General features: G+C 53.1%; 43 protein-coding genes (1 of these 43 running past the window's edge). 7 read left to right on the forward strand and 36 right to left on the reverse strand.

Annotation, left to right across the window (positions count from 1 at the left end; translation table 11 throughout):
- Nucleotides 1–83: 83 nt before the first annotated feature.
- The 3 genes from galU to CHH67_RS19405 form a co-directional block, all read right to left on the reverse strand.
- Nucleotides 84–956 carry a UTP--glucose-1-phosphate uridylyltransferase GalU gene (galU, locus tag CHH67_RS19395; protein WP_095266978.1) on the reverse strand — a complete coding sequence of 291 codons (873 nt, stop codon included), beginning with the start codon at nucleotides 954–956 and terminating at the stop codon, nucleotides 84–86.
- Between the two features lie 297 nt (nucleotides 957–1,253).
- On the reverse strand, nucleotides 1,254–3,767 hold the full coding sequence (locus CHH67_RS19400; protein WP_095266979.1) for a U32 family peptidase: 2,514 nt from the start codon (nucleotides 3,765–3,767) through the stop codon (nucleotides 1,254–1,256).
- Between the two features lie 151 nt (nucleotides 3,768–3,918).
- Nucleotides 3,919–5,025 carry a DNA alkylation repair protein gene (locus CHH67_RS19405; protein ID WP_095266981.1) on the reverse strand — a complete coding sequence of 369 codons (1,107 nt, stop codon included), beginning with the start codon at nucleotides 5,023–5,025 and terminating at the stop codon, nucleotides 3,919–3,921.
- Nucleotides 5,026–5,443: 418 nt separating this feature from the next.
- Here CHH67_RS19405 and CHH67_RS19410 point away from each other — a divergent pair, with 418 nt between their 5' ends.
- On the forward strand, nucleotides 5,444–6,655 hold the full coding sequence (locus CHH67_RS19410) for an MFS transporter (protein ID WP_095266983.1): 1,212 nt from the start codon (nucleotides 5,444–5,446) through the stop codon (nucleotides 6,653–6,655).
- 30 nt (nucleotides 6,656–6,685) lie between these two features.
- Here the strand turns inward: CHH67_RS19410 and CHH67_RS19415 are convergent, their stop codons facing one another.
- The 8 genes from CHH67_RS19415 to uvrB all read right to left on the reverse strand — a co-directional run bounded on the left by CHH67_RS19415 (nucleotide 6,686) and on the right by uvrB (nucleotide 19,813).
- Nucleotides 6,686–8,641: a GTP-binding protein gene (locus CHH67_RS19415; RefSeq protein ID WP_095266985.1), complete on the reverse strand. Its 1,956-nt coding sequence runs from the start codon at nucleotides 8,639–8,641 to the stop codon at nucleotides 6,686–6,688.
- A 197-nt stretch (nucleotides 8,642–8,838) separates the two neighbouring features.
- Nucleotides 8,839–10,839 carry a copper amine oxidase N-terminal domain-containing protein gene (locus tag CHH67_RS19420; RefSeq protein WP_095266986.1) on the reverse strand — a complete coding sequence of 667 codons (2,001 nt, stop codon included), beginning with the start codon at nucleotides 10,837–10,839 and terminating at the stop codon, nucleotides 8,839–8,841.
- Nucleotides 10,839–11,984, reverse strand: coding sequence for a S1C family serine protease (locus CHH67_RS19425; RefSeq protein WP_095267119.1), 1,146 nt, complete (start codon nucleotides 11,982–11,984; stop codon nucleotides 10,839–10,841). The genes CHH67_RS19420 and CHH67_RS19425 overlap by 1 nt, the downstream gene beginning before the upstream one ends.
- A gap of 679 nt (nucleotides 11,985–12,663) precedes the next feature.
- Nucleotides 12,664–13,566, reverse strand: a complete 903-nt coding sequence (locus tag CHH67_RS19430) for a transposase (protein WP_095266988.1) — start codon at nucleotides 13,564–13,566, stop codon at nucleotides 12,664–12,666.
- A gap of 130 nt (nucleotides 13,567–13,696) precedes the next feature.
- Complete coding sequence (locus tag CHH67_RS27090) at nucleotides 13,697–13,831, reverse strand: hypothetical protein (protein ID WP_280523049.1); 135 nt, start codon at nucleotides 13,829–13,831, stop codon at nucleotides 13,697–13,699.
- Nucleotides 13,832–14,346: 515 nt separating this feature from the next.
- Nucleotides 14,347–14,553, reverse strand: coding sequence for a hypothetical protein (locus CHH67_RS19435; protein WP_095266989.1), 207 nt, complete (start codon nucleotides 14,551–14,553; stop codon nucleotides 14,347–14,349).
- 192 nt (nucleotides 14,554–14,745) lie between these two features.
- Nucleotides 14,746–17,613 (reverse strand): excinuclease ABC subunit UvrA, encoded by a 2,868-nt coding sequence (gene uvrA, locus CHH67_RS19440; protein ID WP_095266991.1) that lies wholly within the window; start codon nucleotides 17,611–17,613, stop codon nucleotides 14,746–14,748.
- A 208-nt stretch (nucleotides 17,614–17,821) separates the two neighbouring features.
- Entirely contained in the window at nucleotides 17,822–19,813 is a 1,992-nt protein-coding gene (gene uvrB, locus CHH67_RS19445; RefSeq protein WP_095266993.1) for an excinuclease ABC subunit UvrB, read from the reverse strand.
- Nucleotides 19,814–20,027: 214 nt separating this feature from the next.
- Between uvrB and CHH67_RS19450 the strand changes: the two genes are divergently transcribed.
- Together CHH67_RS19450 and CHH67_RS19455 are read left to right on the forward strand one after the other, a co-directional pair.
- On the forward strand, nucleotides 20,028–20,822 hold the full coding sequence (locus tag CHH67_RS19450) for a flagellar motor protein (protein WP_095266995.1): 795 nt from the start codon (nucleotides 20,028–20,030) through the stop codon (nucleotides 20,820–20,822).
- Nucleotides 20,806–21,603, forward strand: coding sequence for a flagellar motor protein MotB (locus CHH67_RS19455; protein ID WP_095266997.1), 798 nt, complete (start codon nucleotides 20,806–20,808; stop codon nucleotides 21,601–21,603). The genes CHH67_RS19450 and CHH67_RS19455 overlap by 17 nt, the downstream gene beginning before the upstream one ends.
- Nucleotides 21,604–21,728: 125 nt before the next feature.
- Here the strand turns inward: CHH67_RS19455 and CHH67_RS19460 are convergent, their stop codons facing one another.
- Genes CHH67_RS19460 through CHH67_RS19470 form a run of 3 tightly spaced genes read right to left on the reverse strand, consistent with a single transcriptional unit; the run spans nucleotide 21,729 to nucleotide 25,036 of the window.
- Nucleotides 21,729–22,889, reverse strand: coding sequence for an ABC transporter permease (locus CHH67_RS19460; protein ID WP_095266999.1), 1,161 nt, complete (start codon nucleotides 22,887–22,889; stop codon nucleotides 21,729–21,731).
- Nucleotides 22,882–24,057, reverse strand: coding sequence for an ABC transporter permease (locus CHH67_RS19465; protein WP_095267001.1), 1,176 nt, complete (start codon nucleotides 24,055–24,057; stop codon nucleotides 22,882–22,884). The genes CHH67_RS19460 and CHH67_RS19465 overlap by 8 nt, the downstream gene beginning before the upstream one ends.
- Before the next feature lie 40 nt (nucleotides 24,058–24,097).
- Nucleotides 24,098–25,036 carry an ABC transporter ATP-binding protein gene (locus tag CHH67_RS19470; protein WP_095267003.1) on the reverse strand — a complete coding sequence of 313 codons (939 nt, stop codon included), beginning with the start codon at nucleotides 25,034–25,036 and terminating at the stop codon, nucleotides 24,098–24,100.
- Between the two features lie 172 nt (nucleotides 25,037–25,208).
- Here CHH67_RS19470 and CHH67_RS19475 point away from each other — a divergent pair, with 172 nt between their 5' ends.
- Together CHH67_RS19475 and CHH67_RS19480 are read left to right on the forward strand one after the other, a co-directional pair.
- Complete coding sequence (locus tag CHH67_RS19475) at nucleotides 25,209–26,369, forward strand: sensor histidine kinase (protein WP_095267005.1); 1,161 nt, start codon at nucleotides 25,209–25,211, stop codon at nucleotides 26,367–26,369.
- A gap of 27 nt (nucleotides 26,370–26,396) precedes the next feature.
- Entirely contained in the window at nucleotides 26,397–27,050 is a 654-nt protein-coding gene (locus CHH67_RS19480) for a response regulator (RefSeq protein ID WP_095267006.1), read from the forward strand.
- An 86-nt stretch (nucleotides 27,051–27,136) separates the two neighbouring features.
- Here CHH67_RS19480 and CHH67_RS19485 read toward each other — a convergent pair whose 3' ends face one another.
- The 5 genes from CHH67_RS19485 to ftsE form a co-directional block, all read right to left on the reverse strand.
- Nucleotides 27,137–28,468 carry a PDZ domain-containing protein gene (locus CHH67_RS19485; protein ID WP_095267120.1) on the reverse strand — a complete coding sequence of 444 codons (1,332 nt, stop codon included), beginning with the start codon at nucleotides 28,466–28,468 and terminating at the stop codon, nucleotides 27,137–27,139.
- Between the two features lie 122 nt (nucleotides 28,469–28,590).
- Nucleotides 28,591–30,075 carry a S41 family peptidase gene (locus CHH67_RS19490; protein WP_095267121.1) on the reverse strand — a complete coding sequence of 495 codons (1,485 nt, stop codon included), beginning with the start codon at nucleotides 30,073–30,075 and terminating at the stop codon, nucleotides 28,591–28,593.
- A gap of 227 nt (nucleotides 30,076–30,302) precedes the next feature.
- The gene (locus CHH67_RS19495; protein WP_095267122.1) at nucleotides 30,303–31,577 is read right to left on the reverse strand and encodes a murein hydrolase activator EnvC family protein; all 1,275 of its coding nucleotides are present in this window, start codon (nucleotides 31,575–31,577) and stop codon (nucleotides 30,303–30,305) included.
- 28 nt (nucleotides 31,578–31,605) lie between these two features.
- Complete coding sequence (ftsX, locus tag CHH67_RS19500; RefSeq protein ID WP_095267008.1) at nucleotides 31,606–32,514, reverse strand: permease-like cell division protein FtsX; 909 nt, start codon at nucleotides 32,512–32,514, stop codon at nucleotides 31,606–31,608.
- On the reverse strand, nucleotides 32,504–33,190 hold the full coding sequence (gene ftsE, locus CHH67_RS19505; protein ID WP_095267124.1) for a cell division ATP-binding protein FtsE: 687 nt from the start codon (nucleotides 33,188–33,190) through the stop codon (nucleotides 32,504–32,506). The genes ftsX and ftsE overlap by 11 nt, the downstream gene beginning before the upstream one ends.
- Nucleotides 33,191–33,417: 227 nt before the next feature.
- Between ftsE and CHH67_RS19510 the strand changes: the two genes are divergently transcribed.
- On the forward strand, nucleotides 33,418–34,857 hold the full coding sequence (locus CHH67_RS19510) for a VanW family protein (protein ID WP_095267010.1): 1,440 nt from the start codon (nucleotides 33,418–33,420) through the stop codon (nucleotides 34,855–34,857).
- 232 nt (nucleotides 34,858–35,089) lie between these two features.
- On the opposite strand, the gene CHH67_RS19515 is transcribed toward CHH67_RS19510, so the two are convergent.
- The gene (locus CHH67_RS19515) at nucleotides 35,090–35,815 is read right to left on the reverse strand and encodes a polymer-forming cytoskeletal protein (protein WP_095267012.1); all 726 of its coding nucleotides are present in this window, start codon (nucleotides 35,813–35,815) and stop codon (nucleotides 35,090–35,092) included.
- Between the two features lie 269 nt (nucleotides 35,816–36,084).
- On the opposite strand from CHH67_RS19515, the gene CHH67_RS19520 reads away from it, so the two are divergent.
- On the forward strand, nucleotides 36,085–36,876 hold the full coding sequence (locus tag CHH67_RS19520; protein ID WP_095267014.1) for an alpha/beta hydrolase: 792 nt from the start codon (nucleotides 36,085–36,087) through the stop codon (nucleotides 36,874–36,876).
- 148 nt (nucleotides 36,877–37,024) lie between these two features.
- Here the strand turns inward: CHH67_RS19520 and argH are convergent, their stop codons facing one another.
- From argH to fliD, 16 genes are all read right to left on the reverse strand, one after another.
- Nucleotides 37,025–38,443, reverse strand: a complete 1,419-nt coding sequence (gene argH, locus CHH67_RS19525) for an argininosuccinate lyase (protein ID WP_095267016.1) — start codon at nucleotides 38,441–38,443, stop codon at nucleotides 37,025–37,027.
- 166 nt (nucleotides 38,444–38,609) lie between these two features.
- Nucleotides 38,610–39,842: an argininosuccinate synthase gene (locus tag CHH67_RS19530; protein WP_095267018.1), complete on the reverse strand. Its 1,233-nt coding sequence runs from the start codon at nucleotides 39,840–39,842 to the stop codon at nucleotides 38,610–38,612.
- A 137-nt stretch (nucleotides 39,843–39,979) separates the two neighbouring features.
- Nucleotides 39,980–40,936 carry an ornithine carbamoyltransferase gene (argF, locus tag CHH67_RS19535; RefSeq protein ID WP_095267020.1) on the reverse strand — a complete coding sequence of 319 codons (957 nt, stop codon included), beginning with the start codon at nucleotides 40,934–40,936 and terminating at the stop codon, nucleotides 39,980–39,982.
- A gap of 54 nt (nucleotides 40,937–40,990) precedes the next feature.
- A complete protein-coding gene (locus CHH67_RS19540; protein ID WP_095267022.1) occupies nucleotides 40,991–42,178 on the reverse strand; it encodes an acetylornithine transaminase in 1,188 nt (395 codons plus the stop codon).
- A 62-nt stretch (nucleotides 42,179–42,240) separates the two neighbouring features.
- Complete coding sequence (gene argB, locus CHH67_RS19545; protein ID WP_095267023.1) at nucleotides 42,241–43,077, reverse strand: acetylglutamate kinase; 837 nt, start codon at nucleotides 43,075–43,077, stop codon at nucleotides 42,241–42,243.
- 131 nt (nucleotides 43,078–43,208) lie between these two features.
- Nucleotides 43,209–44,435, reverse strand: a complete 1,227-nt coding sequence (gene argJ / locus CHH67_RS19550; protein WP_095267025.1) for a bifunctional glutamate N-acetyltransferase/amino-acid acetyltransferase ArgJ — start codon at nucleotides 44,433–44,435, stop codon at nucleotides 43,209–43,211.
- A gap of 20 nt (nucleotides 44,436–44,455) precedes the next feature.
- Nucleotides 44,456–45,508 (reverse strand): N-acetyl-gamma-glutamyl-phosphate reductase, encoded by a 1,053-nt coding sequence (argC, locus tag CHH67_RS19555; RefSeq protein ID WP_095267027.1) that lies wholly within the window; start codon nucleotides 45,506–45,508, stop codon nucleotides 44,456–44,458.
- 293 nt (nucleotides 45,509–45,801) lie between these two features.
- Nucleotides 45,802–46,716: a YitT family protein gene (locus tag CHH67_RS19560; protein WP_095267029.1), complete on the reverse strand. Its 915-nt coding sequence runs from the start codon at nucleotides 46,714–46,716 to the stop codon at nucleotides 45,802–45,804.
- 27 nt (nucleotides 46,717–46,743) lie between these two features.
- Nucleotides 46,744–47,857 (reverse strand): peptide chain release factor 2 gene (gene prfB, locus CHH67_RS19565; RefSeq protein WP_144029288.1). Its coding sequence is split into 2 segments (ribosomal slippage): nucleotides 46,744–47,784 and nucleotides 47,786–47,857, totalling 1,113 coding nucleotides; the frame shifts between segments, so codons are not numbered across the junction.
- Between the two features lie 236 nt (nucleotides 47,858–48,093).
- On the reverse strand, nucleotides 48,094–50,607 hold the full coding sequence (gene secA, locus CHH67_RS19570; protein WP_095267033.1) for a preprotein translocase subunit SecA: 2,514 nt from the start codon (nucleotides 50,605–50,607) through the stop codon (nucleotides 48,094–48,096).
- Between the two features lie 475 nt (nucleotides 50,608–51,082).
- Nucleotides 51,083–51,643, reverse strand: coding sequence for a ribosome hibernation-promoting factor, HPF/YfiA family (gene hpf / locus CHH67_RS19575; protein ID WP_095267035.1), 561 nt, complete (start codon nucleotides 51,641–51,643; stop codon nucleotides 51,083–51,085).
- 368 nt (nucleotides 51,644–52,011) lie between these two features.
- Nucleotides 52,012–52,209 (reverse strand): cold shock domain-containing protein, encoded by a 198-nt coding sequence (locus CHH67_RS19580; protein ID WP_009594275.1) that lies wholly within the window; start codon nucleotides 52,207–52,209, stop codon nucleotides 52,012–52,014.
- A 304-nt stretch (nucleotides 52,210–52,513) separates the two neighbouring features.
- Nucleotides 52,514–55,678, reverse strand: a complete 3,165-nt coding sequence (locus CHH67_RS19585; RefSeq protein ID WP_179292176.1) for an IPT/TIG domain-containing protein — start codon at nucleotides 55,676–55,678, stop codon at nucleotides 52,514–52,516.
- Between the two features lie 13 nt (nucleotides 55,679–55,691).
- A complete protein-coding gene (locus CHH67_RS19590) occupies nucleotides 55,692–56,003 on the reverse strand; it encodes a hypothetical protein (protein ID WP_095267038.1) in 312 nt (103 codons plus the stop codon).
- Nucleotides 56,000–56,395, reverse strand: a complete 396-nt coding sequence (gene fliS, locus CHH67_RS19595; protein ID WP_244908261.1) for a flagellar export chaperone FliS — start codon at nucleotides 56,393–56,395, stop codon at nucleotides 56,000–56,002. Before fliS ends, CHH67_RS19590 begins: the two co-directional genes overlap by 4 nt.
- Before the next feature lie 57 nt (nucleotides 56,396–56,452).
- On the reverse strand, nucleotides 56,453–57,671 hold the 3' portion of the coding sequence (gene fliD / locus CHH67_RS19600) for a flagellar filament capping protein FliD (protein ID WP_095267039.1). It continues 269 nt past the right edge of the window; 1,219 of the gene's 1,488 nt are visible here — the last part of the coding sequence; the start codon falls outside the window, past its right edge — the gene reads right to left on this strand; the stop codon is at nucleotides 56,453–56,455.

The raw sequence follows: 57,671 nt of genomic DNA on the forward strand, positions 1-57,671 counted from the left end.
GGAGTTTTAACTCCTCTTTCTTAAACTCCGCTCTCTAAACCTCATCTTCTCAAGAAACCGAAATCGAATTAGCCATGGGCCTATCAATTTAACTTTGACAAGGTGTTTTTTAAATATGTAATTAAATCTTCGCGTAGATCCTCGTGCTGCAGAGCATAATGTATACTCGTCTCGATAAAACCAAGTTTCTCACCGACATCATGACGAATCCCTTCAAAATGGTACGCGAGGATTGCATCGCTGCGGGATAGAGAGGATAATGCGTCTGTGAGCTGGATTTCTCCATTCTTCCCGGCTTCTTGTGACTCCAATATATTAAAAATTCCAGGCGGCAAAATATAGCGCCCCATAATAGCCAGATTCGAAGGTGCTTCCTCACGTAATGGTTTTTCTACAAGCCTGGAAGTCTCGTATATTCGCTCTGCAATTTCTCTTCCATCGACGATTCCATACCTGTCCACCTGATCCTTAGCTACAGGCTGCACGCCTACAATTGCGGCTTGATACTTGTCATATACATCCATCATTTGCTTCAGACAAGGAATCTCGGATTCCACAATATCGTCACCAAGAAGCACAGCAAACGGCTCGTCGCCAATAAACTTACGGGCACACCAGATCGCATGACCAAGACCCTTCGGCTCTTTCTGACGGATATAGTGAATGTCGGCCATATCCGAAGGTTTCCGCACCTCCTCAAGCAACCCCCATTTTCCCTTTTCCGCCAAGTTATGCTCCAGCTCAAACGAGGAGTCGAAGTGATCCTCAATGGCTCTTTTTCCCTTTCCCGTGACAATGATAATATCCTCAATGCCAGAAGCTACGGCTTCTTCAATAATATATTGAATGGTCGGCTTATCCACAATGGGTAGCATTTCCTTAGGCATCGCTTTGGTTGCAGGGAGAAACCGGGTTCCTAGCCCTGCTGCCGGAATAATGGCCTTTCGTATTTTCATGAAAGCTTCTCCTTTTCAACACCAAACATAGTAATAAACAAGATCAGTGCCATTATATCGAAAATAGGCCGTGTTTGTCATAAAATCATGAAAATTAGCAAATAAACAGCAGCCCTTCAACAGCCGCAACCCAGTCCCTCCCACATAAAAAGGCAAGGCACACCAGCTATGCACCAGGTCTGCCTTGCCTCTACTTTCCTCTTATATCCCTATCATCTACCGCCAGACCACAAGTCTGCTCGCGGACAAACCCGCCCATGTTGATCGCATGGGCAGGCCCCGCGATCAACCAGCGCGTTACTTCACCAGCTGACCGCGCGTTACGCCAAGCTGGTTCGTGGCCTTCAGCTTCTTCCATACCTGGGTACCGCTGATTTCCCCGCGCAGGGCACGGTTGTAGAGGTCAATCACCTCGTGAACCTTCTCCGGCGTTTCTTCCAGGAACTCTACACGGTAGCGGGACACGCCCAGCTCCATGAAGTTAGCTAAATACTCGGCACCGGACTGCTCGATCGCGTTGTATACCGTGTTGCGGCAGCCCTCGTCCACGCGGACCGGATGGGACATGCCGATGCGGTCCTGGAGGGAAGCACGATGCTCCTCGCACGGACGGCCGCAGTTCGTGTAATCTGTGCCTTCGCTCAGGAAGGTGCAGTACACGCAGTGCTCGGTATGGAACATCGGCAGATGCTGGTGGATGACAATCTCCAGCTTAGCCGTGTCCGCCTTGCGCAGAAGATCCACCATCTGTTGGATGTTCAGATCATACGAAGGCGTGACGATGTCACAGCCGACTTCGGTGAACAGGTCAACCGCTTTGTGGTTGGCAATGTTCAGGGAGAAGTCGCCGATCAGCCGGGGATGCGCAGCCCCCGGGTTCTCCATTCGGTGGCGCAGGTAATAATACAGCGCACCGGTGTTGCGCACCAGCACGGCATCCGGCTGGAGGCGCAGGATGTTGTTGTGGTAGCCGTTCTCGCCCGGCATATGGATGCGCGGCGTCGCCAGCGCAATCTGCTTGCCGGCTGCACGCACGGCTTCCACCGCTGCCGGGAACTGCTTGATAAACTCGAAGTCGGCGTATATCATCTCCACGCCGGCTTCGAGCGCAGCCTGCACCTGCGGCAGGCTGCGGCACAGCGCGGTCAGCTTCGCCTCACCGCGCGCCACCGGCGATGCCGGCACAGCCGCATCGCCGTACACCTCCACCACCCGTTTCACATACACGGGCGGCTTCGGCCGCTCGCCAGCGAGCAGCTCCACCGCACGGCGGCGGATGCTGTTCAGCTCGCGAATCGGCACAATGACGTCGCCATACAGCTCGACGTCAAGCTGCTCCAGCTGGAATACCGTTCCGCCCAGGCGGCCAAGCTGCTCCTCCAGGAGCTCCTGATTCAGCGGCCGCTTCTGGGCGATGTCCAGTTCCAGCTCCGAATTCACCTGGACCGTCGTGCCCTTCTGCACATCGGTCCACCACGTCGACAGCGGCTGCCCTGGGCGGCCGCTGACCCGCACATGTACCGGGAACACCCGGTACGGCTTGTCGGTCTCGAAGGTTTGACGCAGACGCTTGTCGAGCGCCGGATCACTAGTCTTCCAGATCCGGTCGCCTACATGCACCTTGCGCAGATCGACGTCGCTGCGGCCAGGGACGATATCGATGATCCAGCCCTCCTGGGCCTCGCCCTCGATCTTCACACCCTTGCGGCGCACGTCATAGACACGTCCGCCCTCTTCCTGCTTCGTCGGGTCTCCTGCGTCGAACACAATCCCGTCACCACGCTTCAGCGGCGCTTCCAGGCGGCATACAACGCCGTCGCGCAGGATCTGCTCCACCCGGCCCAGATACACGCCGCGGCTCTTCGGGAACGTCCCTTCAACCAGCTGCTTGTTGTTGGTCCCTTCCAGGAAGCCGTGTGTAAAGCCGCGCGAGAAGCTCTGCTGCAGCTCGCGCACTTCCTCCTTGCTCGGTCTTGCATCTTCCCCGTCGAAATACCGGTCAATCGCCTTCCGGTATTTGCTCACAACGTTCGCTACGTACTCAGGGCTTTTCAGACGCCCTTCGATCTTGAAAGAGGTCACACCCGCTTCGATTAGCTCTGGCATCAGGTCAATGGCCGCCAGGTCCTTCGGCGAGAGCAGATAAGCGACATCGCCCATCGGCTTCGGCTCGCCGTCCACAATCAGGTCATACGGCAGACGGCAAGCCTGCGCGCATTCTCCGCGATTTGCGGAGCGGCCGCCCCACATCTCCGAGGTCAGACACTGGCCCGAATAAGAGACGCACAGCGCACCATGGACGAATACCTCCATCGGCAGCTTGGCCTGCTCCCCGATCTTCTGAATCTGCTTCAGATTGTTCTCGCGACCCAGCACCACCCGCTCCATGTTGAACGGCTTCGTAAACTCCACCGCCTCCGGGGAAGTGATCGTCATCTGGGTAGAACCGTGAATCGGAAAATCCGGCGAAATTTCGCGGATCAGCTTCACCAGGCCGAGATCCTGCACGATCACGGCATCTACGCCTGCATCAACACAGGCATCGATCAGCTCTTTGGCCTCTACCAACTCATTTTCGAATACGAGGATATTGAAGGTCAGGAAGCCCTTCACCCCGTAGCTGTGCAGGAAAGCCATAATCTCCGGCAGCTCGTCCATCCGGAAATTGTTCGCCCGCGCACGTGCATTAAACTTCTCCACACCGAAAAAGATCGCATCCGCACCATTGGCCACCGCCGCGCGCATGCAGTCCCAATCGCCCGCTGGCGCCAGCAGCTCCACATCTTCTCTTCGTAACGCTTTTGTATCCATCTATATCCTCCCGCCGGTAACATCACCGGTACACTCTAGTTTCTATCTAGTCTTGTAACAATTCCTATTCTATAAACGTCTTTTCAACTTATCTAGTGTACCAGAACTGCTGCCTGACGTCAGCTGTCTGCGGGGACTTTTCCATTCCCAATTATTTTATAGATTCCGCACCCTCCAGCACAAAATCAGCCGAAGCCAATCGTTTGCCATTCACGACAATATGAAGCCGATGCGCCCCTGCATAAAAACGGCGCGTGGAGATGATTTTGAAAGACTGCCTCTTCTCCACCGCCCAGCTTCCCGCCTCATACACTTTATCCGAGCATTTGTAGCGCTTGGGCGCATGCTTGCCGCTTTGCTTCATATAATCGATCTCATAGTCAATCCGAAGCTGGCGCGGCTCCCCGGTCTCATTCACAACGCGAAATGAAAACTCCAACTCCTCCCCCACGGCAATAACGGTCCGCTTCAGCCGAAGATCGGTAATCTCCAGCCCCGGGAGCTCGTCCAGCTCCTCATAACCAAAGATAGACAGCGCCCGCACATCCCCGCGCCGAAGCAATGTCCGCAGCGCATGCCGCACGATCCAGTCCGTTAACGGATGATGGCCGTACCACTCTGCCGCAATATCCAGCACGAGTTCCGGATGATCCTTGGAAATATCGTTCAGGTGGTTGGCCACACTTTTTCTCACATAAAGGGACGGGTCCTCCTTTAACTGCGCCAGAATCGGCAGTACGGGCTTCGGATCGGCTATCAAAGCAGGCAGCTGAGGCGCCCAGGGAAGCCGCGGCCTGCTGCCTTCACTGGCCAGCCTGCGCAAATGCTCATTGTCCGACAGCGCCCACGCCTTCATCTGTATGAGCATCCGCTCTTGATCCCGCATAATAAACGGCCGCACCGCAAATTCCGCCGTACAATACATCGTGAACACCTCAAGTGCCTGCATCGAGGCTTCAAAGTCCTCAAGTCCGTTCAGTTCCACATAATCCGCGAAAAACAAATATTCCACCCCGCGAAAATGAGGGGCCACCTGCTTCAATATGTCCAGCGCCTCCCGGTAAGCAGAAGGTAGCGTGTCCGTCAGGGCCTGCGCAATATGCCTGATTCGCTGCTTGAACTCCTCCTGCTCCCAGGCCTCGTCCTGGATTAACTGCATAAATCGATTCGAATCAAAGGCCGGGTAAGCCTGTTTCAATTGTTCTGCCACATCGCTCAGCAAAGCCGATGAATATAACCCTTTTAACGTCTCTCTCATCTTCAACGCTCCTAACTTCTTTCCCATGCCTTCCCAGAACATGAAATGTGGTGTACCATGAACTTACGCCTTTCATTTTGGAAACGGCAGCTTTCGCTGCTTTCAGTTTACCAAATTGGAGAGGTGTTTGCTTTTGTACAGCGTTTACTTAAGAAACGCACATCAACTCATTCCATTCTGAAATAATAAAATCTCGTCTTTAAGCACGTGAAGCATTCATTGTATTAAATTTCACCTTATATATGCCGTACTGTTTGCGATTCAAAGGTATAAATGCTATTCCGCATGGCATGCTCCTATGGAATCAGGGTAATAAATAGGTGGAATTCCGCTAGGGTTGTTATTTTTCATCATATAACTTTGCAATGTAAAGGGGGCCGGAGCGATATCAGCATAAACATCAGGAGATGAAGAAATTATGGAAAGTTGGAAGAAAAATCTGTGGGTCCTCTGGTTTGGCTCCTTTATCGTAGCGTCAAGCTTCTCGATGGTCATCCCCTTTCTCCCGCTCTTTCTCATTGAGCTTGGGGTGACCAAGAATACCGAAATGTGGTCCGGCTTGCTGTTTAGCGCCGCTTTTTTTGCCGGAGCACTGTCCTCTCCGTTCTGGGGAGCCGTCGGTGACAAATACGGACGCAAGCCGATGATCATCCGCGCGGGGCTCGTATTGTTTGTCATCTATGTGCTTATGGCATTTGTGACGAACGAGTATCAGGTGCTCGTGCTGCGGCTGCTGCAAGGTCTGCTCTCCGGCTTCATTCCGGGCGCCATCGCCATTGTCGGGACGAACACTCCCGAGCACAAGGTCGGGTATGCCTTGTCCATGATGTCCACCGCGACTGCAACGGGCAGCATTCTTGGCCCGCTGATCGGAGGCACGCTCGCTTCCCTGTTCAGCAACCGGATGGCTTTCGGGCTCGCTGGCGGCCTGTGCTTCATTGCAACCGTGCTGGTCATATTATGGGTGAAGGAAGAGAAGTTTGTCCCGAGCAAGGAAAGGGTATCCGTCATCAACACGTTCCGTGTAGCCGGGCATAACAAAACCTTGATGATCGTCCTGATGCTAACCCTGCTGACCCAGTTTTCCGTCATGACCATCGAGCCGGTCCTGCCTCTGTATGTCGCCGATATCAGCGGATCCAGCAAGCATACCTCAATGATCGCCGGCTTTGTCTTCTCCATCGTCGGGATCGCCAGCATTCTGTTTGCCGCACGCTGGGGCAAGCTTGCCGACAAAATCGGATTTCATCGGGTGCTTCTGATCGGCCTGCTCGCCGGCGGCATTGGCTCCCTGGCACAGATGCTGTTCAGCAATATCTGGGCGTTCTCGGCCATTCGCTTCGTTTATGGCATCTTCTTCTGTGCGGTATTCCCTGCACTGAACGGATTGGTTGTTCGGCATACCCCGAGCGATTTCCGCGGCCGGGCATTCAGTCTGAACCAGACCGCCACACAGATCGGCGGCATGGCAGGCCCGCTCGCAGGCGGTGCGATCAGTGGATTCCTGGATATTCACTCCGTATTTCTAATAACCGGTATCCTCATGCTGATCACCACGGGCCTCACCTATTGGTCACTGCGTGGCACTGACACGCATGCCGAGAACTCAGGAAGGTCGACAGCTGGATAAGCTCCAGCCTTATCGGCATTTCCATGCTTCTTAGACATGCATATGCGCATCCGCTTCATCCCACGGTACACTATAGCCGTGGCCTTTCGCACAAAAGATCGACGAGGAGCTGTACTCCGGATCAGCATCCTTGTTGTATCCCTTTCGGGCAATGACCTCCTCTTCATTATGGCAGCGATCATATCCGCCAAACTGAAGGGAGATCATGCCTTTCCCGTGCGTGAAGGCCGCAAGCTCCACACTGTAATTCATCATGGTCGCGACTGGCGCAGATCCGACAACCACCACCTGATCTCCAAGCGTCTGCGGCGGCTCAAAGCTGGCTTTGGCCCGCGTCAGATCCGACATTAATCTCCCGACAAACGCGGTATCCACTTTGATTTTAAACTGATAATAAGGCTCCAGCAGAATATTGTTCGTTTTCTCAAGCCCTTGCCGCAGCGCACGATACGTAGCCTCCCGGAAATCTCCGCCATGGGTATGCTTGTTGTGAGCACGACCTTTCAGCAATGTGACCTGGATATCCGTCAATGGCGATCCGGTCAACAGGCCTCGATGATCCCGCTCCCCGATATGCTGCTCTACCAGATGCTGATAATTGACCGGCAGCACGTCCGGATGGCACGCATTACGGAACACGATGCCGCTGCCTCTTGGCCCGGGCTCCAGCTTCAGATGCACCTCGGCATAATGCTTCAGCGGCTCAAAATGCCCGCATCCGACCGTTCCCTCCGCTATTGTCTCCTTGTACAAAATCTCCGGCGGACCAAATGCAACCTGATACCCGAACCTCTCCAGCACGATTCGCTGAAGCACCTCCAGTTGAATGACACCCATCACATGAATATGAATCTCCTGCACCTGCTCTTCCCACTGCACAGATAGTGAGGGGTCCTCGGCATCCAGCAGCCGGAAGCAGCGAAGCATATCCTTGGGATGAATGTCGCTATCAAACTCCACCTTACTCTTCAAGGCCGGTACCAGCTCGTACACGGTTTTGCCGGACAGCGCCCCGACACCATCACCTGCGCCCGCAGCCGTAATCCCGGTGACTGCAAACAGTTCACCCGCCTTAACCTTGTCCACGCTCGACAAGCGGCTGCCGTTGACCCATCGGATACCGGTCACTTTCTCAGTCACCACCTCTGAACCGGTATGATACTCCAGCTCATCCCGAATCTGCAGCGAACCGCTGACCGCCTTCATGTACGTAAGCCTTGTGCCTGCATCATCATGACGGATCTTATATACCCTGGCGGCAAACTCCCCTTCACTGCGGTAGTTCGTCTCCGTCAGCACGTCCAGCTGCTTCATAAAATGGGACACCCCGATATTTTGCAGTGCCGAGCCGCTAAAGCAAGGGTAGATCCGGCCTTCGCGGACCAGCGTCCGCATCGCCTCTGTCCAGGTTTCGGCCTCATAGCCCTGCTCCATATAAAAGTCCAACAGGGTTTCATCCCTCTCGGCAATGGCCTCGATTAACGCTGGACGAAGCACCCCCGAAGTGAAATCATCCCCTTCTTCTATCAGACAAGCGTCTGCCGACAGCTCTCTTCGAATCTCTTCAAGCACCCGTCGAACGTCGGCACCGACCCGATCAACTTTATTAATAAATACGAACACAGGGATACCATATCTTCGAAGCAGCTGCCACACCGTTCCCGTATGTCCCTCAACACCCTCCACTGCACTAATCACGACAACAGCGGCATCCATCACCTGGATCACCCGCTCCATTTCGGGTGAAAAATCGACGTGACCCGGCGTATCCATTAAATAATAGGTGCTGCCGTTATACGTCATCACCGCCTGGTCCGCAAACACGGTAATGCCTCGCTCTTTCTCGATCCCATGATTGTCCATAAAGGCACTCTGATGATCCACCCGCCCAGGCTGAGCAATTGTGCCGGTCATATATAACAGCTGTTCAGCCAGTGTTGTTTTGCCCGCATCCACATGGGCGAACATGCCTATCGTCTTATTCATAAGCTCCCCCGTTATCCATCTACTGGAGTTTATTGTAGCATAGGCGGACGCGTATCCCCTACAACAAAAACAGCCGCCCATGGCACACGATTTCGTGGACCATAAGCAGCTGCCAACAGCTTTATTCACAATCATATGCGGATATACAAACATGACATCCTGATACTTCGAAAGCCACAACGACTTACTACACCCATTTACTTCGTCAATCCAAACGACGCTAACGTCCGCTCGATCACATCGGTCTGCTCCTTGGTTGCATTCGCATCGTTCAGCTCCGCAACAATCATATACGTGATGCCGTTGTTCTCGAATACGATCTCGCGCGTCGTGAATCCGACCCCATCCTTCTCCTGATGTGTCGTAAAGGATACCGCTGATGCACCAGCAAAAGTGATATTCTCCACACTCAGCAGCTTGAGCTTGCTGTTAGACGCGTTAGCTTCGGTGTAATAACGCTTCATCTCTTGGATGATCCGGTCGGCCGGACTATTCCACCGCGCCATAATTTCAAAGTTTCCTCCCATGAAGGAATATTGAATATCCGATTGCTCAAACCGGTCACTGATCGGCGTCCAGTACAATGGAATATCTATATGATAACGGTATGCAGATGAGCTTTTCGTACTCATTTTTGTTTTGTCGACAAGCGTATTGTCTTCTCCGAGATCACCGAACTGATCCGGTACCCGGTCATAATCGATGTCGATGGAATCCAGCATCTTCTCCCACAACCCAGCACCATCTTCTATCCGCTCCGGATAGGCATATTCAATATGATACCGATAACCGTTGTGTTCAATCAGGATTTGATATGTGTAAATCCAGCCGTTGCCTGAGTTATATTGCAGTTCCAGGAGCTGGCCTTCCACGCCTGAAATTTCGATTGGCGATTGCCCGGTCATTTTGTAAGCATCCTCTACAAACGACTCCGCATACCATTTCTTGATCTCATCGACCCATGAAGTTATACCGGATCTCGCACCCTTCGGAACAGAGGTAACGGTGACGGCCAGTATTCCTTCCTTCTGTTTGAAATACATCATTTCGGCATCGTTCATGTTCCAATCAGCCGGCACACTCAGGTAGACACCATACTCATCATTGCCTACATCCATAAGCCCGTCCACAACCGAGGACAAATCCTTCACATGAGGATCCACTGCCGGAAAGGAAGGCCTGAAGGAGTTCAGAAAAGCAGCATGGCTGTTCATGTCAGTGTAGTGCTCTGCATTCGCATCGGAAAAATAGAGCATGTACACCCGATCATTCGCGTAATATGCCCGAGTCTCCCACAGCAATCCGTCCATATCCCTGGTGACGGCTCTGGCATACGCCACAGATGCACTGGAGACGGCCTCCCGGTGCAGAATCGTTTCCCTCGATTCCTTCACATCGCTAATGACTATCTCCAGCAGATCCTCAACGTTTAAAGGCACTGTCTGATCAAGGGCATGGACCTCCAAATAATAGCGTCCCGTCGGATCTGTAAAATAGGACGCGCTTTCGTCCGAAGCCCCCTGAATGATCATCATCCAGGATGGATAATTGATGCTCCAAGTATAATAACTGTTCCCTATGCGCGATGAACCCGGGCCTTCCATGCCGGATGGATCCGGTTGTTCTTTAACCACCACATTGAGGCTAACCGTATAGGCGCCGGAGCCGCTGGCGCTTAATTTCGCTCCCATTCCCGAGGCCACTTGACGCAGAGGCACCATCAGCGTATCGGAAATCATGGTTGGAGCAACGGAAAGTTCAACTTTCTGTCCGTCAATCCAGGCTGTCTTGCTGTCCATGACCAGCACAATATTGTGCGGCCCTTGCAGTATCCGAATCCGATTGTTTCCTTCCAGCCGAATCTCACTGCCGAAAGCCTGCTTGAACACACCGAGCGGCACCATCACAGCGCCTTGATGTATCACTGGCTTAGCAATCCCAAGGCTCTCACCATTCACCGTCGCTTTGGAGCTGCCTGTCTGGATGGCCAACAACCGCTGTTCCCGCTTCGTTTGCTGCTCCTGCTTCGTCTGCTCCTGCTTCGTCTGCTCCTGCTGTTCATATTGCTCATCAGTTACACTGTCTCCCCAAGCCGCTGTCATCATCAACGGTGTCATCAGGCACAGCGCCAGCAATGCCACCCCTGCCTTTTTCATCCACTGCCGCCGATGGCTATTCTCTCTCTCCCACGTCAACATTATTGGTCGGCCTCCTCTTCATCGGCAAGGATTCCGTCATAGGCGTCCCAGCCCAAAGTCAGCCGGCGATTCACGATGTCTCCATCACTCTGCATAAGCAGGTTAATCTTCTGTCCCGGCAAAAAAGACTTTAAAATTTCATTGATATCCACAACCGAGTAGACGCGCTTGCCATCAATGGCATACAGCACATCCCCCTCTCGAATTCCGGCTTTCCATGCGGCATCACTTAAGACCTGCGTAACCATCAACGGATCATCGCTTGGCAGGCCAACGATCGCCGACCAGCTCTCCTCCAGCTCCAGACCAAGCGTTGGTCTTGGCACTTCGCCGTATTCGAGCAAATATTCGGCAACATAACGTACCGTTTCCACAGGAATCGAGAAGCCCATATTTTCGACCCCGATGGCCGCAAATTTCATCGAGTTAATCCCGATGACTTCTCCTTTCATATTCACCAGCGGCCCCCCGCTATTGCCAGGGTTGATCGCCGTATCCGTCTGGATCAGACGATAGGAGCCGTCTACACTCCGGTTCAATCCGCTTACAACCCCAACGGTTGCAGAGTTACGGAGTGAGAAGGAAATCGGCGTTCCAATGGCCACCACCCGCTCCCCTACTTGAGAAGTCTGGGCAGTCTTGGCGAATTTAGCTGGCTTCAAAGCCTTTGCATTAATTTTAATCAGAGCAATGTCGCTCTTGGCATCGCTATAAACCTCACGGACCCGGTAAGACTTCCCGTCCGATGTGACCACAGTAAGCTCGGTTAATCCATCCACCACATGTGCATTCGTGACGATCCATCCGTCCGCTGTCCAGATGACGCCTGTGCCATGTGCCAGATTATAGCGATCCTCCTGGTACGAAACTCCTTGCGCAGTTTTTCCGATAATGCCGACTACCGAAGGAGATGCATTCTGAATGATCCTCGGTACTTGATCCTCATATGTACTCTTCACACCTGTAACTGACCCTGCTGCTGCCACCGACACTGCCGCTGAGGCTGTAACTGGAATTGATCCTGAAACTGATCCTGGAACTGCCGCTGTCGCTTCGACTTTGCCAATTCCCCAATCGGCAGCGCTACCGAGCACCAGAGCTGCACCGAGCAGCAGCGTGGACTTTCTGACTAAGTTTTTGTTCATGGATTCACCCTGTCCCTCTCCCGTTTTCCCTACCAAACGTTCTCCTTATTAATGTAGCATAGTTTTCCATATTCCTCCATTCTATTATCCAGCGCGTGTAAAGTATGGTCTGTCCCGAATCCTTTGCATCGTTATCCCTTTTAATCAGGCAGCATAGAAATGATTAAAAAGACTGCGAATTGTCGGTCTCTAGAAATAGGTAACTTAGGAGGAAGCTTTAAGGAACAGCTTAGAGGTTAGAAGGATAACTTAAAAGAATAATTTTAAAAAATAACCTAAAAGAATAACTTTACAGATTAGATTGATAGATAAGCTTGAAAGAACATTTAGTTGAACAACATAGAAGAATAGCATAGAAGAATAGCTTGTGAAGGACAGCTTAGTAGCACTCCTGAGAATGTAGATTAGAAATGTAGACTAAGAATATAGTTTTGGGATGTATTTGGGATGTAAATTAGATTGTAGTTTTGGAATTTAGTTTTGGGATGTAACTTTGGAATGAGGCTACAGGATAAGCGCACGGACCAAATGAAAAAGCGGATTATACTATGCTTGACTCCTTGTCGCCTTCAGCGAAGCAATACCATCTCATCAGTACTTGTTCACGCGAGCTCACAATTCAAATCGATCTGTCTCACCAGCACTCTTCACCCACAAATCCAACTGTTACCCCTCTCTTTCAAGCAACCGCAGCAAGGGACTGTTTCGGTTGGCGAGTGATCAGCTGGCGGTAGGAAATCCCGGGGATCGCCATGCACATCTGCAGCAACTTCTGCCCCATCGACTCCTCCGTTTCAGACATGCGAAGCCAGCGGCGTCCTGTGTACTCGTTCAGATACGCCTGCAGATGCTTCTGTCCTAACGGGCCATATGTACTCTTCAGCAACTTCCAAGCCTCTCTTACTATGTTCCGCAGCGGTGTATATAGTCGAAAAGCTTGGGAGAACAGCTGTACCTCGGATAAAAGGCGATCCACGTGCTCATCGATAAATGCAGTTAGTTCGCGACGAGCTGCCCTTTTATCGCTTCCTCTCTTCTGTGGGACGAGTTCAAGCTTGACCTGCTGAGGTTCACCTAACTCATCGACCGTACAACCAGCGACAACCACAGAGGCATGCGGATGCACAACTTCAAATCGGGAGGGATTGCAGCCATACTGATCGCTGTTCACCTTCACCTCGCCGTAGAGCAGCTCCCGCGCATCGAATTCGCCGACAGCATGACGAATTTTGTGCAGCACTAACCAAGCGGTCTTGTAGGTGACTTCGATCGCTTGACTAAGACGCAACGCCGAGATGCCATCCGGGAGCAGGAACAAGTCCAGAGCCATAAACCACTTGAGCAGAGGCAAACGAGTTCCTTCAAAAATCGTGCCCACCAAAGCCGATGTCTGATGCTTGCACCGTCCGCATTCGAACAAGGGAACACGTCGGGAGTTCAGACGGCTGCACCCGGTGTGTTCACAGCGCGGGCAAACGAAGCCGTTTGGCCACTTCATCGCGATCACGGCCTCCAAACAGGCCTGCTCGTTCTGAAAACGACGATGGAATGGTTGAAGATCTGTTAGCCCATGAACCTCCATAATTATTCACCTCGAACAATAGGATCGAACATACGTTCTTTTATATCCTTATTATACCAGACTAATGTTATCTGTTTCAACTAAAATCCTCGTTTAATTCCTATCTTTTTCCTTAATTTCTTTTATCAACTCATGATTTCTCCTCTTCTTCGATTGAATCGTCAAGCGTTGCGAAGGCTAATTTTCGATCCATTGCCTTTTCTATTTCCTTTTCTATTCCTTGTCTCTTTCCTCGTTCATTCATCTGTTCATTCAATCTGTTCATTCATCTGTTTATTCATCTGTTTATTCATCTGTCCATTCACCTGTCTGGCCCCCTCGCCCTCGCCCGCAGACATCCATCTTCATCCTCCCCCTGAACAAAAGGGATAATCATGCAAAAGCAGCGGCACAAGGATAACATTCCAGGAGCAATCGCATTAAATAGCAACCCAGGGGCAGACCGCACAGGAGTAGCAGCATAGGGAACGCAGCACAAGGATAGCACCTAAAGACAGCCGTACAAGGGTCGCAACCTAGAGACACCGGCACAAGGATCGTAACCTGGCGACACGCGCACAAGAATAGCAGCCTGGGGCCCCTCTAGGTAACAGATTTAGGCAACAGCTATGCTAGGGCATCATCAAGAAAACGGTTTATCGATGAGATCCATCGTTGTTGGACGCGACATTACGACTCGTTGCAAACAAAAAAGACGCCTTCATTCCACCCATGTGGACCAGACGTCTCATTTGTATGTAGCTGTAATGAAGCTGTCTTTTCGATTCGCGATAAAGCTGACTATTTGAACCAGCCGGTAATCATGGCATAGTCCGAATACAGGAACACAGCCAGACTGACAAGTCCGAAAGCGATTGCGAATTTATTTTTCTGGCGAGCCGTCAACAGGCGCACCACGCCGATAAAGATCAGAATCGTAAACAGGATCATGAAAATATCGAATGTTTTGAACGTCGCGTTGGCATCCGATACTGCTGCAAGGAACATGAAACGTACCTCCTCGTGGGTTTCTCGAGCATTTTAGCATATCTCCTTCTATGTTATCCGTGCGCCCGTCCGGATGCAAGCCCTTACTCCAAAAAATTCAAAAAAAACTCGCTCCAACGTGCGTTACGTCATAGCACACCCCGGAGAGGGGGGGATACGTAAGGAAGGCTCAAGGCCCGCTGAATCTGAATATCAGCGAGCCGCCTCCAGCTTGTGAAGCTCCTTCGTCCGCTTCGTGTCTCGTTCGAGAATCGGCTTCAGATATTTGCCGGTGTAAGACTCCTCCACCTTCACGATCTCTTCCGGCGTGCCGGTTGCGATGATCGTACCGCCGCCGCTTCCTCCTTCGGGACCAAGGTCGATTATATAATCAGCGGTCTTGATTACATCTAGGTTATGTTCGATGACAAGCACCGATTCACCGGAATCCACCAGGCGGTGCAGAACGACAAGCAATCGGTCAATATCGTCCACATGAAGCCCTGTTGTCGGTTCATCGAGGATATACATCGTTTTGCCGGTGCTGCGCCGGTACAGCTCGGACGCCAGCTTGACCCGCTGGGCTTCGCCTCCTGACAACGTCGTAGCAGGCTGCCCAAGCTTGATATAGCCTAATCCGACATCCATCAGTGTCTGGATCTTCCGGTGAATTTTCGGGATGTTCTGGAAGAACTCCACCGCGTCCTCCACCGTCATGTCCAGCACATCAGAAATATTTTTGCCCTTGTACTTAACTTCCAGCGTCTCGCGGTTATACCGTTTGCCCTTGCACACCTCGCAAGGCACATAGATGTCCGGCAGGAAGTGCATTTCAATCTTGATAATGCCATCTCCACGGCACGCCTCACAGCGTCCACCCTTCACGTTGAAGCTGAAGCGGCCTTTCTTGTAGCCGCGGATCTTCGCTTCATTCGTTTGGGAGAAGATGTCCCGAATATCGTCAAACACACCGGTATACGTGGCCGGATTCGAACGCGGTGTTCTTCCAATCGGGGACTGGTCAATATCTATAACCTTCTCGATATGCTCAAGGCCCTTCATCTCCCGGTATTTACCCGGACGAACCTTCGCCCTGTTCAGATCCCGCGCCAACGTCTTATATACAATTTCGTTAACAAGCGTCGATTTGCCTGAGCCGGATACGCCAGTCACTGCGGTGAATACGCCAATCGGAATTTTCACATTGATGTTCTTCAGGTTGTTCTCCTTGGCTCCGCGCACTTCCAGCCAGCGCCCGTCCGGCTTGCGCCGGTCGGTGTTCACCGGAATGAACTTGCGCCCGCTCAAATATTGGCCGGTTAAGGAATTCGGATCCTGCATGATCTCCTGCGGCGTTCCCTGTGCGATGACCTGACCGCCGTGTATCCCTGCTCCAGGTCCGATATCGATAATGTAATCCGCTGCCATCATCGTATCCTCATCATGCTCGACCACGATCAGCGTATTGCCGATATTGCGCATATGCTCCAGCGTCGAGATCAAACGATCATTATCCCGCTGGTGCAGGCCGATGCTCGGCTCGTCCAAAATATACAAGACGCCCATGAGGCTTGAGCCGATCTGCGTAGCCAGGCGTATCCGCTGTGCCTCACCGCCGGACAGCGTGCCTGCCGAACGGCTGAGCGTCAAATAATCGAGGCCGACATTCACAAGGAAGCCGAGCCGGCTGCGGATTTCCTTCAGAATCAGATTCGCAATCTGCTGCTCTTTCTCGCTCAGCTCCAGACCCTCGAAGAAGTGAAGCGACTCGCCAACCGACAGGTTGGTCACATACGCCATGTTCCGGTCGTTGACCGTGACCGCAAGACTTTCCTTTCTAAGACGGTGCCCTTTGCAAGTGTCACACGGCTTGCTGCTCATGAAGCCTTCAATGAACTCCCGGATGCCTTCCGAGTTCGTCTCCCTATAGCGCCGCTCAAGATTCGGAATAATTCCTTCAAACGGCACATACGCTTCCTTCCGCTGGCCAAAATCGTTCTCATATCGGAAATGTACCTTCTCGCCGCCTGTTCCGTACAGAAGCTTGTTCATCTGATCCTCACTCAGGCTGCTGACCGGCACATCTTGGGGAATATCGTAGTGCTCGCATACTGATCTCAAAAACTGCGGGTAATAGTTAGAGGTGCCTCCGCTCCAAGCCTGGAAAGCTCCTTGCTCCACACTCTTGCTCGGATCCGGAACCAGCAGCTCGGGATCGATGATCATCTCCACCCCGAGTCCGTCACAATCCGGACAAGCGCCAAACGGCGTGTTGAAGGAGAACATGCGCGGTGTCAACTCTTCCATGCTGAACCCGCAGATCGGGCAGGCAAAGTTCGAGCTGAAGCGCAGCTCCTCCTGACCGATAATATCAACGAGAAGCTGTCCGCCGGATAAATTCAGCGCCGTCTCAATAGAGTCGGCCAACCGTGCTTCGATATCCTCCTTCACCACGATCCGGTCAACAACAACCTCAATCGTATGCTTTTTGTTCTTCTCCAGTTCAATGGACTCGGACAGGTCGCGAAGCTCGCCGTCGACCCGTACCCGGACAAATCCTTGTTTCGCAATATCGGCGAACAAGTTTTTATGCTCCCCTTTGCGGCCGGACACAAGCGGCGCCAAAATCTGCAGCCTGGTTTTCTCCGGGTACTGCATAATCCGGTCTACCATTTGCTCAACGGTCTGGGAGGTAATCTCAACCCCATGCTCCGGACAGTGCGGATGACCGATGCGGGCAAACAACAGGCGCAAATAGTCATAGATCTCCGTCACCGTGCCGACCGTTGAACGCGGGTTGCGGCTGGTCGTCTTCTGGTCAATGGATATCGCCGGAGACAAGCCCTCGATTGAATCGACGTCCGGCTTCTCCATCTGCCCCAGAAATTGACGCGCATAGGCAGACAACGATTCTACATACCGGCGCTGTCCTTCGGCATAGATCGTATCAAAAGCGAGAGACGACTTGCCTGATCCGCTGAGTCCCGTCAGAACTACGAACTTGTCGCGGGGAATGGTGACATCAATGTTTTTCAAATTATGGGCGCGGGCGCCTTTGATCACAATCTTTTCACTTGCCAAATGATATCATCTCCTATGGCGGCTTAACCACGAATAAATAAATCCCGCATCAAGCACCGTTTGTATCAAAATAGTATCTATCTATACATAAACGTCCTATGACGTTGTATCACTGGTTTCCCCGATTGTGCTGCTTGCTTCAGGAGTTCAGGAGGCCCTCGCTTGGTCGCGAATGCCCTTCCCTCTCCGCAGACTCCCTATCGACAGACTATTCCGCCTGCAGCTCAAGCAGCGCATCGCGCAGCTCGGCGGCCCGCTCGAACTGGAGGTTCTTCGCCGCTTCCTTCATCTCCGCCTCCAGGCGATGAATCAGGTTCTTGCGCTCCTTCTTGGACATCTTGCCTGCGGCGTCCGTCAAGTAGTCGGCGCTGCTCTCGGCCACCTTCGTGGCCTCGATCACGTCGCGAATCTTCTTGCGGATCGTCTGCGGCGTGATGCCGTGCTTCTCATTGTACGCCATCTGGATGCTGCGGCGGCGTTCGGTCTCCTTGATTGCCCGATCCATCGATTCGGTGATCGTGTCACCGTACATGATCACCTTGCCCTCGGAGTTCCGGGCAGCCCGGCCGATCGTCTGGATGAGCGATCGTTCCGAACGCAGGAAGCCTTCCTTGTCGGCATCCAGAATCGCCACCAGCGATACCTCCGGCAGGTCAAGCCCTTCCCGCAGCAGGTTAATGCCGACCAGGACATGGAATGTGCCAAGCCGGAGATCCCGTAGAATCTGCATCCGCTCCAGTGTCTTGATGTCAGAGTGCATATACCGGACCTTGATGCCGACTTCCTTCAAATAATCGGTCAGGTCCTCAGCCATCTTCTTCGTCAACGTGGTGACCAGCACCCGCTCATCGCGATCGATGCGGTCATGGATCTCACCGATCAGATCATCGATCTGGCCCTCGGTCGGACGCACATCAATAATCGGATCAAGCAAACCGGTCGGACGAATGATCTGCTCTACCATCGTATCGCAGTGCTCAAGCTCGTAAGGCCCCGGCGTTGCCGATACGTAGATAATCTGCCTTACCTTCTCCTCGAACTCCTCAAACTTGAGCGGACGGTTGTCGAGCGCTGACGGCAGACGGAATCCGTGCTCCACCAGCACCGTCTTTCTCGCCCGGTCCCCGTTGTACATCGCCCGGATTTGCGGCAGCGTCACATGGGATTCGTCGACCACGATCAGCATGTCGTCAGGGAAATAGTCCAGCAGCGTATACGGGGTGGCTCCGCTTTCCCGGAAGGTGAGCGGCCCTGAATAGTTCTCGATACCGGAGCAGAAACCGACCTCTTTCATCATTTCGATGTCATAGCGTGTCCGCTGCTCCAGACGCTGGGCCTCGAGCAGCTTGCCTTGGGAGCGCAGCTCTTCCAGGCGCTCCTCCAGCTCACGTTCAATATTGACGAGCGCAGCACGCATCGTCTCCTCTCGCGTAACAAAGTGAGAGGCCGGGAAGATGGCGACATGCTCCCGCTCGCCAATCAGTTCGCCCGTCAGCACATCGATCTCGGTAATGCGTTCGATCTCATCGCCGAACAGCTCCACCCGAATCGCATGCTCGCCGTGGGAGGCCGGGAAAATCTCAACAACGTCTCCCCGTACCCGGAACGTGCCGCGGACAAAATTAATGTCGTTCCGCTGATACTGGATATCCACAAGCCGTGACAAAATCTGGTTTCGAGGCTTCTCCATCCCTACCCGCAGCGACAGCAGCAGCTCGCCGTATTCCCGCGGGGATCCCAAGCCGTATATGCACGATACGCTCGCCACAATGATAACGTCCCGGCGCTCAAACAAAGAGCTGGTCGCCGAGTGGCGCAGCTTATCGATCTCCTCGTTAATGCTGGAGTCCTTCTCGATATACGTATCCGAAGAAGGAATATACGCCTCCGGCTGATAGTAATCATAGTAGCTCACGAAATAGTCCACTGAATTGTTGGGGAAGAACTCCTTGAACTCGCTGGCCAGCTGTGCAGCCAGCGTCTTGTTATGCGCAATCACAAGCGTGGGGCGATTCACCTTGGCAATGGTTTGCGCGATCGTAAACGTCTTCCCCGTCCCTGTTGCTCCCAGCAGCGTCTGATGCTTTTTCCCTTGGCGCAGCCCTTCGACCAATGCGTCAATCGCAGCCGGCTGATCCCCTTGGGGCTGGAACTCCGACACGATTTCAAAGGATTTGGTACTGACAACAATATCGCTCATTGTCCCTATCACCCTCATCGTCTAAAATTAAGTAAGTCTAAAAGATATATCGAAATTTCCCGATGAAATAACTACCGGGAAATAGATCGCCTATGGTCCAGTAAATAAGAATATCTGTTCCCGTCCCATTATACCGCTAACGATTTTTGGTTGCAAACACTTTAATGAAGTTTTAATTTAATGGTTCATATTACAAAAGGAGATGAGACAGCGAATGGACATTACAATCATCATTGGCCTGCTTGCCGGTTTAGCCGCGCTGATCGGAGGATTTTTATGGGAAGGCGGACATATCGGCGGACTGCTGCAGGGAACGGCTGCGCTCATCGTTTTTGGAGGGACGCTGGCTGCGGTTGTCATCAGCTTCCCGTCCTCCCGTCTACGCACGATTCCAACCGCCCTGAAGCTGGCCTTCGGACGAGGCGGACGCTCCTCGGAGGATCTGATCGAAGCGATTGTCAGCATGTCTGTCATTGCCCGCCGGGACGGGCTGCTCGCGCTTGAACAGCGTGCAGCCGATGACGAGGACCCATTTCTCCAGGAAGGCATCCAAATGGTTATCGACGGCACAGATCCCGAAATGGCACGCCAAATCATGGAGCTGGAGATCCATGCAGCCGAGCAAAAGCATGAAGGCTATGCCAAAATATTCGAATCGGCAGGGGGCTATGCGCCAACGATGGGCATCATCGGGACGGTGATGGGGCTTATCCACGTCCTTGGCAGCCTCCAGGACCCAACCGGTCTTGGTCCCTCGATTGCCGTTGCATTTACCGCGACTTTGTACGGGGTTGCCAGTGCCAATATTATCTTTTTGCCCATTGCGTCCAAAATTAAAGCACGCGGCGAGGAAGAAATTCAGCGGATGGAGCTGGCGCTCGAAGGAATTCTCGCCATACAGAACGGGGAGCACCCGCTGATCGTCCGCAAAAAGCTCGCAGCCTTCACGAATAAGGACGCTGCTGTGTCTTCACATTCAAGGGGGATTTCGCATGAGACAGCCGAATAGACGACGGCGGCCTCTGAGGAAGGAAGGTGAAGGCGGACGCGACCGCTGGCTCATTACCTATGCGGATTTGATCACGCTGCTGCTGATCTTTTTTGTAGTCATGTATGCGATGAGCCAGCTCGATTCTGACAAATATCAGCTTGTCACACAGTCGCTGCAGGCCACCTTCCAGAGCGGGGACAGCATTCTGGAGATAGGCTCGGGCATCACGGGCAAAGCTGATACCGAGAAGCATAAAAATCCCGATGCTCCTCAAGCCGAACCGGAAGCGCCCGCCGAAGCCATGACGGAGCGCGAGCTGGCCTTCCGCGATCAGGAAAAGGCATTGTCCGACTTCATGGCCGTGATCGAACAATACGTCAAGGAGCATCAGCTGGAGGAAGACATCTTTATTGCGGACGAGCCTCGCGGCATCGCCATCACCTTAAGCGACCGCTTCCTGTTTGACACCGGTCACGCCGAGCTCAAGCCCGGGGCTGCGCCGGTCCTGACCAAGCTGGCCAGCCTCTTTGAGGGCCTCGATGCAGCGATCAGCATCGAAGGTCATACCGACAATGTGCCGGTCAGCCGCTGGTCGAGCTACAAGGATAACTGGGAGCTATCCGGTGCACGAGCGATGTCGGTGCTTCGTTACTTCATTGACGAGAGCGGGCTGGACCCTGCAGGCTTCCAGTATGCAGGCTATGCCGATACGCGGCCCGCAGCTGACAACGCTACTGATGAGGGCCGGAGAAAGAATCGGCGCGTTGAAATCACCGTGCTCAGACAGCTGCAGCAATAGCAGCGCAGCAGCCACATCCTAAATCCAAAGAGCGCCAGGAAGACAGATTGCCGTATCTGTCCACCTGGCGCTCTATTTTGCACGATTGGGTCCTTGGGGCACTGACAAGCCACTCAAGCCAGCCTTTAAGCCCGGCCGCCGGTACCGACCTCACTCGGGCGCAGCACCGCTGACCCGACCGTCAGCAAAATGACAGCCATCAGTCCAAGCACCGCCAAGGGCAGGCCGATATCGGCCAGCGAGCCGCCGGTCGCCCCGATCTCCACCGCTTCGATCGCCCATTTCTGCGGGATGAAATTGGCGATTTTCTGCATGAAATCCGGCATGATGGAGATCGGCCAGAAGCATCCGCCCAGCATGCTGGTGGGAGTAATAATCAGGGAGTTGATGAGCGCGGTATTTTTATCATTGCGGATCATCCCTGCAACCGTGGTTGCCAGGCCCAGCGACACCATCATAAAGGCGGTCAGGATCAGAAAATGAAGCCCAAACGGAATGCCGTAGTCATACCTCAGCACCGTTCTGCTCAGAAGCAGCACAACCATGACTTGCAGCGATCCGACGACGAGGCTGCCGAGGAAGTTGCCAAGCGCAATCTCGTACGCCCGCACCGGCGCTGTATAGATACGCGACATCGTCCGCTGCCTGCGGTCATCAACGATCAAGGTGACGACACTGGAGATAAGTCCCATCATGAACATCAACGTGAAGCCTGTGACATTCGCCAGACCTGGCCGCGAATATAGATGGAGATCCGTGGTTGCCGTATCGATGGTATACCGCTCCACCTGCCCCAGCACCTGCTCCAGCATCTGCATGCCGCCGGCTTCCTCCCCTGCTGTCCGAATGATCGAACCGGTGCCATGAAGACGCTTAATGGCCGATTCGACCGTCAGCCGTACCGAGGCTGCCCCTTCGGAGGCGGTCAGTTCATACAGCTTCACGCCTGGAACCTCCCCTTCGATCAGCCCTTGGCTAAGCCCGGAAGGAATCCGGATCCCGACAGTGCTTGTATTATGGAGTAAGCCGTCCCGGAGTTCAGCTTCAGATGCAGCCTCTTTCAGCACGTATTGATCATGCCTGGCAAGCTCCCGAATCACATACTGTCCGGCTGGGCCTTCATCATCGTTCACATAAGAGACGACAATGCCGACCGCCTTCGTTTGACCCAACAGCAGTACGGCAAGCGCGACTACGATACAGGGCATGACCAAATATACAACCCAGCCTTTTTTACGGCCCAGCGTACGTCTGACCATATTCCAGGCTATCGTTAAGCTATGCATGATACCCCACCTTCCGATACGTGATCGAGGCAACCGCGGTTAATCCGACGCAGACAGCAGCAAGCATGCCCATGCTGAATAGAATCTCGGAGCCGCTGCTGTGCAGCATGATCCGGAGCAAGCTCTGCATCGCCCAGAAATTCACGGTGACGGTGTTGATCTGCTGCACCCACTCGGCCGCAATCGGGGTAAATCCCCCGCTGACAAACGTCATCGCAATGATGACCGTCTGCATCACGCCCCGCGCTCCGGCAGCTGTCCTTGAGAACAATGTGACCACGACCGCCAGAGCCATCGAGCCCAGGGTAACCAGCATACAGACGAGAACGAGGAACAACGGTCTGTCGCCCCATTCCACCCCAAACAGCCACATGGAGCCAAGCACGATGACCACCGCCTGTATGACTGCAATCAGGCTGGCGCCAGTCAATTTCCCGATAAATATGCTGCTGCCGGGCACCGGGGCGCTTTGGAGACGGTACAGCGTCCGGCTGTCCTTCTCTTCAAACAAGCTGACACTGGCCATCAAGCCGGAGTATAACAGGAACATGACCAGCATAGACACCGAATAATACTGGGCAGCCGAGTAAGTCGCCCCCTGCTCGCTCATTTGTCCAACCTCCACGAAGGGGCCTGGTGCCGTTTCTCCGCCCGCTGCCAACCACGCTGACATGCTGTCCATCCCCAGGATGGCCGCATCTGCCATGCGGTGGTTGAGCTCCGCTGTATAACTTTTGAACACCGTGTCGGCAATCAAATTAAGCTCCCGGTCCTTGCCCGGCAGAAGCTCCAGCCTTGTCTCCTCCCCGCTGCTGATCCGCTGCTCCCAATCCTGCGGAATGATAACGGCATAATCCAGATCTCCGCTCCGCAGCTGCTTCTCAGCGGTTTCCATGTCCATCAGATAGGTCGGAACAAGCAGCTTCTCCACTTCCGGCGAGTCGATCACGGATTGCAGGCTTGCCGGCACCTCCCGGCCCGGACCCTCAGCTATTATTCCAACCCGGACCATCTGCTGCACATACTCCTGCCCGCCGCCAAAAAAGCCGGACAACGCATTTCCTAATATAAAAATTAAAAGGAGCGGCAGCAAAAATTGATTCATCAAAACAGACCGGCTTGTCGCCATTCTTCTCAGTTCAAACCAGGCGATCGCTGCGATTTTCATGTCAGGCTCTCCCTTCTCCATTCCCTTTTCAGCGCGGCCATCAGTCTCGAAGTGTTCGTCCCGTCAGACTGAGGAACAACGTTTCCAGTCCAGCCTCTTCACACTGTAGCGTCTGGAGGACGGCTTGATGCTTGCCGCATATATACAAAATATCCTGCAGTTCCTGCTGGGCGGACGGAAGATACACCTCGACCTGCTGCTCGCTCTGGATGACGCGAATGACCCGGTTATGCTCCGACAGCTCATGAATCAGCGCAGGCGTAATGCCCTCCATCGTCATGATGATTTTCTCCTCATGGCTCACGCGCTCCTTCAGCTCTGCCAGCGTTCCGAAGGCAATCACATGCCCCTGATCCATAATGGCTACCCGATCGCAGATCGCCGATACCTCTTCCATGTAATGGCTCGTATAGATGACGGTGGACCCCATCTCATTCAGCTTCTTGACGGAATCCAAAATATGATTGCGCGATTGCGGATCGATGCCGACGGTTGGCTCATCCATAATGATCAGCTTCGGATGATGCGTGATCGAGCAGGCGATATTGAGCCTTCTTTTCATCCCGCCGGAAAAGGTAGACGGCCGCTCCTTCGCGCGATCCTGAAGACCGACAAAAGCCAGTGCTTCCGCTACCCGCTCCTTCAGCAGCGCCCCGCGAAGCCCGTAAAGCTTGGCAAAAAAAGCGACATTATCCTGTGCCGTCATATCCTCATACAGGGCCAAATCCTGGGGAACCAGCCCGATCCTCTTCTTCACTTCCAGCGGACGCTCCTTCACGGAGATACCGTCCACATGGATGCTTCCCTGATCCATGTCCAGCAGACCGCAGATCATGTTGATCGATGTGCTCTTGCCGGCCCCGTTCGGCCCGAGCAGCCCCAGGATTTCACCTTGATCCACTCTGAGATTCAAATGGTCCACGGACAGCTTGCCGCCATATCGTTTCACAACATCCTTCATTTCAAGAAAGGGTGCCATCGTTATCCCACTCCATTCTTCCTGTCTCTGATATCTCGATTGTACCCCAGACCCCGTCAGGATAAAGGTAGATAAGGTCACCTTCATTGGTGACCAAAGTCACCCCCTCTGGGGCTCCCCCCTTGTGTTATAGTAAAGACAACGAGCTAAAGAACAAAAAGGCGGGTTGCATATGTCTCAGTCGCTCTCTATCCTCCGCTACGGGATGATTCTGCTGCCGGCGATCGCCGCCATCTATCTCAATCCGCTTGAGCATTACGGCGAGTACATGGTCTATGTTCTGTTGTTTCTTGCCATTGCCGTGCTCAGCCGCTATTTGCCCGGGGATGCCAGTCTGAAAGCAGCGATATTGCTGGAAATCGCATTGTCCTGGTGGCTGTGCCGCAACTATGGCTTTATGATGGCCTTCTTGTCCGTATCCAGCCTGTGCGCTTATCTTCCGTTATTCACGCGCACATATGGCTGGAGTCTGGCAGCACTTCATCTGATGCTGATCAACCATGCGCTGATGGACTCGGAACCGCTCATTAGGACAAGCGCCAACTTCTTATTTGTGCTTGTTCTCGTCTCTGTAAGCCTGATTCTGGAAGGGATGCGCAAGCAGGAGCATACGCTCCGCCTCTATGATGAGCTGAAGCAGGATCACTATCGGCAGGATGAAGCGGGCAAGCGACTCCTTCATTTCGCCCATCAGGTGGAAAGCGCCGCCCAGACCGCTGAGCGAACCCGCATTTCCCGACAGCTTCATGATGATATCGGCCACCGGCTGATCCGCGTTAAAATGATGACCGAAGCCGCCATTCAAGTCACGCCGGGCGATCCGGCCAAAGGGATGGAAATGCTGCATCAGATTCGGGATCAGCTCAGCCAGAGCATGGAGGAAATGCGCGCTGCCGTGAAACGGGTGAACCCGCGGCGCAGCCTGTCCGACGATTACGCTTTGGACCGGCTGCTTGAGGAGACGGAGAAGGAGACCGGGATAGATACGAATCTGCGGCTTCAAGGACTGCCTTACCCGCTATACCCCAGCCAGCATGTTGTGCTGTACAGAAACGCCAAGGAAGCGATCACCAATGCGATTCGTCATGGAGGCGCCAGTCAGGTGAACATTGTAATCCATTATGGCGAAGAGCATGTGCGAATGGAAGTTTCCAACAATGGTGAAACTGGCGACCACGCGGCTAGTTCGTCAAGCCCGATGAAGCAAGGGATGGGCATTCGGGGCATGAGGGAGCGGACCGAGCTGATCGGTGGCCTGCTTGAAATTCGCCGCACCCCGGTTTTCACGGTCATTACTCAGCTTCCTGTCTATCGCACAACCGATATGGTGTAAATCGATATAGAAAGGGCGTGACGGCGCTTGATTTCCGTTCTTATCGTAGACGATGATCCGTTCATTCGGGAAAGCCTGAAACTATTAATCGGCATGGATTCGGACATTGAGGTAACGGCTGTCGCCGGTCATGGAGAAGAGGCACTCGCACTGCTGGACAGCGGAGTGGCCGCTGATGTAATCCTGATGGACATCCGGATGCCGATCTGTGACGGCGTGGAGGGCACGCGTTTAATCCGGACGAAATACCCCGATAGTCGTGTGCTGATGCTGACCACCTTCGATGATGATGATTATATCGTCCAGGCGCTGCAGAACGGAGCCAGCGGCTATTTGCTGAAGAACATTCCGCCTGACCGGATCATCCAGGGGATCAAAACCGTGCATGATGGCAATATGCTGATTCATCCGGATATCGCACGCAAGCTGACAGGCATGCTTCGTCCGGCTGATCGGGTGCAGACAGACCCTTCGGTGCTCGAACGCTATGGACTCACACCCGCAGAACGAAACATCGCTTCCCTCATCGCGGACGGGCTATCCAACAAAGAAATTGCGGAGCGGCTGTTCTTGAGTGAAGGGACTGTCAAAAACTATGTCACCGACATCTTGAGCAAGCTGCAGCTGCGGGACCGAACCCAGATCGCCATATTTTATTTAAAACAGGTCGGCACGTCCTGACCAATGTACGCAAAATAAGCCTGCATTCTCTCTTCAAGCGTTCAAGAGAGAATGCAGGCTTATTCATTATCCGGTAACGATCAAATTTACAGATCTATCGATTTGTCCGCTTCGCTGTGGATCTTCCCTTTCCGTTTGCGGGAACTCGCGCCCTGCCTGCCGCCAACATGAAGCTTGTTGGCTATCAGCGCCACCAGGCTGATCGGCTTCAGCTCCACTGCGATCCCGTCATTCGGATCTGGCGCTACAATCGCCCCGAGCTGATGGTGCTCGCCGGCATAAATGGCCCGCTGCACAAATTTGCTCTCGCCTTCATGGTTCTGTACCTCCAGCTTGCAGAATGCCGGGTTCTGGCGGAGCGCGGCATGCAGCTGCTCCTTGCTGTGCACCAGCGTCCCGTTCACCTTCAGAATCGTCTCTCCCGCCAGCAGTCCAAGCTCGCTTGCCGGACTGTTCGGCAGCACAGCCAATATACGCAGCCCTTGAGCCGGATGCACGAAGACCGGGCTGCGCTGCTGTTCCTCATACCGGCTGTGCCACGTAAGGCCCTCATGCAGCACCAGGGCCGCCAGCGCCGCCACGAACATGACCGGGGACCACCACTCGGCCAGCAGGCTTAAAATGAGCACGATCGCCGCATAGACGACCATGCGCCGGGAGGTCACTCTCGCTTTCTCCTTCGGCAGCATGCTCTGTGTCATTTCGCCGAAGCCGATCATGGCCGGAAGCGCCAGCATCGTAAAGCCCCCGCTCCATGCATCCCCGCCAAAGAACGGCGTCCACGGCAGCATGCCGCCTCCCTCCGCAGCAGGGACAAGCAGGAATAGCGGCAGCGGCCAGAAGCTCTGCATATGATAGCCGCCAACCAGCTTTCCACGCTTACCTTCAAGAAACAGCGGCGTTGCAAAGCCCGCCCCCTGGATCATGATCAGCATCGCTTCGGCAAAATGCAGCACCGCCGACAAGGCCAGCAGCGACGGGATGTCCAGCCCGCGAATGGCCGAGACGGCCGCTTCAAGCCATAGCGGCTGAGGCTGCCAGCTGGGGAATAGACTTAGTGCCCCCTGGATCAGCCCCAGCAAGCCGATCGCGTACGCAAAACAAAGAAAACGTATGCGAAACAACATCAGAATGAGTGCAGTTATCCAGATGCACAGAATCGCTTCCAGACTCAGCGACACGCCCAGGAAGGCAACCACGATGGATACGGCCAGGCCAGCAGCCAAGCCGCCAAGCACCGTTCGCCAGGTTTGCCGGCCCCATGCATGGAGCCGCACATGGAACAGCTTCCGCTCCAGCAGCACCTGCCTTCGGTAGAACATCATGACAAACAAGATGGAGATATAATAAAAGGGCTGCGTCAGCAGCTGCAACCCTGCATCCGTCCAAAGCCACAACAATTGTATTGCCGTTTCCAACAGCATGCCACGCTCCTTTCCCAATGTCTGAACAAGCAAGCTATACATACCATGTCCGCGAATATCCCGCCCTTGCCTCGGATATTCCGGCAAGAAAAAAAGAAGGCTAAGTGCTAGCCTTCTTAATGTTTCGACGCCTTGGCCGCGATCTCCTTCCTGATCTCGGCAATCCCGCGATTCAATTGATTATCCTCTTTCGGATCGCGGATTTTCTCGATCAGCACAGTTTCCAGCGCTTCCGCTGTTGCACTGTTGATGACCCCGTCGGCCTCCAGCTTGTGTTTGCTTTGGAAGCTCTTCACTGCCTTTTCGGTCGTCTGGTCGAAATAACCATCCTTCCGTCCCGGCTCAAAGCCGATCGCTTCCAGCATAATCTGGGCACTCTTCACATCGTTGTTGTTCATATCGAATTTTAGGGTGTTCTTCTTGTCAATTGGCGCTACCGTGAAATATTCCGGCTGTTCCACTTTGATATCCGGCTCGATGCCATCCTCGTGAATCCACGATCCGTTTGGCGTCAGCCACTTGGCGATTGTCACCTTCAGCAGGCTTCCGTCCCCAAATGGTTTGTCAAAGCTCGTCTGGACCGTGCCTTTTCCGAAGGAATGCTCGCCGACCAGCACCGCGCCTGCCGATTGCTGCAGCGCACCGGCCAAAATTTCAGAGGCGCTTGCGCTGCCTTTATTCATCAGGACGGTAACCGGGTATGGCTTCGCGCTTCCGCCCGAGACATGCTTCTGTCTTTTCTGATCTTTATCTTCCACCTGCACGATCAGCTTGCCTTTCGGAACGAACTGCTCGGCAATGTCGATCACGACCGACAGAACCCCGCCCGGGTTGTTTCGGACATCAATGACCAAGCCTTCCATGCCTTGATCCTCGAGCTTCTTGAGCTCCTCTTTAAACCGTTTGCCGGTGTTTTCAGAGAACTGGGAAATCTCGATCACGCCGATTCCGTCAGCCTCCATGCGTGCGGACACCGTCTGCAAATCGACATCGTCCCGGACTATCACATATTCAATCGGCTGTTCCGATCCTGCCCGCTTGATTTGCAGCACGGCCTCGGAGCCTTTAGGCCCCCGGATTTTGGATACCGCTGTATTCAAGTCCAGTCCCTGCAGCGATTCGCCGTTCACCGACAAGATAATGTCCTTCGCACGAATGCCGGCCTTATCCGCCGGGGATCCCTTGATTGGGGACACGACCACCACATGGCCATCCTCGGAGGATACCTCCGCGCCGATGCCGCTGAACGAGCCGGAGATGCTGTCCTCAAACTGCTCTGCCGCAGCTTTGCCCATATAGTTCGAATACGGGTCCTCCAGCGCACCCATCATGCCGTTAATCGCACCGTCAATCAGCTTGGAACGGTCAACATCCTTGTAGTAATTCTGTTCAATCAGATCCAGAGCCACTTGCAGCTTCCTGGTCTCATCCTGATCGGCCTGGCCGCTCGCCTTCTGGCTCTCGGCAAGGCTGCTCGCGAGCAAGCCCTGGGCTTCTCCCGTCTGCTCCGTGCCGGCTAGCTCCGACACGACCATCGTAAACAGCCCGCCAAACAGCATGGCTGCGATGACCAGAAAGACAGCCGTCCTTTTTTTCAGCATGTATTTCACCGCCTTTGCACGATTCAATGATTCATTCATGGGGTAACCCCGTCCACCTAGTATATGATTGGTTATACGGGAATATTTATACAGCGGTCAAAGGTTGCATCGGATAGCTGCGCCTGGGACTGGTTGTAACCCCGGATTCATAAGTATCGCCTGACTTCCAAATGCTATACATTCCTGATCCGAAAACACCGTCTCATTTTCCGAACAATATCGGGTCTTTACAAGTAAGGCATCGGGTTCACCGGACTGCCGTTGATACGAACCTCAAAATGCAGATGCGGTCCTGTGCTTTGCCCCGTGGAGCCAACCTCGGCAATTTTCTGTCCCCGAGATACCTTCTCGCCTTCGCTAACCATGATGCCGCCATTGCGGATATGTCCGTACAGCGTCCATACTCCGCCCCCATGATCAACAATAACACAGTTTCCGTAACCGCTCCACCATTGGGCCAAAATGACCGTGCCGCTATCGGCAGCCCGAATGTCCGTCCCTTGCGGTGCTGCAAAGTCGACGCCGGTATGCATCTTGCCTCTCTCGCCCGTTACCGGATGCACACGCGGGCCATAATTGGAAGAGAGCCGCGCACCGGATACAGGCAGAGCAAACGGTCCGCCATTGCCGGTATAGCCTCCGCCGGAGCTGCCGCGAAGGGTCGTGGCCTGGGCTTTCTTGGCCGCTGCCGCTGCGGCCGCTTTCGCTGCGGCTGCCTTGCGAGCCGCCTCTTCAGCCGCGAGCTTGTTCTTCTCTTTCTCCAGATCGGAACGTTTCGTTGCCAGTTGAACCAGCAGACGATCCTGCTCCTCGCTCAAAATTTCAGCATCCTCAATTTCCTGATCATACTGAGCCAGAAGCACACGCTTCTCCTGCTCCTTCTCATTCAGCTCGCTCTTGCGGTCTTCCATCTGAGCGTACAGATCCTTGGCCGTTGCATACTGGGTTTCAAGCTCCTTCTTCTTCTCGATCACGAGCAGCTTGTCCTGTTTATGCTGGACCAGAAGATCCTGGTCTTGATCTACGATCGTCTTCAAGGAATCCGCCCGCTCCAGGAAATCGCTGAAGCTTGTGGAGGACAGCAGCACATCCAGATAGGAAACCTGCCCGTCCATGTAAATAAGGCGAAGCCTGGAGTCCAGCAGCTCCTCACGTGCGACGATGCGCTCCTCGGCAGCCTCAAGCTCCTGCGTTGTCTTGCGAAGCAGGTCTTCCGTCTCCTCAATCTGCATCGTGATTTTGGTCAGTTCATTGCTCACGATCTCAATTTGCTGCATGACATATTGAAGATTGCGCGTCTCTTTGTTTTTGTAATGCTGTGCTTCCTTCTTCTCTTCCGCAGCCTTGTTCTTCTGTTCCCGGGCCTTCTGAACCTGCTCCTGCAAGGCCTTCAGCTCGCGGTCCACATCGGCTGCCGTTTTCTTCTCAGCTTGTCCGTCAGAGGGTTGGATCAATGCAGCGCCCAGTAACAGAACGGCTGCTGCAGCGGCGATTTTCTTCAACTTTCGCTCCCCATCCTTTGTCATTTTTTTACACCTTCAAAAATTTCCGAATCGACATGGTGCTGCCCCAGATTCCGATGGCCATTCCAAGCGCGATGATGATGCCGCCCAGAAGCAGCCACAGATCTCCAAGCGGGATCAGGCTTTGCGCCAGCGTCATATCTGCCTGTGCTGCGGCGAACAGCCGCTGATAGCCGGCAAACAGGAGCCCGACGGTAATGATAGAGCCGAAAAATCCAAGCAAAGCGCCCTCCACAAAGAAAGGCCAGCGGATGAACGAATTGGTAGCGCCCACCAGCTTCATAATGCCAATCTCGCGGCGTCTGGCCAGAATCGTCACTCGAATGGTATTCGAGATCAGGAACATCGACATCAGCGCGAGCCCGGCTACAAATATAAATCCGATATTCCGGACGGTGCGTGTAATCTTGAACAGCGTTTCGACGGTGCCTTCCCCGTACTTCACCCGAAGAATCGGCTCCACCGGATACTTCTCATTCAGCGCGCTGATCTTGTCGGCTACAAATGGTACCGTAGTGGGCTCGATGACCGAGATTTCAAACGCATCAGGGAGCGGGTTGCGATCTCCCTCGCTGTAACCCTCCAGCCATTCGGAACCCAGCGTCTCCTCCAGCTCCTTCAAACCGTCGTCCTTGGACACGAATTTGATCGACTTGACCTCAGGCATCGATTCAATCTCCTGCCTAACCGTCTCGCGCATCTCCTCATCCACATTGAGATTCAGATATGTGTTGACTTGAACATTACTATCTGCTTTATCGGCAAGCGCATTGACATTCATGACAAGCAGAATGAAAACGCCGAGAATAAATAAGGACACGATGATGGACGTAATGGATGCCAGCGACATCCACCCGTTTCGAATAACGCTCTTCGCCCCTTCCCGCAAATGCCGCAAGAGGGTTCTAAAACTCATAGCCGTACTCCCCTCTCTGCTGGTCACGGACGATCTGTCCGCGTTCTATGGCAAGTACGCGCTTGCGCATCGTATTGACAATTTCCTTGTTGTGCGTCGCCATTACGATGGTCGTTCCCCGGAAGTTAATCTCGTCGAGCAGCTGCATAATGCCCCAGGACGTCTCCGGATCCAGGTTGCCGGTGGGCTCGTCCGCAATAATGACCGCAGGGTTGTTGACAATCGCCCGTGCGATGGCAATCCGCTGCTGCTCCCCGCCTGACAGCTGGGATGGCTGACGATGCGCCTTGGCCTTCAGACCGACCAGATCCAGCACCTCCATGACCCGCTTCTTGATCAGCTTCGGCGGCGCTTCGATCGCCTCCATCGCAAACGCCACATTCTCGTAAGCGGTCAGCTTGGGCAGAAGACGATAGTCCTGAAAAATAACCCCGATATTTCGGCGAACATAGGGGATCTTGCGCTGCTTCAGCTTTCCGATGTTAAATCCATTCACGGAAATCTGCCCTTTGGTAGGCACTTCTTCTCTATAGATAAGCTTCATGAATGTTGATTTACCCGCGCCGGACGGACCGACGACGTATACAAATTCATTGCGGTTGATCTTAACCGATACGCCTTGAAGCGCATGCGCTCCGTTCGGATAAGTCTTCCACACGTCCTGCATTTCGATCACTTCATCACTTCCCAACACATAGTTAGCCTTTATACTTTCGACAGTTTCCATGGAATTCCTTTAAAAACCACGGAATTTCCTCACGACATTACCTATTGTAACAAATTTGTTACCTTTTGAGTAGCCGAAAGTTTGAAGGCTCTCTGACATATATATGAACAAGTGCATGTCACACACAGATCCCGTGCATGAACTCCGGCCAATACGAAGTAAAAGGTGGTCTCTTCATGAAAAAAATTCATCTTGGTTTTATTGTTGTTATCGGTTTGGTGCTAATCAGTTCAGTGGGGTACGGTCTGCTCCACTTGTATGCAGATCAGACCAAATTGCCAAAGGGCGTCGTAGTGTCCGGCTGGGATGTCGGCGGACAGGAGGCGCAAACGGTGCTTGAGGAGCTGGAGCAGCGGCTGAACACGATGCAAGACGTCAGGCTGGAGCTTCAAGCCGACGGTTTGAAGGGGCAAACAGAGCAACTCTCGCTCGGTGAGGCAGGAGTGACGTTTCATGCAGAGGAATTTATCGACGCAGTCAATAAACTGTCCGAGGGGGATATATGGACCCGGGCCATGTACCGGAAAAACTTCGAGAGAAACTTCGAGTTGTCCGCTCACTGGAACCGGGATGTTCTGAAGGCACGATATTCCGAAGAATGGGAGAAGAAGCGTTTCGGGGAACCCGTCAACGCCGTGCGGAGCATTTCAGAGGATGATGTGGTCAGGTACACGCCGGAAAGAACCGCTTACCGGATCGACTGGCCGCTCTTCTACGACCGGTTCAGCGCCGCCATTCCGGGTGAATTCTCCGATCTGGAAGCCGGGCAGCAGGAGGGCATCGCCGTCGAGCTTCCCCTCACATTGATGCAGCCTGCGCAGACGGTCAAATCGCTCAAGGCGGAAGGAATCGAGCGGAAAATCATCGAGACCTCAACCTCCCTCGGGGCGAGCGCACCCGGCAGGGTACATAACGTCACCGCTGCGGCCAAGGCGGTGGACGGGATGATCCTCAAGCCCGGCGATGAATTCAACTATGCTCATATTATCGAGATTGCCGAGAAGGAATACGGCTTCCAGGAGGCTCCGGTCATCGTGAACGGCAGGCTGGTGCCGGGAATCGGCGGGGGAATCTGTCAGGTATCGAGCACGGTTTATCATGCGGCGCTGCTGATCGGGCTCGAGATTACCGAGCGTCGCAATCATTCCTTGCCCGTCAGTTACATGCCGAAGGGGCAGGATGCTACCTTCGCCGAAGGGGCGATCAACTTCCGGTTTCGCAACAACACCGGCAAGCATTTGTTAATCCGCTCCGAGGTTATAAACGGAACCCTGACATTAAAAATGTTCGGGACCTTCCCGGAAAACACCGTCTATGAGCTGGAATCGAAAACGGTTGAGACGCTGCCTTCCCCGGAGAAAATCATTCATAACGCCGCACTTCCGCCCGGATTCCGGCAAGTGATCCAGAACGGAAAGCCGGGGTATGTCGTCGAAACCTACCGGACCAAGAAGGTGAACGGCAGCGTGGTGGAAACCGAAAGAATCTCCAAGGACACGTACCGGGCACAGAGCAGCATCATCGCCATTAATCCGAAAGGGGCCGGAATGCCTGAGGCGCCCGAAACGCCGCAGGAGAAAATCGTCGAGGACGGTATCAGCACAGACACGCCTTAAACGGCAGCGAGACCTGACACCAGCATACTTCCCTGCCCAGGCTCATGGGGTGGGATGCCCTCTGCGCCCGTTGGCCTGTGTACGGCGTCACATAGCTGACGGCAATCGATGGACTGCATGTGGTGGCCCACTCACTCCACCCGCCCGGGAACCGCGTGAAAGCCCGCAGACAGCTGAGCATTCAGCATCTGCGGGCTTTCATGAAAGTTGAAGGCCAAACGACCTTGACGCATCAGATCCGCCGCGCTTCGCCAACCTTGGCTTGAGGGTCCTGATGCAGTTCGTCCCTGTATTCCACCAGACGTACCTTACAGCCTTGACCGAGCGTCACGCGATTGCCGCGCACGATATCGGCCTCGGTAAACTCCAGATGAAGAATATCGCCTTCGATCAGATCGGCTTCAAGCCCCGGCATTTTGCAAGAAAAATTCAGGAGATCCCAGAACTTCTTTCCTTTTCTTGTGACGGCAACGTCATCCCCGATGATCTCCATCGCCTTGCAGGGGCCAACCATCTGGATATCCGCTTTGCCGATATGCAGTCTGCCGTCCACATGGAAGCTTCCCTTGGACTGCATCACCTCGCTCTGCACGTCGCCGTGCACGCTAAGGCTGCCTGTCAGCTCCAGCTCCTGGGACTGGCACTGCCCCTTGATGGCACAATGCCCTGCCACATAGATCGAACGAGACCTGACATTTTGTTTGAAGCCGCCGCTTCCATATATTTTCATAGACTCCGATTGGACAGGTCCCTCCACGCTTGCCGAGCCGTGAATGCGAATCGCTTCAGCCTTCAATTGTCCCTGCACCTTCGCACTGCCGTTGGCAACAAAGTCATGGCAGTCCACATCGCCGTTGACCGTGCCAGCGCCGTCGATCTTCACTTTATCGTACACGCCGCCTGAACCGTTTCCTGCACCGGATATTTTCAGGTCGCTTCTCTTTTCGTATGCACTCATGGGAGGCCCTCCGATTCTCTCAGGTTAGATATCAGCATCCCGGGTCCGTCCGGGTCTGCCAACGCTCTATTTCATTACACCCACTGTAGCACATTGCCCGCTTGCCTGTAACCGACCGCTGGCGGATAGACGCCTCGGTCTCAAGACCGAGAAGAAGCTATCATTCTAGCGCGCCGGATATGATATGATCAAAGTACAGCTAATGATGCTGCCAAGAAATTCCGTTAGATGTCATTCCAACCTTCTATTCTGAAAGGAGTTCGTTCTTCATGGCACTGATCGAATGTCGTTTCTTCTCGGAAGTGCTCGGCTTGAGCACGTCCATGACCGTAATTCTCCCGCAGCAGACCGCCACCCAGATCGGCATGGAGGGCCGCGTGCGCGCCGAGCGCCATCCGGTGCTTTATTTGCTGCACGGGCTGTCCGACGATGACTCCATCTGGCTGCGCCGGACATCGATTGAACGGTATGTCGCCCAAATGGGCATCGCCGTAGTCATGCCGCAGGTTCATCGCAGCTTCTATACCGACATGGAGTACGGCGGCAAGTATTGGACGTTTATCAGCGAAGAGCTGCCTACGCTGGCCAGATCCTTCTTCCCGCTGTCGCATGAGCGGGAGGACAATTTCGTAGCCGGACTGTCGATGGGCGGCTACGGGGCATTCAAGCTGGCGCTTCGCCGGCCGGATGCTTTTGCCGCTGCAGCCAGCCTGTCCGGCGCGCTCGATATGGCCGGCGCCCTCCGTAATCCGTATGCGCCCGAGCGTCAGTTTGACTTCAAGCTCATCTATGGCGAGCAGGACATTACCGGAACCGAGAACGACCTGCTGCATCTGGTAAAGGAACTGGATCGCTCCGAAGGGCCGAAGCCTAAACTCTATCAATGCTGCGGAACTGAAGATTTCTTGTATGAGAGCAATCAGAATTTCAAGCAGGTGTGCGAAGAAACCTCGCTTGACTATACTTACGAAGAAGGTCCAGGCTCCCATGAATGGGGCTACTGGGATGCCAAAATCCAGGATGTGCTGAAATGGCTCCCGCTGAGATCAACGCAGGCGTAACTTCGCCCTGCACCACGAAAGACGAACACCGGCCCGGCGCTTCGGCCTGGCTGGCTCGCTGATTCTGGATCGCAAGCAAAAAAAGGTCGAAGCCCCCGCTCATCACGAGCAGGTCTTCGACCTTTACTATTGTCATACACCGGCTGACTTACCCGTTGCTTGATACGCTGTGCGCCTCGACCCATGCTTTCGTTGCACTCAGCGTCTGCTCGGCACGGCCGATCGCGGCTTGAACCTGAGGCTCGGCAGTACCTCCATACACATTGCGGGCATTCACAACCGTCTCCGGCTGGAGCACATGATAGATGCTGTCATCGAACAGCTCGGAGAACTGCTTGAACTCCTCGATGCTCAGATCCAGCAAATATTTGTTGTTCTGAATGCAGTACAGTACCGTTTTGCCGATCACTTCATGCGCCTGACGGAACGGCATGCCTTTGCCAACGAGGAAGTCGGCAATATCGGTCGCGTTGGAGAAATCGGTATTCACCGCCTCACGCATCCGCCCCTTGTTCACCTTCATCGTCGCAATCATCGGCGCGAACAGCTGCAGCGCTCCCTCCAGCGTTGCAACCGTGTCGAACATGCCTTCCTTGTCTTCCTGCATATCCTTGTTGTAGGCCAGCGGAAGAGATTTCAGCACGGTCAGAAGACCCATCAGGTTGCCGTAGACACGGCCGGTCTTTCCGCGCACCAGCTCCGGCACATCCGGATTTTTCTTCTGCGGCATAATGCTGCTGCCTGTACAGAAGGCATCGTCCAGTTCAATAAAGTTGAACTCCGTGCTGCTCCAGAGCACGAGCTCCTCGCTCAGGCGGGACAGATGCATCATGATGATGGAGGCATGCGACAAAAACTCAAGGATGAAATCCCGGTCACTGACCGCATCCAGGCTGTTCTCGTACACGCCATCAAAGCCAAGCTGCTCGGCTACAAAATGACGATCAATCGGGAACGTCGTGCCCGCCAGCGCCCCCGCGCCGAGCGGCAGCAGGTTAATGCGCTTGTAGCTGTCGATCAGGCGGTCCACATCCCGCTGGAACATCGACACATACGCCATCAAATGATGCGCGAACAGAATCGGCTGGGCACGCTGCAGATGGGTGTAGCCCGGAATAATCGTGTCCAGATTCTCTCTGGCCTGTCCAAGCAGCGCCGCTTGCACCTCATGCAGCATGCCCGTCAGCGCCACTACCCGGTTCCGCAAATACAGATGCATGTCCGTTGCCACCTGATCGTTACGGCTGCGTCCGGTATGCAGCTTGCCGCCGACCGGCCCGACCTCCGCAATCAGATTTTTCTCAATGTTCATGTGAATGTCTTCATCCGACACCGAAAAGTCGACGCTGCCTTCGCGGATGCGGTCCAGCACCTTGTTCAGCCCCGCCTTGATCGTCTCCACGTCCTCTTGCGGCAGGATGCCGCATTTGCCCAGCATCGTCACATGGGCCAGGCTGCCCTGGATATCCTCTTCGGCCAGCTGTTTGTCAAACCCGATTGACGCCGTATATTCCTCAACCAATGCGTTTGTTTGCTTCGTAAAACGTCCGCCCCATAGCTTGCTCACACCTTTTGCCCCTCTCTTACTTAAGGCAGATGGCCGCTTCCCGCCGAAAGAATGGCAAGTTGGCATTCGATCCGGACCCCCCAGACCGCTACCTCCCTCACTCCGACATGAAAACGGCCTTCCGCCTAAACTTGTATCTTCGCGATTCCGGCACGAAACCGGTTCGTTATTGATTCTGATCGACACCGGCGGCTACTTTAAGCCGCAGGGCGTTCAAACGGATGAAGCCTGTAGCATCGCCTTGGTCGTAGGCCTGCGTCGGATCCGCCTCCATCGTTGCGATGTCCGGATTGTACAGGCTGACCGGGCTTTTCACACCAGCGCCGATGATGTTGCCTTTGTACAGCTTCAGGCGAACCGTACCGCTGACATTCTTCTGGCTCTCTGTAACCAGCGCCTGAATAGCCAGCCGCTCCGGCGCGAACCAGAAGCCGTTGTACACCAGCGTGCTGTAGCGTGTGATCAGGCTGTCCCGCAGGTTCATCACCTCGCGGTCCATCGTGATCGACTCCATCTTGCGGTGCGCGGTGAACAGAATCGTTCCGCCCGGTGTCTCGTACACGCCCCGGCTCTTCATGCCCACAAAGCGGTTCTCCACCATATCCACCCGGCCGATGCCGTGCTTGCCGCCAAGCTCGTTCAACTTCTCCATGACCTGAAGCGGCGTCAACGCCTCGCCATTGATCGCAACGACGTTCCCCTGCTTGAACTCAAGCTCAACGTATTCAGGCTCATTCGGCGCATCCTCCGGCGACACGCTGAGCAGGTACATATCCTTGTTCTCCTCAGCGCTTGCATCAAACCATGGATCCTCCAGCACGCCGCTCTCATAGCTGATATGAAGCAGGTTGCGGTCCATGGAGTACGGCTTCGCTGCAGAAGCCGTTACCGGAATGCCGTGGGCTTCCGCATAAGCGATCATCTCTGCGCGACCCGGGAACTGGTTGCGGAACTCCTCCAGCCGCCATGGCGCGATGACATCAATCTCCGGCGCCAGCGCTGCCGCGCCAAGCTCAAAGCGAACCTGGTCATTCCCTTTGCCAGTCGCGCCGTGCGCGATCGCAGTTGCTCCTTCCGCACGGGCAATGTCTACCATGCGCTTGGCAATCAGCGGACGGGCGATGCTTGTACCGAGAAGATACTGCCCTTCATACATCGCGCCCGCCTGGAACATCGGGAAGATGAAGTCATTGGCAAACTCATCCCGCAGGTCGTCGATATACACTTTGGAAGCACCGGTCGCAAGCGCCTTTTCCTCCAGGCCGTCCAGCTCTTCCTTTTGCCCGATATCCGCGGTGAATGCAATAATCTCTGCGTCGTAGGTTTCCTTCAGCCATTTCAGAATGACCGACGTGTCGAGACCGCCCGAATACGCCAGTACGATTTTTTGTTTAGCCATCTTATCCAAACTCCCTCTCCCTGTTACTTCAAAATCTCATCAGAATCTCATCTTATCCGTCGTTCGTGCCGCCATCGTATTCAGCCTGTTGCTGTTGCAGACCAGCAGCCGATGTTCTTACGATCGTTTCTAGCTTATTATCCCATCAAAGCAACCATCAGCGCTTTCTGCGCATGAAGGCGATTCTCCGCCTGATCAAAAATGACGGAATTCGGTCCGTCGATCACGCCTTCACTGACCTCTTCCCCGCGATGGGCTGGCAGGCAGTGCAGGAACAGATAATCCGGCTTCGCAGCCTTGACGAGATCCTCATTCACCTGATAGTTGGCAAAAGCCGCTTCCCGCTGCGCCTGCTCCTCTTCAAAGCCCATGCTTGCCCACACATCCGTATATACAACATCGGCATCCTTGGCCGCCTCGATCGGGTCCTGGGTCACCGTAATCTGACCGCCGCACTCGGCTGCAACCTCACGGCTCAGCTGCACGATGCCGGCATCCGGCTGGTAGCCCTCCGGACTTGCGACAGCCACATGCATCCCCATCTTCGCCCCGCCGATCAGGAGGGAGTGGGCCATGTTGTTGCCGTCCCCGATGAAGGCCATCTTCAGCCCCTTCAGCTTGCCCTTATGCTCCAGCACCGTCTGCAGGTCAGCCAGCACCTGGCAAGGATGCGCCATGTCGCTCAGCCCGTTAATGACCGGGATCGAAGCATACTTCGCCAGATTGACCACATTGTCATGACCAAATGTGCGGATCATGATGCCGTCCAAATAGCGGGACATGACCTGGGCCGTGTCGCTGATCGGTTCTCCGCGCCCGAGCTGAATGTCGTTTTTGCTCAGGAACAGCGCGTGTCCGCCAAGCTGGAACATACCGGCTTCGAACGAAACCCGCGTCCGTGTGGACGACTTCTCAAAGATCAGTCCGATCGTCTTTCCCTTCAGCGGCTGGTACACCTCTCCGCTCTTCTGTTTGCGCTTGAGCTCTATCGCCGAGTCAAGCAGATACTGGATTTCCTCGGTTGAATAATCGTCCAGCTCGATCATGTCGCGCCCTTTCAGGTCCAATTGCTGCACTTGTCCGCTAGCGGCCATAAACTGCATCCTCCTTGCTGTATCTAATCGATGTTCTCATTGTATCACGACTCTCTATGCCTGGTTAACCGCCGTATGCTCCTGAATGAGTGTAGCCAGCAGTTCGACTGCCTGATCCATCTCCTCACGGGTGACATACAGATTAGGAAGCAGACGGATCACGTTCGGTCCGGCTGTGACAAACAGCAGTCCCCGGCTTTGACCTTTCAGCACCAGCTCACCGACCGGCTCCGCGCATTCCATCCCGATCAGAAGGCCCTTGCCCCGGATCGCTTTGACAAAAGGATGGCTGCCCAGCTTCTCGTTCAGCTTGCCCATTAAGTACTCGCCCGCTTCTGCCGCTCGCTGCGGCACCTGATCCTCCAGCATCGTTTCGATGGTGGCAGTGACCACTGCGCTTGCCAGCGGCGTGCCGCCGAAGGTGGAGGCGTGGCTCCCCGCCGTGAAGGCTTCACGCAGGAAGCCCTTGCCGAGCATGGCGCCTACCGGAAAGCCGGAGCCGAGGCCTTTGGCCACCGTGAAGATATCCGGCTCAATCCCGTAATGCTCATGCGCGAACAGCTTGCCTGTACGCCCCATGCCGGTCTGAACCTCGTCGGCGATGAGAAGCAGGCCATGCTGCTTGCACAGCTCGCTGACCGCCTTCAGGAACTCCGGTTCCACCGGATGCACGCCGCCTTCGGCCAAGACCATCTCCAGCATGATCGCCGCTGTATCCTTCGTAATCGCTGCCTCCAGTGCCGGAAGATCATGCAGCGGCACCGTCTTGAAGCCGGCTGGAAGCGGAAGAAATCCGTCCTTCACCTTGTCCTGACCGGTCGCGGTCAACGTTGCCAACGTGCGTCCATGGAAGGATTGCGCGAAAGTGATGATCTCAAAGCGCTGCGTTCCCTTCACTTTCTGGTGATAGCGGCGCGCCAGCTTGATGGCGGCTTCATTCGCCTCTGCCCCGCTGTTGCAGAAAAAGACCGCATCCGCGCACGTATTTGCCGTCAGCAGCTCGGCCGCTTTTTCCTGGCCCGGAATGTGGAACAGATTGGATACATGCCACAGCTCATCCAGCTGTCCCTTCAGCTTCTCCTTGACCTTGGCAGGGGCATGACCGAGATTGGTCACCGCCAGGCCTGACATAAAGTCCAGGTATTTGTTCCCCTGGTCATCCCATAGCCAGCTGCCTTCCCCTTTCACCAGACTGATCGGATATCTCGCATACGTTTGGAACAACGAGCTTTCTTTTCCCATGACCCTCCACGCTCCTTCGGCTTTCAATGGTTTAATGATGTATGAAATAATTCCGCCTGCATTTACATCCGCACAATGCGTGTACCGAGCTTCTCCCCTGCCAGCACGCGGCTTAGCACATTCGGCTCGCTTCCGTCCACGATCACGACCTCGCGCACCTGGCCGTGGATGCAGCTGATCGCCGCTCTGACCTTCGGAATCATGCCGCCGTAGATTTCACCCGTTCCGATCATATCCTCGATCTGTTGGACGGTCACGGAAGGAAGTACCCGCTTCTCGCTTCCGGATCCTTTCAAGATGCCCGGCACGTCAGTAACCACGATCATCTGCTGCACGCCGAGATGAGAGGCCACTGCCCCTGCCGCCGTATCGGCATTAATGTTGTATCGCTGTCCTGCAGCGTCCACGCCAATCGGCGCTACAACCGGGATATACCCCATATCCATCATGCCCGTCAGGATCGGGGACTTTACATCAGTAACATCGCCTACAAAGCCGACCTCCGCATGATTCGTCACCGGCTTTGCCTGAATGAGCGCGCCATCGGAGCCTGACAGACCGATCGCCTGGCCGCCCGCACGCTGGATTCGGCGCACGATCTGCTTGTTAATGGTGCCTGCAAGCACCATCTCGACCACGTCCAGCACCTCTTCCGTCGTTTTCCGAAGTCCGTTCACGAACTCCGTCTCGATGCCCAGCTTCTCCAGATTGCCGGAGATGGCAGGTCCGCCGCCATGAACGATGACCGCATGGACTCCCTGCTGCTGCAGCTTCTCCAAATCCTCGAAAAAGCTATCCGGAAGGGCAGCCAGCGTGCTGCCCCCGCATTTCATGACAAACGTCCCGCCGGCGGCTACAGCCCCCTGCTGCTGCTCCTGGTGTTCTGTCACACTTTTCATGTTTCGTCCCCTCCTGATCCGAACTTGTTAAGCTGTTTCCATATTTCATACCCGTGAATTTAGGTTCTCACGCGTAATCTGATCTCAATATCGTCTCTCGATATCGCCGCTTCCCCGTTGCCTTGACCGGCCTATGTCCGGTATGCCGCATTAATCCGCACATAGTCGTATGTGAGGTCGCAGCCCCACGCAGTTGCACTGCCGCTTCCGATATGCAGGTCCACGTTAATTTCCACCATGCTGCCCTGCAGGTAGGCAAGCGCAGCCTCCTCGTCAAAAGGAACCGGTCTGGACTGCTCCAGCACATGGATCGGGCCGATGTGAATGTCCACCGTCTCCGGGTTCACTGGACGTCCTGCGCGCCCGACGGCTGCAATAATTCGGCCCCAGTTGGCGTCCGCGCCAAACATCGCCGATTTGACCAGGCTCGAGCCAATCACGGTCTTCGCAATCGCCTGCGCGTCCTCGTCGCACTCTGCGCCTTTGACCCGCACTTCGATCAGCTTCGAGGCCCCTTCGCCGTCACGGGCAATCGCCATCGCCAGCACTCGGCACACATCATGGAATCCGGCCGCAAAGGCCTCCCAGTCCGGATGAGCCGGCGTTAGCGGTTCGTTGCCTGCAAGGCCGCTCGCCATTGCAATCAGCATGTCATTCGTGCTCGTATCTCCATCTACCGTAATCATATTAAAGGTTGTATTGGTTGTATCGCGCAGCAGCTGCTGCAGCGCTTCCTGATCGATAACCGCATCGGTCGTCACGAACCCGAGCATCGTTGCCATATTGGGATGAATCATGCCGGAGCCTTTGGCCGCACCGCCGATGGTCACATCGACTCCGTTCACCTTGACGGTGACGCAGGCTTCCTTCTTCACCAGATCCGTTGTCAAAATCGCCTGGCTGAACGCTTCAGCGCCTTCCGCATCCCCGCTGAGGCGGGCCGGCAGCCCGGTAATGCCCGAGGTCACCCGGTCCATCGGGAGAAGCTCGCCGATAACGCCTGTCGAAGCAACAGCCACATCGTCCTCTGCCACGTCAAACTGCTCGGCAGCGCTCGAACGCATGACGTAAGCGTCCTCCAATCCCTGCTTGCCTGTGCAGGCATTCGCATTCCCGCTATTGACCACAATCGCCCGCAGCTTGCCGCTGCGGAGGCTCTCCCGCGTCACCTGAAGCGGGGCAGCCTGCACCGCGTTTGTCGTATAGACCGCCGCCGCAGTTGCAGCCACGTCGCATACAATGGCCCCGAGATCATGACGATCCGTCTTCTTAAGCCCGCAATGCAAACCTGCGGCTTTGAATCCTTTCGGCGTTACAATACTTCCACCATCAACGATCGCATACAGCTTCTGTTCCATGTTCATGTCCCCTCGTCCGCTTACGGATACACTGGTGTAAACGTAAGTCCGAGGCTTTCCTCCCATCCCATCATCAAGTTGAGGTTCTGAATCGCCTGACCTGCAGCACCTTTCACCACATTATCGATGACCGATATGAAGGTTACCCGGTTGGTGCGGGCATCGACGGAAAAGCCGATATCGCAGTAGTTGGACCCGCTAACCTCTTTCGTTGCCGGCCATACGCCTTTATCGCGGATGCGGACAAATCGGCGTCCTTCATAATACTGGCGATACAGTTCGATCAAATCATCTTCAGTATATGTGCCCAGAAGCGATGCGTACATCGTACTCATAATTCCTCTTGTCATCGGTACGAGATGAGTAGTGAACGTAACCGTCACCGGCGCTCCGCTCACCTGGCTCAGTACCTGCTCGATTTCAGGAATGTGCTGATGCTTATTCACTTTATAGGCTTTGAAGTTTTCGTTAATCTCCGCATAATGCGTCGTCAGGCTCGTTCCGCGGCCTGCACCCGAAACGCCTGATTTCGCATCAATGATCAGCGTCTTCGGGTCAATCCAGCCCGCGCTGAGCGCCGGGATAAGTCCCAGCAGCGTCGCGGTCGGATAGCAGCCCGGGTTCGAAATGAAGGACTGTCCCGTGACCTCGCTGCCAAATACTTCGCTTAACCCGTAAACCGCCTTGGCCAGCCACTCGCTGTCCGGCGCCTGGTGCTTATACCACGCTTCATATACGCTGCCGTCCTTGAGGCGGAAGTCACCGGATAAATCAACGACCTTCAGCCCCGCCGCCAGCAGCTGCGGAACGAGCTTGGCACTGACACCCGAAGGGGTGGCCGTAAACACGACATCGGCCACAGCGGCAATGTCAGCCGGCTCAACACCATCCAGATTCCGTTCAATGATATGGGTTAAATGCGGGAAGCCCTCCGATATCGGCACACCTGCGCTGGACGAAGAAATGACCGATGTGATCTCCACATGTGGGTGCGCCTGCAATAGTCGAATCAGCTCCACTCCTCCGTAGCCTGTTGAACCTACGATTGCAACTCTCAACTTCTCTTGTACCATTATGACTCATCCTCTCTCCACGTACTGCTGGGCAAGCATGTATACGACAAGCGGCTCCGGCCGCCGGGCTAAACGATCATCGATTTCTGTTATCCGTCTCATAAATATGTATTATTATACGACCACATTCATATAAATACAATGGTTATTCATAAAAACAAAAAAATACAGCTTCCCGCAGGCGGTCAGCCTGCAGAAGCTGTATCTATACTTTCCCTATTATAAGGATCCTTCAAAAAGCACATATCGTGATAGAAGCTGGCGTGTTCGTGGTCATCCGCTCACCAGGAGAATCAGGACGATCCTTTAATATCCCGAAAGCCCTCGCCGAGCACCTCATGCGCATTGCTGATAATGACAAATGCATCAGGCGCTACCGACTGGACAACCGTCTTCAGCCTCGGAATCTCGCTCTGGCTCACCACGACCATCAGCACCGTTCGCTTCTCGCCGGTGTAGCCTCCCTCGGCCGTCAGCTTTGTTAACCCCCGGTCCATATCTTCCAGTATGGCTTTTGTTATCGGCTCCGTACGATCCGATATAATATATGCGACCTTGGTGAAGCTGAAACCAAGCTCGATACCGTCGATCACCTTGCCGGTCACATAAAGACCGATAAGCGCAAACAACGCCTGCTCAGGCGACAGCACCAGCGCAGCCAAGGAGATGACGATTGCGTCCATCAGCACGACGCTGATGGAGAAGCTGAGTCCGCTGTATTTCTGCAGGAGCTGTGCCACGATCGTCATTCCGCCGGTGGAGCCGCGTCCGCGATAGACCAGCCCCATCCCAATCCCGACGCCGATCCCTCCATAAATGGAGGCCAGCAGGGCATTGGAGGTTGGAACCGGCCAGTCCTTCGTCAAATAAACGAATAGCGGGAGCACGATGCTCCCAAGCAGCGAGCGAATGCCATACTCCTTGCCCAGCAGCCAGAAGCCCAGAATGAAGAGCGGGATGTTGAGTCCCCACTGCGTATAGGCCGGCTCGATGCCTAGCCAGGCTTCAGCCAGAACCGACAGGCCGGCCACGCCGCCTGAAGCAATCTGGTTCGGCAGAAAGAACAAATTAAACGATACGGCCATAATAAATGAGCCGATAATGATAAACAAAGTATCGACAGTCTGTCGAAGCGGGCCGTTCATCGGGATGAGCGGCTCGCGCTTCCTTGGGTTGCGAACATTCGCGTTACGAACGGATTGGGCCATAACGGGTCAAATCTCTCCTCAGGGGTCTTATTCGGCGTCGTGCCGGATCTGGCTGCGCAAATAACCATCAATGAAAGCATCCAGATCTCCGTCCATCACCGCACCGACATTTCCGGTTTCCACCTGGGTCCGGTGATCCTTGACCATACTGTAAGGATGGAACACATACGAACGGATCTGGCTTCCCCAAGCGATGTCAGATTGCTCACCGCGAATCTCGGCCAGTTCCTTCTGCTGTTCTTCCAGCTTCCGTTCATACAGCTTGGAGCGAAGCATCGTCATCGCGCGCTCGCGGTTCTTGATCTGGGAGCGCTCGTTCTGACAGGTGACAACGATCCCGGTCGGGATATGGGTGATCCGGACCGCTGAGTCCGTTGTATTGATATGCTGTCCGCCAGCGCCGCTAGCGCGGTACGTATCGATCTTCAAATCCTCGGTACGGATTTCGATCTCAACATCATCCGTAATCTCCGGCACAACATCACAGGATACAAACGAGGTATGGCGCCGACCGGAAGAGTCGAACGGCGAGATGCGTACGAGACGGTGCACCCCTTTCTCCGCCTTCAGGTAGCCGTAGGCGTTGAAGCCTTTGATGAGGAGCGTCACGCTCTTGATGCCAGCTTCATCTCCCGGCAGATAATCCAGCGTCTCTACCTTGAAGCCGCGCTTTTCCGCCCAGCGGGTATACATCCGGTGCAGCATTTGCCCCCAGTCTTGAGACTCGGTTCCGCCAGCGCCCGGGTGCAGCTCCAGAATGGCATTCATTTTGTCATAAGGCTGATTCAGCAGCAGCTGAAGCTCGAAATCCTCCACCCGCTTCACCAGCTCCTTGACGGAATCACCGAGCTCACCGCTGAGCGATTCGTCGCCCTCTTCATCCGCTAGCTCGATCATGACAACCGCATCGTCATATTCCTGCTGCAGCTTCTGATATTGCTCCACACTGGATTTGACGCCATTCAATTCCGAAATGATGCTCTGGGCCTTCTCATTGTCATCCCAGAAATCCGGTGCAGCCATCTTTTCTTCTAAGCTCTCAATGACCTCCTGCTTGTAATCTAAGTCAAAGAGACCCCCTAAGGTTGGTTAGTTTCTTGCTAATCTCGCGCAGGTCTTGCTTTACACTTGGATCGATCATATGTTTATCGCCCTTTCTCTAATCCGTATTTCGATTTATAGTATATCCTGTTCTACACGAAAAGCGTGACGAAATATCCATTTATTCACATAAACTCCCTTAAGGAACAGCGGCATCCAGAAGGCCATTTAAAGGCCGCCAAGATTGCCACTGCTCTTAAGGGAGCCGGTAATCACGCTCGTTCCTAAGCGCGGGTCAATATTCACTTCACATCATACGGGACAACGCTTGGTTACTTAAGCGTTCTGCCCATGACAATGCTTGTACTTCTTGCCGCTGCCGCATGGACATGGATCGTTACGGCCCACCTGATCGCCGACCTGAACCGGACGCTTCTGTGCAGGCTCACCGCCGCTGTTGGTGGATACCTTGTTCTCGTCCACGACAGCCTGGCGCTCCTGGTTCGTAGCGATGTGTGCCTTCATAATGTAGGTCGACACTTCTTCCTGGATCGTCGCAATCATGGCATTAAACATTTCGAAGCCCTCGAACTGGTATTCACGCAGCGGATCGGTACCGCCGTAAGCACGGAGATGAATACCTTGACGAAGCTGGTCCATCGCATCGATATGGTCCATCCACTTGCTGTCTACGGCACGCAGGACGATAACCTTCTCGAACTCCCGAACCATTTCATGGCCGAGTGCCTGCTCGCGTTCCTCATACTTGCTCAGCACGCGTCCGAAGATGTATTCCACCATCTCTTCCGGCTCTTTGCTCCACAGATCTTCACGGGTAATCGCGCCCTCATCAAGCAGCTTGTTGTTAACGTAATCGGCCACTTCCTGCAGTTCCCAGTTCTCCGGAATATCGTCACTGCAGTGCGCTTCTACCACACGCTGGATAACAGGCTTGATCATATCCAGGACGATCTGCTTGATGTCCTCGGATTCCAGAATCTCACGGCGCTGCTTGTAGATGATTTCGCGCTGCTGGTTCATCACGTCGTCATATTGCAGAACGACTTTACGCATGTCGAAGTTGTTGCCTTCTACCCGCTTCTGAGCCGATTCCACCGCGCGTGTAATCATCTTGCTCTCAATCGGCTGGTCTTCTTCGAAGCCCAGGCGCTCCATCATGTTCAGCACGTTATCAGTGCCAAAACGCTTCATCAGTTCATCCCCGAGCGACAGGTAGAACTGGGTCGAGCCCGGATCCCCTTGACGACCCGCACGACCGCGGAGCTGATTATCGATCCGGCGGGATTCATGGCGCTCTGTACCGATGATGTGCAGACCGCCAATCTCCTGAACGCCTTCACCCAAGATAATATCCGTACCGCGTCCTGCCATGTTCGTTGCGATTGTAACCGCGCCTGGCTGGCCCGCTTTGGAGATGATCTCAGCTTCCTCCGCATGATACTTCGCGTTCAACACCTTATGCTTAACGCCCTTGCGCTTGAGCATCTCGGACAGTCGCTCGGAATTCTCGATGGAGACCGTACCAACCAGCACCGGCTGGTTCTTCTGGTGACGCTCCACGATTTCGTTGACAACGGCCTTGAACTTGCCGTCTACACTCTTATAGACGACATCCGGCATGTCGTTACGACGGTTCGGTCTATTGGTAGGAATCTGGAGCACTTCAAGACCATAGATCTTCTTGAACTCCTCTTCCTCCGTCTTCGCCGTCCCTGTCATACCCGCCAGCTTGCGGTACATCCGGAAGTAGTTCTGGAACGTAATCGTCGCAAGCGTCATGCTCTCATTCTGAACTTCAATGCCTTCCTTGGCTTCGATCGCTTGATGGAGACCATCGCTATAACGGCGACCTGCCATCAGGCGGCCCGTAAATTCGTCGACGATGACAATTTCATCTTCCGTCACGACATAATCGACATCCCGGCGCATAATGACATTGGCCTTCAGCGCCTGAACAATGTGGTGATTCAAGGTTACATGGTTATGGTCGTACAGGTTGTCGATGCCAAAAGCGCGCTCGGCTGCCGCCACACCTTTCTCGGTCAGCGAAACGGCCTTGACCTTGATATCGACCGTGTAGTCTTCCTCCGGTACGAGACGCTTCACAAAACGGTCTGCCGCAAAGTACAGCTCCGTCGACTTCTGCGCTTGACCTGAAATGATCAGCGGTGTCCGTGCTTCGTCGATCAGAATGGAGTCAACCTCGTCAATGATACAGAAATACAGCGGACGCTGTACCATCTGCTCTTTATACAGCACCATGTTATCGCGGAGATAGTCGAAGCCGAATTCATTATTCGTTCCATACGTAATATCGCATGCATACGCATGCTGCTTCTCCGCATGCTCCATGCCGCTCAGGTTCACCCCGACGGTCATGCCCAGGAAGTTATATATTTGCCCCATCTCAGAGCTGTCACGCTGCGCCAGATAATCGTTGACGGTAACAACGTGAACACCTTTCCCCAGGAGGGCATTCAAATAAACCGGCAGTGTACCCACCAGGGTCTTACCTTCACCGGTCTTCATTTCAGCGATTTTCCCTTCGTGGAGGGCCATACCTCCGACTAGCTGGACATCATAATGACGTTTGCCCAGCGTCCGTTTGGAAGCCTCGCGGACTGTCGCAAACGCTTCAGGGAGCAGTTCCTCCAGCGTCTCACCTTTCTCGATCCGTGCGCGGAACTCTTCTGTTTTAGCTCGTAGCTGCTCGTCCGAGAGCGCCTCAAACTGCGGTTCCAATTGGTTGATTACATCGACCGTCTTCATGAGACGTTTGACATCACGCTCGTTGGTGTCGCCGAAAATCTTTTTGACAAGTCCTAGCATGGTTAACCCCTTTCGTGCAAAACAAGTGATCGAATCAACTTCATTAAATGCCAAAGGGTTAAATGATGAAATCGATTCATGGATTCCTTATGATTTCCCATTCCTGGCAGGCCTCTTGAAGTCCGTCCACCGGAATAGGGTTTGCATAAATTGTAACAGTTTGTATGTGATGCCGCAACATTAGGGTTACTTCAAGAGTGAGATAGCGGCATTTTCTCTTCTTCTTTAAGACGCCTTAATTATATGAAAAGTTGCGAAGCCGGGAGACACCATATTTTTCTGCTGCTTCCAGGCGGGCTGTTCTGAGCGCCCTCAAGCGCATCCTACAACTCAAATAAAGAGCCCCACCCGGCATTCGGGTGAAGGCTCATCCTGCAGTCTCATGTCATGGTAAATCTATCGTCGCTTGCGTATGGAGCCTGCGGCTTGGCCATGCAGATGGATAGCAACTAGCGGGGAGCTAGCAGCACTTGGCTTAGCCTTGCTCAATCAGTCCATACTTGCCGTCATCACGCTTGTAGACGACATTCACTTCCTTGGTGTCAATGTTGGAGAAAACGAAAAAGTCATGTCCAACCAAGTTCATTTGTAAAATAGCTTCTTCCACATCCATCGGCTTCATGGCAAAACGCTTCGTGCGGACGACCTGATACTGGTCCTCTTCATGTTCGTCCTCATGAACAGCGTTCCCTGCGGCCTGGTCATTCTCGGCAATCAGCATTTTCAGACTGCCTTCCTGACGGAACTTACGGTTCAGCTTCGTCTTGTGTTTGCGAATCTGACGTTCCAACTTGTCCACAACAGCGTCAATGGAAGCATACATATCATCGCTTCGATGTTCCGCGCGCAGAACCACGCCTGGGAGCGGAATCGTCACTTCCACTGTGTGCAATCCTCGAATGACACTAAGGGTAACGTATCCTTCTGAGGCGGGGGGTGCATCAAAGTACTTCTCAAGTCTGCTGAGCTTCTTGTCAACATAGTCCTTCAAAGCTTCGGTCACTTCAATTTGTTGACCTCGAATACTGAATTGCATAGGGCACTCCTCCTTTGCAACCTTATTATACCATTTTGTTAATGCTGTGTAAAAGGCAGTTTTGTGAATTTTCGCACATAATATGGAAAGGAAAATATTGGGGGATTGCCGTGGAAAGATTGCGTCATTGTTATGGATACTCGCCTCTTGTGGCCGGCTAAGGAATCGTGGCTTGGCGGCATCATTCGTATTCGTGTGCGATGAGCTGGCTGTGAGCGGAACCCCGGTCGCACACGGGACGGGCATCCGCCGCGACACCGCTTACAAAAAACAGAAAAAGACCCTGACGAATCAGGGTCTCTCGCTAGCGAATCCTCAATTGCTAACCATCTATACCATGTTTATGTAGGTCGGCTGTGCCGGGATGATTATAATTTGATTACGTTAGCTGCTTGCGGGCCACGTGCTCCTTCAACGATTTCAAATTCAACGGACTGTCCTTCTTCCAGGGTCTTGAAGCCTTCAGACTGGATTGCGGAGAAGTGTACGAAAACGTCGCCGCCATCTTCAGTTTCGATGAAGCCATAACCTTTTTCTGCGTTGAACCATTTAACTTTACCTTGCATGCACTAACATTCCCTTCATTGTCAAATAAAGTGTGACAGTAATTTGTCCGTCCACATTTCCGACTATAGCACCCCGCGTTATCCAGTGTCAATCGCCCCGGAGACAGTTTTTTCCGTCAAAAAAAACGTCGGAAATTGTCTATAGGTCTTCGACACCAGAATTCGGCAGCAATAGACAAAAAAATGAACGAGTATGTCTGTCATATTATTAACCCAAGGGGCGGGAAGTGAAACATTGCTGACTCTCTGATATGAAAAAAGGGCGCTCTACGAGCACCCTTTTCCCAATCAATTACTATTTCCATCATCTATATTCGAAATATAGAGCTCCGGATTGCTGACCATCAGGATTAACGACTCTTACCTCGACTGCACCAGGCGCATTTGCTCTAGGAGTGCGTAGTCTGAGTCTAGTTGCACTAAGCAGATCGGCAGAATATTCAACACCGTCAATATGAACTTTTGCCCCACTGACAAAATTAGAACCATCTACATACAGCAGCGTACCTCCATTGACAGGACCGCTGGTAGGTGAAAGTGCCCGCAGTGTAGGTGCAGGAACTGGAGGTGGTGCGTCATAAGTAAACTGTGAAGTTGCCGAGTTACCGTTTGGATTGGTAATCACGATATCAACAGGGCCTGGTGCTGTACCTGCTGGAGTTCTAAATCGAACTCTAGTTGCACTCAAATAATCATAATTTATAACATTACCATTAAACGTAACGGTTAAAGAAGGCTCAAGATACATGCCATCAACGTATACTAGCGTACCACCCGCAAGCGGACCATTAGAAGGACTTACATTGGTAATGATAGGCTGTAACTCCTCAAAAGTATACCCATTGTTGACGGTAAAAAACTGACCATCTGGATTGGTCACTGTAACATCAACAATTCCAGCTGTTGTTACTTCTGGTGCTCTTACCCGGATTTTCGTGTCGCTTACAAACGTATGCAATCCTACTGTATAACCCCCAAAGCTAACCGTTGCATTTCTTTGGAAGTTCTCTCCTGTTATCTCAACAATATTTCCACCTTTCGTATTTCCTACAGAAGGAGAAATCAGAGAAACTGTTGGCGCCGGAATTACAGGTGGCGGATCATAAGTAAACGCTGATAACAACGTTGCTTCTTTCATATCTGGATTGACGACCTTAAAATCGACAGCTCCAGGCGCGTTGACGGCCGGGGTGCGAAGTCTGAGACGAGAGGAGCTGAGATAATCAGCGGAAAGAGGTGTCTCTACTCCATCACGAACCATAAATAATTGAATCCCCTGCTGATAATTTGCACCGTCAACGTAGATCAAAGTTCCTCCTGCCATCGGTCCGTTCGCTGGCGTTACACCGTTAATGACCGGATCGGGCTTCTCAGGAGGAGGGAGATAACTAAAGGCATCCTCTAGAACATCTGATTGCCCATCTGGATTGACGACTTTAATTGCTACCGACTTCACTTCGTTGCCAATCGGTGTTCTGAATCGAAGTCTCGTATCACTAAGATAACTAGTTGAAACTTCATTTTCATCAAAATAAACGACGGCTCCACTAACAAAGTCTTTACCATCTACATATACAAGCGTAGACTCATCCAACCTACCGGAGTTTGGAGACACAGCAGTAATTTGGGGTGGGTTCGGAGGCGGCGGAGGTAAAAATGTAAACGCCTGTGATAAAACTGATTCGGCCCCATCCGTATTTACTACTTTTACATCCACAGTACCTTCTGGCGCTACCGGGGTTTTAACAGTAAGTCTTGAAGCTGAGTTAACCGTCACAGAAGGACTCTCAATATCTCCAAAGAAAACCTTGGCCCCTGCTTTAAACTCCATTCCAGTGAGCACCACGATCTCGTCTCCAGTCGTAAGACCTTCATTAGGTGCAACATCAGTAAGTGTCAATTTAGGAGGTTCATCATAAAAGAATCCATCCTCGAGCACGGTGGTTGTGCCGTCCGGATTCTCTATAACCACGTCTACAGCTCCCCAAGTATCTGTTGCAGGTGTTTGTAAATATAAATACCCGGAGTTGTAGTAGGTTAGAGATGTTACATATCGATCTCCGAATTTAACTTTAACACCGTTCATGAAGTTCTTACCATAGATCTTTACATTCGTATTCCCTGATATTGGACCATTTGTCGGCGTGATACTTGTGATTTCAGGTATTGCATAATAAGCAAAATCGATGGTGTCCGACTGGGAATCATCATTAATTACCTTCACCTGGGTCATACCTTGTGTTCCGTCAGGTGTAGTCGCAGTGATCTCGTTTTCATTTACGACAACCACATTTGTCGCGAATTTAGTTCCGAACATCACTTTTGCATTTGCCCTAAAATTGGCGCCTGTAATGGTTACCGGCTCTCCACCGGCAGTCAACCCTTTATCAGGCGTAATACTATCAATCACAGGCGGCAAATAGGTGACCTCAAGATTTGCCGTTGGAATTCTATATGTTTTGGAAGATCCTGTGTAATCTTTATAAGTAATCACAGATTCGGTGGTTGTTACAGGAAAGGTACCGTTCTTTCCTCCAGGTTTCTGTCGAATACTGTAAGTAAAGGTAAGGGTATCGTCCTTTAACTCGAGGAATCGCCATGTTAACGTATTACCTACAACTTCGGGTTTTGGAATATTATTGAGATAAGAATCTGGGACAATCTCAAAGCCAGGAGCCACAACATCCTTAACTACGACGTCATACGCGCTGGCAAGACCAATCTCTTGAACGATGGCCTCATAAATAGCGCTCAAGCCAACGGATCCCAGCACAAAATGATGGTGATGAGAAGTTGTTGCCATGTTCTTAAGTAAATTATTCGGCGCACTATTATCCGGATTGTCTCCGACATTTAATAAAGCGATTGTATAGAATACAATCCCCGCGTCCTTCGCTTCGTTAGCTTTCTTTAGCGCGTAATCGAATGCATTCAGTCCATCACCAGTACCTGTCGCTTCACCGTCAGTCAATAAGACAATAACTGGCTGTGCTTCATCCCGATGATTAGCAAGCAGTTCTGTCGAGACGTTAATGGCATCCCCTGTAGCCGTTCCGCCATTAGCAAACAAAGTATCGATATAGCTCTTGGCACCCGCTGCATCTGTGGTTAAGTCATAGGATCTTACATCCGAGCTATAGTCAACAATACCTACTCTATGCTGGGTCAGATCCATCAAATCAATAAATCCTTTTGCTGCCGATTTAGCAGCGTTCATCTTCTCCGTTCCCATACTTCCGGAACGGTCGATGACCAGTAAGACATCGTTCGGTTTCACTACATTGACGGGAGGCGTTCCCTGAATATTTAACGTAACTTCAGTTTCTCCTCCTACAAGAATACTTGATGGATTTAAGCTTTTTGTAGCTGTGACATAGCTTGCAGAACTGGCTGATGCAGGCTGCACAGGCACACCGCTTATAAGCAGAACAAAGGAAAGAAGCAATAAAGCTATTGACTTCTTATTCATAACTCTCCTCCTTTTATGATTGTTTATCAAAGAAATATGACTCTGTGACGGCTGTCCGGGCATAATTGTCCTTTGCTAGTTGATTCAATTTCGTCATCTGCTGTTTCTTCACTTCCATCATGCCAACAATGGTTTGATGAAGACTGGCTACTTCTTGCAGCAAATTAAGCTCCTTCTCACTGTAGGCATCTTGGCTCGAGGATTGGAGCACTTCATAACATGAATCTATTTCCTTCTCAAGTTCGTAGTAGAGGGTAATTTGATTGCACTTTACAATTTCCGAATATTTGCTCTGCAATTGCTCTAAGATCTCTTCTCGGTTCATGATTTACCTTTAGCACTTTTGACTTGGGCCAATGCTTGTCTCCAAGTATCGGTATACTCTCTCGCAAACTCAATGACTTCATCAAGAATAGAGATATCCTTATTCACTGCAAAATCCCCTATTCTTCGAATATAATAATCATATAGCTGCCTTAATTGATGAGAGATTTCATATTCGAAGTTTAGTGTTGCTATGAACTCATACAGTATTGAGCGAGCCCCATGCAACCGATCCATCATTTCTGGAAATTGCCCCTTCTCATAGAGTACCCTTGCCATATTTAATTTACGATGCAACTCTTCGTATAACAGGAGTGTTAAATCACCGGGGCTAGCGGTTTCTACCTTCGCTTTTAGATACTGTTGTTGATAATTGGGTGTCGGTGCCATCATTTGTTAACCTCTCCTTATTAACGTAAGTTTCCATCATAAATAGGCGGCATTTCGATACTATTGGCCTAACTGCTGTGCAATCCAGCTTGCTTGAGAATTTAGTTTGTGCAATGTTTTCTCCATGGCTGTAAACTGCTTATAGTAACGTTCCTCCACGGCCTTAAGGCGGTTTTCCAGTGTGTCAATTCTGCTGTTAAGATCTCTGAATTGTTGACCGAATATACTGCTGTCCGCACTGTCAGATATCGTCGTTGTACCGATTTGCTTGATGATTTTATTGATGCTCGTATTCAACGCGTTATAGAGCCTGTCCCCGTAGCCTGCCTCTTCAACATAACCCTGCTCGCCCGGTTTCAAGCTGGTGGTCTTGGTAAATAGATTCATAACCGCTTCCGGATTATTCGTGATAGCATCTTGGAGTTTCTGCTCGTCCAACTCCAGCTTTCCTAACTCGCCTGTCATGCCTGGGACAAACTTCTTAAATGTGATTCCTATATCCGACAAACTATTAAATTCCTCTGGCAGACCCTCTACACTTTGGAGAAGCATCCCCCGAAGAGATGTCAGTGTTTCCTGTAAGATACTATCACGGTATAAAAGTCCAGTCTTGGCCTTCGATTCCCAGAGTTCAATTTGCTTTTCAGTCATACCTTCTTTTTGCTCACTCGTGAGCGGAGCATAGCTCCGATTCGGCACTGCCTTTGTTGCTCCATTAATTGAATCTACAAGAGCATTATACTGCTCAACAAATTCCTTAATGACGGAGGCAATATTTTGGGTATCCTGCGACACCGTAACGGACACCGCCGAAGTCGACACTCCTTGAATATCAAAACGTACGCCATTAAACTCAAAGGAGTTATTCTCCAGCTCCATGGTTGTTCCGTTTATAGTAACTGATGCGTTACTTCCGGTCTGGGGAAAAGAGGCTGAATCCAGCTTAAAGAAATTTTGAAGAACACCGTCAGGATCATCCACCTTCAGAACTGCCGACTCACCGGTAGAAGTTGTTGTCGCCATAAAACGCTTGTTAATGCTGTCAAAGCTAAGGTTAACGCCTGTATTCGCTGCGTTTACTTGCTTCATAACAGATTCATATGTCGAATCGGGAGTCACTTTAATCTCGATGTCGCCCTTAGGACCGGTAATTGTGAACGTTTGTTCAGAGGAGACCCCTATTTTATCTTTTAAATTGATATTCGTTGTGTCCCCGGTTACAAGTGCTGACGAAGCCAGGCTATTCACTTGGATGCTATAGCTTCCACTAACAGCATTC

The sequence above is a fragment of the Paenibacillus campinasensis genome, assembly GCF_002272015.1.
Taxonomy (GTDB): domain Bacteria; phylum Bacillota; class Bacilli; order Paenibacillales; family Paenibacillaceae; genus Paenibacillus_AQ; species Paenibacillus_AQ campinasensis.

Bases quoted from the DNA above. Each gene is read 5' to 3' on its own strand.
- galU (WP_095266978.1), bottom strand. From the start codon at position 956: ATGAAAATACGAAAGGCCATTATTCCGGCAGCAGGGCTAGGAACCCGG.
- CHH67_RS19400 (WP_095266979.1), bottom strand. From the start codon at position 3,767: ATGGATACAAAAGCGTTACGAAGAGAAGATGTGGAGCTGCTGGCGCCA.
- CHH67_RS19405 (WP_095266981.1), bottom strand. From the start codon at position 5,025: ATGAGAGAGACGTTAAAAGGGTTATATTCATCGGCTTTGCTGAGCGAT.
- CHH67_RS19410 (WP_095266983.1), top strand. From the start codon at position 5,444: ATGGAAAGTTGGAAGAAAAATCTGTGGGTCCTCTGGTTTGGCTCCTTT.
- CHH67_RS19415 (WP_095266985.1), bottom strand. From the start codon at position 8,641: ATGAATAAGACGATAGGCATGTTCGCCCATGTGGATGCGGGCAAAACA.
- CHH67_RS19420 (WP_095266986.1), bottom strand. From the start codon at position 10,839: ATGTTGACGTGGGAGAGAGAGAATAGCCATCGGCGGCAGTGGATGAAA.
- CHH67_RS19425 (WP_095267119.1), bottom strand. From the start codon at position 11,984: ATGAACAAAAACTTAGTCAGAAAGTCCACGCTGCTGCTCGGTGCAGCT.
- CHH67_RS19430 (WP_095266988.1), bottom strand. From the start codon at position 13,566: ATGGAGGTTCATGGGCTAACAGATCTTCAACCATTCCATCGTCGTTTT.
- CHH67_RS27090 (WP_280523049.1), bottom strand. From the start codon at position 13,831: ATGAACAGATTGAATGAACAGATGAATGAACGAGGAAAGAGACAAGGA.
- CHH67_RS19435 (WP_095266989.1), bottom strand. From the start codon at position 14,553: ATGTTCCTTGCAGCAGTATCGGATGCCAACGCGACGTTCAAAACATTC.
- uvrB (WP_095266993.1), bottom strand. From the start codon at position 19,813: ATGAGCGATATTGTTGTCAGTACCAAATCCTTTGAAATCGTGTCGGAG.
- CHH67_RS19450 (WP_095266995.1), top strand. From the start codon at position 20,028: ATGGACATTACAATCATCATTGGCCTGCTTGCCGGTTTAGCCGCGCTG.
- CHH67_RS19455 (WP_095266997.1), top strand. From the start codon at position 20,806: ATGAGACAGCCGAATAGACGACGGCGGCCTCTGAGGAAGGAAGGTGAA.
- CHH67_RS19460 (WP_095266999.1), bottom strand. From the start codon at position 22,889: ATGCATAGCTTAACGATAGCCTGGAATATGGTCAGACGTACGCTGGGC.
- CHH67_RS19465 (WP_095267001.1), bottom strand. From the start codon at position 24,057: ATGAAAATCGCAGCGATCGCCTGGTTTGAACTGAGAAGAATGGCGACA.
- CHH67_RS19470 (WP_095267003.1), bottom strand. From the start codon at position 25,036: ATGGCACCCTTTCTTGAAATGAAGGATGTTGTGAAACGATATGGCGGC.
- CHH67_RS19475 (WP_095267005.1), top strand. From the start codon at position 25,209: ATGTCTCAGTCGCTCTCTATCCTCCGCTACGGGATGATTCTGCTGCCG.
- CHH67_RS19490 (WP_095267121.1), bottom strand. From the start codon at position 30,075: ATGCTGAAAAAAAGGACGGCTGTCTTTCTGGTCATCGCAGCCATGCTG.
- ftsX (WP_095267008.1), bottom strand. From the start codon at position 32,514: ATGAGTTTTAGAACCCTCTTGCGGCATTTGCGGGAAGGGGCGAAGAGC.
- CHH67_RS19510 (WP_095267010.1), top strand. From the start codon at position 33,418: ATGAAAAAAATTCATCTTGGTTTTATTGTTGTTATCGGTTTGGTGCTA.
- CHH67_RS19515 (WP_095267012.1), bottom strand. From the start codon at position 35,815: ATGAGTGCATACGAAAAGAGAAGCGACCTGAAAATATCCGGTGCAGGA.
- CHH67_RS19520 (WP_095267014.1), top strand. From the start codon at position 36,085: ATGGCACTGATCGAATGTCGTTTCTTCTCGGAAGTGCTCGGCTTGAGC.
- CHH67_RS19530 (WP_095267018.1), bottom strand. From the start codon at position 39,842: ATGGCTAAACAAAAAATCGTACTGGCGTATTCGGGCGGTCTCGACACG.
- argF (WP_095267020.1), bottom strand. From the start codon at position 40,936: ATGGCCGCTAGCGGACAAGTGCAGCAATTGGACCTGAAAGGGCGCGAC.
- CHH67_RS19540 (WP_095267022.1), bottom strand. From the start codon at position 42,178: ATGGGAAAAGAAAGCTCGTTGTTCCAAACGTATGCGAGATATCCGATC.
- argB (WP_095267023.1), bottom strand. From the start codon at position 43,077: ATGAAAAGTGTGACAGAACACCAGGAGCAGCAGCAGGGGGCTGTAGCC.
- argJ (WP_095267025.1), bottom strand. From the start codon at position 44,435: ATGGAACAGAAGCTGTATGCGATCGTTGATGGTGGAAGTATTGTAACG.
- argC (WP_095267027.1), bottom strand. From the start codon at position 45,508: ATGGTACAAGAGAAGTTGAGAGTTGCAATCGTAGGTTCAACAGGCTAC.
- CHH67_RS19560 (WP_095267029.1), bottom strand. From the start codon at position 46,716: ATGGCCCAATCCGTTCGTAACGCGAATGTTCGCAACCCAAGGAAGCGC.
- secA (WP_095267033.1), bottom strand. From the start codon at position 50,607: ATGCTAGGACTTGTCAAAAAGATTTTCGGCGACACCAACGAGCGTGAT.
- hpf (WP_095267035.1), bottom strand. From the start codon at position 51,643: ATGCAATTCAGTATTCGAGGTCAACAAATTGAAGTGACCGAAGCTTTG.
- CHH67_RS19580 (WP_009594275.1), bottom strand. From the start codon at position 52,209: ATGCAAGGTAAAGTTAAATGGTTCAACGCAGAAAAAGGTTATGGCTTC.
- CHH67_RS19585 (WP_179292176.1), bottom strand. From the start codon at position 55,678: ATGAATAAGAAGTCAATAGCTTTATTGCTTCTTTCCTTTGTTCTGCTT.
- CHH67_RS19590 (WP_095267038.1), bottom strand. From the start codon at position 56,003: ATGAACCGAGAAGAGATCTTAGAGCAATTGCAGAGCAAATATTCGGAA.
- fliS (WP_244908261.1), bottom strand. From the start codon at position 56,395: ATGATGGCACCGACACCCAATTATCAACAACAGTATCTAAAAGCGAAG.